General features: G+C 39.8%; 51 protein-coding genes and 1 pseudogene (1 of these 52 cut by a window edge). 17 read left to right on the top strand and 35 right to left on the bottom strand.

Annotated features, from left to right (window positions below):
* Nucleotides 1-245: 245 nt before the first annotated feature.
* The 3 genes from MHI53_RS09620 to MHI53_RS09610 form a co-directional block, all read right to left on the bottom strand.
* Nucleotides 246-575: an AzlD domain-containing protein gene (locus tag MHI53_RS09620; RefSeq protein WP_061141773.1), complete on the bottom strand. Its 330-nt coding sequence runs from the start codon at nt 573-575 to the stop codon at nt 246-248.
* Nucleotides 566-1,300 carry an AzlC family ABC transporter permease gene (locus MHI53_RS09615; RefSeq protein ID WP_061141774.1) on the bottom strand — a complete coding sequence of 245 codons (735 nt, stop codon included), beginning with the start codon at nt 1,298-1,300 and terminating at the stop codon, nt 566-568. Before MHI53_RS09615 ends, MHI53_RS09620 begins: the two co-directional genes overlap by 10 nt.
* Before the next feature lie 386 nt (nt 1,301-1,686).
* A complete protein-coding gene (locus MHI53_RS09610; RefSeq protein WP_340373328.1) occupies nt 1,687-2,343 on the bottom strand; it encodes a GNAT family protein in 657 nt (218 codons plus the stop codon).
* Nucleotides 2,344-2,684: 341 nt separating this feature from the next.
* On the opposite strand from MHI53_RS09610, the gene MHI53_RS09605 reads away from it, so the two are divergent.
* Together MHI53_RS09605 and MHI53_RS09600 are read left to right on the top strand one after the other, a co-directional pair.
* The gene (locus MHI53_RS09605; protein ID WP_340373666.1) at nt 2,685-3,323 is read left to right on the top strand and encodes a hypothetical protein; all 639 of its coding nucleotides are present in this window, start codon (nt 2,685-2,687) and stop codon (nt 3,321-3,323) included.
* Nucleotides 3,324-3,650: 327 nt separating this feature from the next.
* Complete coding sequence (locus tag MHI53_RS09600) at nt 3,651-4,760, top strand: GerAB/ArcD/ProY family transporter (protein WP_061141777.1); 1,110 nt, start codon at nt 3,651-3,653, stop codon at nt 4,758-4,760.
* Between the two features lie 219 nt (nt 4,761-4,979).
* On the opposite strand, the gene MHI53_RS09595 is transcribed toward MHI53_RS09600, so the two are convergent.
* Both MHI53_RS09595 and MHI53_RS09590 read right to left on the bottom strand, forming a co-directional pair.
* Nucleotides 4,980-5,327, bottom strand: a complete 348-nt coding sequence (locus MHI53_RS09595; protein ID WP_061141778.1) for a hypothetical protein — start codon at nt 5,325-5,327, stop codon at nt 4,980-4,982.
* A gap of 444 nt (nt 5,328-5,771) precedes the next feature.
* On the bottom strand, nt 5,772-7,082 hold the full coding sequence (locus MHI53_RS09590; RefSeq protein ID WP_311316473.1) for a hypothetical protein: 1,311 nt from the start codon (nt 7,080-7,082) through the stop codon (nt 5,772-5,774).
* Between the two features lie 427 nt (nt 7,083-7,509).
* Here MHI53_RS09590 and MHI53_RS09585 point away from each other — a divergent pair, with 427 nt between their 5' ends.
* The 4 genes from MHI53_RS09585 to MHI53_RS09570 all read left to right on the top strand — a co-directional run bounded on the left by MHI53_RS09585 (nt 7,510) and on the right by MHI53_RS09570 (nt 12,460).
* A complete protein-coding gene (locus tag MHI53_RS09585; protein ID WP_340373327.1) occupies nt 7,510-9,054 on the top strand; it encodes an AbgT family transporter in 1,545 nt (514 codons plus the stop codon).
* Nucleotides 9,055-9,171: 117 nt separating this feature from the next.
* Complete coding sequence (locus tag MHI53_RS09580) at nt 9,172-10,431, top strand: amidohydrolase (RefSeq protein ID WP_340373326.1); 1,260 nt, start codon at nt 9,172-9,174, stop codon at nt 10,429-10,431.
* Between the two features lie 48 nt (nt 10,432-10,479).
* Nucleotides 10,480-11,886: a M20 family metallopeptidase gene (locus MHI53_RS09575; RefSeq protein ID WP_340373325.1), complete on the top strand. Its 1,407-nt coding sequence runs from the start codon at nt 10,480-10,482 to the stop codon at nt 11,884-11,886.
* Between the two features lie 256 nt (nt 11,887-12,142).
* Nucleotides 12,143-12,460: a hypothetical protein gene (locus tag MHI53_RS09570; protein ID WP_061141783.1), complete on the top strand. Its 318-nt coding sequence runs from the start codon at nt 12,143-12,145 to the stop codon at nt 12,458-12,460.
* 217 nt (nt 12,461-12,677) lie between these two features.
* On the opposite strand, the gene MHI53_RS09565 is transcribed toward MHI53_RS09570, so the two are convergent.
* From MHI53_RS09565 to MHI53_RS09545, 5 genes are all read right to left on the bottom strand, one after another.
* Nucleotides 12,678-13,748 (bottom strand): HAMP domain-containing sensor histidine kinase, encoded by a 1,071-nt coding sequence (locus MHI53_RS09565; RefSeq protein WP_340373324.1) that lies wholly within the window; start codon nt 13,746-13,748, stop codon nt 12,678-12,680.
* A complete protein-coding gene (locus MHI53_RS09560) occupies nt 13,745-14,431 on the bottom strand; it encodes a response regulator transcription factor (RefSeq protein ID WP_340373665.1) in 687 nt (228 codons plus the stop codon). The genes MHI53_RS09565 and MHI53_RS09560 overlap by 4 nt, the downstream gene beginning before the upstream one ends.
* Nucleotides 14,406-15,011, bottom strand: a complete 606-nt coding sequence (locus tag MHI53_RS09555) for an rRNA adenine N-6-methyltransferase family protein (protein WP_061141786.1) — start codon at nt 15,009-15,011, stop codon at nt 14,406-14,408. The genes MHI53_RS09560 and MHI53_RS09555 overlap by 26 nt, the downstream gene beginning before the upstream one ends.
* A 373-nt stretch (nt 15,012-15,384) precedes the next feature.
* On the bottom strand, nt 15,385-16,260 hold the full coding sequence (locus MHI53_RS09550) for a R2-like ligand-binding oxidase (RefSeq protein WP_061141787.1): 876 nt from the start codon (nt 16,258-16,260) through the stop codon (nt 15,385-15,387).
* 1,071 nt (nt 16,261-17,331) lie between these two features.
* Entirely contained in the window at nt 17,332-17,934 is a 603-nt protein-coding gene (locus MHI53_RS09545) for a TetR/AcrR family transcriptional regulator (RefSeq protein ID WP_061141789.1), read from the bottom strand.
* Nucleotides 17,935-18,218: 284 nt separating this feature from the next.
* On the opposite strand from MHI53_RS09545, the gene MHI53_RS09540 reads away from it, so the two are divergent.
* Together MHI53_RS09540 and MHI53_RS09535 are read left to right on the top strand one after the other, a co-directional pair.
* Nucleotides 18,219-19,190 (top strand): 3-hydroxyacyl-CoA dehydrogenase NAD-binding domain-containing protein, encoded by a 972-nt coding sequence (locus tag MHI53_RS09540; protein WP_340373323.1) that lies wholly within the window; start codon nt 18,219-18,221, stop codon nt 19,188-19,190.
* The gene (locus tag MHI53_RS09535; protein ID WP_340373322.1) at nt 19,174-20,739 is read left to right on the top strand and encodes a CoA transferase; all 1,566 of its coding nucleotides are present in this window, start codon (nt 19,174-19,176) and stop codon (nt 20,737-20,739) included. The genes MHI53_RS09540 and MHI53_RS09535 overlap by 17 nt, the downstream gene beginning before the upstream one ends.
* A 278-nt stretch (nt 20,740-21,017) precedes the next feature.
* Here MHI53_RS09535 and MHI53_RS09530 read toward each other — a convergent pair whose 3' ends face one another.
* The 4 genes from MHI53_RS09530 to MHI53_RS09515 all read right to left on the bottom strand — a co-directional run bounded on the left by MHI53_RS09530 (nt 21,018) and on the right by MHI53_RS09515 (nt 23,383).
* On the bottom strand, nt 21,018-21,542 hold the full coding sequence (locus MHI53_RS09530; RefSeq protein WP_061141790.1) for a GNAT family N-acetyltransferase: 525 nt from the start codon (nt 21,540-21,542) through the stop codon (nt 21,018-21,020).
* 277 nt (nt 21,543-21,819) lie between these two features.
* Nucleotides 21,820-22,617 carry a DUF817 domain-containing protein gene (locus MHI53_RS09525; protein WP_340373664.1) on the bottom strand — a complete coding sequence of 266 codons (798 nt, stop codon included), beginning with the start codon at nt 22,615-22,617 and terminating at the stop codon, nt 21,820-21,822.
* Nucleotides 22,618-22,671: 54 nt separating this feature from the next.
* The gene (locus MHI53_RS09520) at nt 22,672-22,890 is read right to left on the bottom strand and encodes a helix-turn-helix transcriptional regulator (RefSeq protein WP_061142366.1); all 219 of its coding nucleotides are present in this window, start codon (nt 22,888-22,890) and stop codon (nt 22,672-22,674) included.
* 10 nt (nt 22,891-22,900) lie between these two features.
* Nucleotides 22,901-23,383 (bottom strand): DUF2975 domain-containing protein, encoded by a 483-nt coding sequence (locus MHI53_RS09515; protein ID WP_340373321.1) that lies wholly within the window; start codon nt 23,381-23,383, stop codon nt 22,901-22,903.
* A gap of 352 nt (nt 23,384-23,735) precedes the next feature.
* On the opposite strand from MHI53_RS09515, the gene MHI53_RS09510 reads away from it, so the two are divergent.
* Nucleotides 23,736-23,927 carry a hypothetical protein gene (locus tag MHI53_RS09510; protein WP_340373320.1) on the top strand — a complete coding sequence of 64 codons (192 nt, stop codon included), beginning with the start codon at nt 23,736-23,738 and terminating at the stop codon, nt 23,925-23,927.
* A 302-nt stretch (nt 23,928-24,229) separates the two neighbouring features.
* Nucleotides 24,230-24,541, top strand: coding sequence for a hypothetical protein (locus MHI53_RS09505; protein WP_061142369.1), 312 nt, complete (start codon nt 24,230-24,232; stop codon nt 24,539-24,541).
* Between the two features lie 886 nt (nt 24,542-25,427).
* Here MHI53_RS09505 and mgrA read toward each other — a convergent pair.
* From mgrA to MHI53_RS09475, 6 genes are all read right to left on the bottom strand, one after another.
* Nucleotides 25,428-26,453, bottom strand: a complete 1,026-nt coding sequence (gene mgrA / locus MHI53_RS09500; protein ID WP_340373319.1) for an L-glyceraldehyde 3-phosphate reductase — start codon at nt 26,451-26,453, stop codon at nt 25,428-25,430.
* A gap of 248 nt (nt 26,454-26,701) precedes the next feature.
* A complete protein-coding gene (locus MHI53_RS09495; RefSeq protein WP_260320191.1) occupies nt 26,702-27,844 on the bottom strand; it encodes a GntR family transcriptional regulator in 1,143 nt (380 codons plus the stop codon).
* A gap of 36 nt (nt 27,845-27,880) precedes the next feature.
* Complete coding sequence (locus tag MHI53_RS09490) at nt 27,881-30,994, bottom strand: alpha-mannosidase (protein ID WP_340373318.1); 3,114 nt, start codon at nt 30,992-30,994, stop codon at nt 27,881-27,883.
* A 31-nt stretch (nt 30,995-31,025) separates the two neighbouring features.
* Entirely contained in the window at nt 31,026-31,850 is an 825-nt protein-coding gene (locus tag MHI53_RS09485) for a carbohydrate ABC transporter permease (protein WP_100530362.1), read from the bottom strand.
* 12 nt (nt 31,851-31,862) lie between these two features.
* The gene (locus tag MHI53_RS09480) at nt 31,863-32,783 is read right to left on the bottom strand and encodes a sugar ABC transporter permease (RefSeq protein ID WP_081092414.1); all 921 of its coding nucleotides are present in this window, start codon (nt 32,781-32,783) and stop codon (nt 31,863-31,865) included.
* Nucleotides 32,784-32,855: 72 nt separating this feature from the next.
* Nucleotides 32,856-34,238, bottom strand: a complete 1,383-nt coding sequence (locus MHI53_RS09475; RefSeq protein ID WP_340373317.1) for an ABC transporter substrate-binding protein — start codon at nt 34,236-34,238, stop codon at nt 32,856-32,858.
* A 529-nt stretch (nt 34,239-34,767) separates the two neighbouring features.
* Here MHI53_RS09475 and MHI53_RS09470 point away from each other — a divergent pair.
* Nucleotides 34,768-35,208: a hypothetical protein gene (locus MHI53_RS09470; RefSeq protein WP_340373316.1), complete on the top strand. Its 441-nt coding sequence runs from the start codon at nt 34,768-34,770 to the stop codon at nt 35,206-35,208.
* A gap of 388 nt (nt 35,209-35,596) precedes the next feature.
* Here the strand turns inward: MHI53_RS09470 and MHI53_RS09465 are convergent, their stop codons facing one another.
* The 4 genes from MHI53_RS09465 to MHI53_RS09450 form a co-directional block, all read right to left on the bottom strand.
* Entirely contained in the window at nt 35,597-35,911 is a 315-nt protein-coding gene (locus MHI53_RS09465; RefSeq protein ID WP_340373315.1) for an MTH1187 family thiamine-binding protein, read from the bottom strand.
* 674 nt (nt 35,912-36,585) lie between these two features.
* Entirely contained in the window at nt 36,586-37,527 is a 942-nt protein-coding gene (locus MHI53_RS09460; protein ID WP_061142377.1) for an EamA family transporter, read from the bottom strand.
* Between the two features lie 560 nt (nt 37,528-38,087).
* A protein-coding gene (locus tag MHI53_RS09455; protein WP_155645469.1) for an IS3 family transposase occupies nt 38,088-39,436 on the bottom strand; the annotation gives its coding sequence in 2 pieces (ribosomal slippage) (nt 38,088-38,992 and nt 38,992-39,436; 1,350 coding nt in all).
* Between the two features lie 191 nt (nt 39,437-39,627).
* Nucleotides 39,628-40,017, bottom strand: a complete 390-nt coding sequence (locus MHI53_RS09450) for a hypothetical protein (RefSeq protein ID WP_061142381.1) — start codon at nt 40,015-40,017, stop codon at nt 39,628-39,630.
* A gap of 385 nt (nt 40,018-40,402) precedes the next feature.
* On the opposite strand from MHI53_RS09450, the gene MHI53_RS09445 reads away from it, so the two are divergent.
* A complete protein-coding gene (locus MHI53_RS09445) occupies nt 40,403-41,761 on the top strand; it encodes an IS1182 family transposase (RefSeq protein ID WP_340373314.1) in 1,359 nt (452 codons plus the stop codon).
* Between the two features lie 282 nt (nt 41,762-42,043).
* Here the strand turns inward: MHI53_RS09445 and MHI53_RS09440 are convergent.
* A pseudogene (locus MHI53_RS09440) lies at nt 42,044-43,246 on the bottom strand (IS110 family transposase).
* Nucleotides 43,247-43,717: 471 nt separating this feature from the next.
* Here MHI53_RS09440 and MHI53_RS09435 point away from each other — a divergent pair.
* The 5 genes from MHI53_RS09435 to MHI53_RS09415 all read left to right on the top strand — a co-directional run bounded on the left by MHI53_RS09435 (nt 43,718) and on the right by MHI53_RS09415 (nt 48,100).
* The gene (locus MHI53_RS09435; protein ID WP_061142352.1) at nt 43,718-44,311 is read left to right on the top strand and encodes a hypothetical protein; all 594 of its coding nucleotides are present in this window, start codon (nt 43,718-43,720) and stop codon (nt 44,309-44,311) included.
* A gap of 24 nt (nt 44,312-44,335) precedes the next feature.
* Nucleotides 44,336-44,521, top strand: a complete 186-nt coding sequence (locus MHI53_RS09430; protein WP_061142353.1) for a hypothetical protein — start codon at nt 44,336-44,338, stop codon at nt 44,519-44,521.
* Between the two features lie 924 nt (nt 44,522-45,445).
* Nucleotides 45,446-45,694 carry a hypothetical protein gene (locus tag MHI53_RS09425; protein WP_340373313.1) on the top strand — a complete coding sequence of 83 codons (249 nt, stop codon included), beginning with the start codon at nt 45,446-45,448 and terminating at the stop codon, nt 45,692-45,694.
* Between the two features lie 48 nt (nt 45,695-45,742).
* Nucleotides 45,743-46,522: a UPF0489 family protein gene (locus MHI53_RS09420; RefSeq protein WP_340373312.1), complete on the top strand. Its 780-nt coding sequence runs from the start codon at nt 45,743-45,745 to the stop codon at nt 46,520-46,522.
* 618 nt (nt 46,523-47,140) lie between these two features.
* Entirely contained in the window at nt 47,141-48,100 is a 960-nt protein-coding gene (locus MHI53_RS09415) for a hypothetical protein (RefSeq protein ID WP_340373311.1), read from the top strand.
* 91 nt (nt 48,101-48,191) lie between these two features.
* Here MHI53_RS09415 and MHI53_RS09410 read toward each other — a convergent pair whose 3' ends face one another.
* From MHI53_RS09410 to MHI53_RS09365, 10 genes are all read right to left on the bottom strand, one after another.
* Nucleotides 48,192-48,782, bottom strand: coding sequence for a hypothetical protein (locus MHI53_RS09410; protein ID WP_340373310.1), 591 nt, complete (start codon nt 48,780-48,782; stop codon nt 48,192-48,194).
* 17 nt (nt 48,783-48,799) lie between these two features.
* Complete coding sequence (locus MHI53_RS09405) at nt 48,800-49,723, bottom strand: hypothetical protein (protein ID WP_340373309.1); 924 nt, start codon at nt 49,721-49,723, stop codon at nt 48,800-48,802.
* 168 nt (nt 49,724-49,891) lie between these two features.
* Nucleotides 49,892-50,887, bottom strand: a complete 996-nt coding sequence (locus tag MHI53_RS09400; protein WP_340373308.1) for a peptidoglycan-binding protein — start codon at nt 50,885-50,887, stop codon at nt 49,892-49,894.
* Between the two features lie 54 nt (nt 50,888-50,941).
* The gene (locus tag MHI53_RS09395; RefSeq protein ID WP_340373307.1) at nt 50,942-51,187 is read right to left on the bottom strand and encodes a phage holin; all 246 of its coding nucleotides are present in this window, start codon (nt 51,185-51,187) and stop codon (nt 50,942-50,944) included.
* Between the two features lies 1 nt (nt 51,188).
* Nucleotides 51,189-51,494, bottom strand: coding sequence for a hypothetical protein (locus MHI53_RS09390; RefSeq protein WP_340373306.1), 306 nt, complete (start codon nt 51,492-51,494; stop codon nt 51,189-51,191).
* A gap of 110 nt (nt 51,495-51,604) precedes the next feature.
* Nucleotides 51,605-51,931 carry a hypothetical protein gene (locus tag MHI53_RS09385; RefSeq protein WP_340373305.1) on the bottom strand — a complete coding sequence of 109 codons (327 nt, stop codon included), beginning with the start codon at nt 51,929-51,931 and terminating at the stop codon, nt 51,605-51,607.
* A 13-nt stretch (nt 51,932-51,944) separates the two neighbouring features.
* Complete coding sequence (locus MHI53_RS09380) at nt 51,945-54,038, bottom strand: hypothetical protein (protein ID WP_340373304.1); 2,094 nt, start codon at nt 54,036-54,038, stop codon at nt 51,945-51,947.
* The gene (locus MHI53_RS09375) at nt 54,031-55,521 is read right to left on the bottom strand and encodes a phage tail protein (RefSeq protein WP_340373303.1); all 1,491 of its coding nucleotides are present in this window, start codon (nt 55,519-55,521) and stop codon (nt 54,031-54,033) included. The genes MHI53_RS09380 and MHI53_RS09375 overlap by 8 nt, the downstream gene beginning before the upstream one ends.
* Entirely contained in the window at nt 55,521-56,231 is a 711-nt protein-coding gene (locus MHI53_RS09370) for a phage tail protein (protein WP_340373302.1), read from the bottom strand. Before MHI53_RS09370 ends, MHI53_RS09375 begins: the two co-directional genes overlap by 1 nt.
* Nucleotides 56,228-57,671 carry the 3' end of a peptidoglycan DD-metalloendopeptidase family protein gene (locus tag MHI53_RS09365; protein WP_340373301.1) on the bottom strand. It continues 2,885 nt past the right edge of the window, so the window shows 1,444 of its 4,329 coding nt (coding positions 2,886-4,329); its start codon lies beyond the right edge, outside the window; the stop codon is at nt 56,228-56,230. The genes MHI53_RS09370 and MHI53_RS09365 overlap by 4 nt, the downstream gene beginning before the upstream one ends.

Raw genomic sequence — 57,671 nt, 5'->3', positions numbered from 1 at the left:
TGCGCATTCAAAACCAACGGAGCATATTCGCTTTATTTCATAGATTTCCGCTGAATCTCTAATTTATTGAATGCGTATTCAAACTTGTTTTAACTCACATTTCTTCGCTTGTTTCGATATTATACTGCTTTCTAATCGCTATCTTAATAGACTACATAAAATCTGTCAATACTAAATATTCAAAATTTTAATCCTCCTGCCACCAAAAACCGACTCCCTTTTCAGGGAATCGGCTCCAATCAAAGTCAAGAAATAACCCAACGGAACAACATGAAAAAAGTGACGCCGGAGAGGACCGTTACTAATAAACTACGTGTCTTTATCGCAATTAAAAAAGTCGGAATGGCAGCCAATAGCTGGACATTATCGGTTATTGAAGAAAACTTCCCATCATGAACCAATACTTCCTGGCTTATCAATGCAGCCATGACCGATATGGGAACATAATTTAACCAACGCATCCCCCACTCTGGTAATTCGATACGGCTAAGGACCATTAGTGGAACTACCCTTGGAATGAAAGTAACAATAGCCGCTCCTGCAATGATCAAAAAAATACCCCATCTTATTTCCATTTTTCCACCACCATCCCTATCGTCGAGGCCAGGATCGTAGCCACAATGATTCCCATACTGCTGGACATGACAAAGGAGCAACCCACCGCAATCACAACCGCTATTATGGCCACAGCTATATCCGTTTTGATTTTATTTCTGCCTAATATGGACAAGACGAGAATGCCGATGAACATGGCTGGCAGGGCAAATTCAAGACCGAATTTTTCCGGATCTGAAATCCATTGGGCGAGAAGAGCCCCTGCGATGTTGGCAAAAAACCAATTTAAGTAGGCGGTAATATTGAGGCCATGCATCCAACTTTCATTGATTTGATTTTTTTTCGCCGTTTGGTTAATGGCGACACCGAATGTCTCATCCGTGAGCAGCGACCCTACAAGGATGTTCCTCAGCGGTGAGAGATGGCGAAAATACGGGGATAGCGCGGCACTAAGTAAAAGGTGACGCAGGTTGACAAATAATATGGTGATAATGATGGCTGTGGGAGAGCTGCTTGCCGCAATCATACCCGCCGCAATGAATTGGGCAGAACCAGCATAGAGAATTAAACTCATTAAGGCAATCTCGGCTATGCTTAATCCTGCTGTCTTTTGAACAACGCCAGCGGCTAACCCAATACTTAAATAGCCAAGCAACGTTGGGACGCAATCTTTTACCCCTCTCATAAAACCATCTTTATCACGTGGTGATGCAGCTGTATCCACATGGACATTCTCTAAACTCACCTTATACCCTCCTTACTCTACATTTTTCTACTCGAAGCTATGTATACATCAACTAAAACTGGCCGATACCCAATAACAATAAGGACAGATTTTGTTGTCCAGAGAGCTTCATATTCTTTGGTATACTGCAATTATATTAGTAGTTAGTATAATACTAACTCAGCAAACATTCAAACCTTTCTGAATACATGCAACTTCAATAAAAAAACGCCAGCCTTTCCTATACAAATGGAAAGGCTGGCGTTTTCTTAAGATATTTTCATGAATACTTAAAAATGCGCCAATAACAAATACGCTATTCCTCTCCATCCTTGTACAGACGGATCACCGCAAATGTGATTGATGGTTAGGTGACAAACCCCTATACACCCGTTCAGCACACCAGACTAGCTTCTTTGCTTCTTTTGAAGAAGATCATTCCGGACTTCTGGCCATTCGTTAGCAACTATCGAATAATAAGCCGTGTCCCTTATGCCGCCGTCACTTGCAGGGATATGGGCCCTGCGCACACCTTCAAAAATGGCGCCTAGCCGTTGAATGGCGGTACGCGAACGTTCGTTTCGAGCATCTGTCTTCAGCGTGACCCTTATCGTTTGCCAAACGTCAAATGCATGAGCAAGCATCAATAGCTTGCATTCCGTGTTTACACCCGTTCGCTGGGCAGAGGCTGCATACCAAGTATTGCCTATCTCGGCAACGGTCGGGGGATTGTCATCGGTAGGTATTATGGTTCCTTTCGATGCGCCTGATGGCGATGCCGATGATGGCGGCAATTGGAACACTTCGAGATCAAGAAACCTGGTCGATCCGACGATTCTGTCCGTGTCATTACGGCGAACTACGAATGGCAATACACTCCCTTCTGAGTGTGACTTTAGGGCACTTTCAATATATCGTTCTGTTTCTTCCCGTCCATTGGGCACCTTGGTATAAATGTAGGTGGACCTATCTTCTGACGCTGCCGCGCAAAGTTCATGGACGTGATCGACCGTCATCGGCTCCAGGCAGACCAGATGACCGCGTAATGTTACTGGCTTTAACATAATAGCACCGCCTTCATTTTTTTGTTCATTCTAATCGATTTCCATTCAAATTCGAACCTAAGGGAATACCACGGTTTATCATAAGATAATTTTTCCCGAAATAGCTGGATAAAAAGTAAATTCCACTTTAGAGGTTGTAATTCCTTCCTTTACTCATCCATTTTATTTTAATTTGATCCCCTTCTCCCCTTGCCATCAATGCAAGGCCGAACCTTTGTAAAAATAAAAACATTTAATGGATTTCATATTTTTTCAAATAGTTAAATTAATGTATGAAATGCTGGTTTTATATTATAAGATAATGATTACCATATTTTTTTGGAGATCGAAGGAAAGGGGATATCAAGATGACATGTCTGCGGTACCTTTTTTTATTTTCAGGCTTCATCCTTTTTGGTTTGGGAACCGCGCTAGCTATCAAGGTCAGCTATCTCGGCTTGCATCCATGGGATGTTTTGAATGTCGCATTACATGATAGACATGGATTGACGATAGGAACTTGGGGCATCATGTGCGGTCTCGTACTCGTTTCCATTTCTTTCGTGGTGGACCGGCGCTATATTAATATTGGCACTTTCTTGAACGCTTTATTGATTGGCCCCATAATCGATTTTTTCTTGTGGTCGGATATCCTCCCCGAAGCCTCCCATGAATGGACGGATTATATGATCCTGTTAGCTGGTATCGTCATTACTGGTGTTGGAGGAGGTTTATATGTAGCAGCAGGTATTGGAGCCGGTCCCAGAGATGGATTCATGCTTTCGCTCGCGGATAAGACACGTTTATCAGTCAGCCAGGCACGGGTAGTCGTGGAAAGCTTAGTGCTTTTGATCGGCTTTCTCTTGGGCGGCCCGGTTTTTGTCATGACGTTTATCTACACGTTTATCCAAAGCCCGGTTTTTCAGCATTCTTTAGTTTTATTTCGAAAGCTGCTGCAATTGGCCCAACGGAAAAGCAGTAGTTCCGGATTTGTTGCCTGAAATTTGGTGCACCTCTGTTTGCCAGTCACTTTTTCCATTGGTATTGATAGCTGCCGCTTCACGAACATGAAAAAGAGCTGTGATCGGAATCATTGTCTCTTTTTCATGTTATCCAGCTTTACCTATAAGGTAAGGAAGACTTTTTTCAGTGCGCCACCGAAGGAAGCTTGTTGAATCCTTCAAACATCGCCCCATTCACACTCCCGTCATTCATTTTCTCATGCCTCCCGCTTCGATCATTCTGAATAAAATCCCATCGAAAAAGCCAGATTATTACCATGCATGTAACACGACATAAATAATGAATGATATAAATGAGGGTCATACATGAACCAAGCTGGCGTTAATGAAAAGTATAAGGTCTCACCTTTTTATGTATTTTTTTTAGTCCATTCCATGCAAACAGGGATAGGCATACTCAGTTTTCAAAGGGTGTTGGCGAAGTCGGCGGGAACGGATGGCTGGATCTCGATCCTACTAGCCGGACTTATCGTACATACATTCATTTGGATCATATACAAGATTTTCAGTATTGTCCCAGGTGATATCATTTCCGCTAGCAATCATGCATTTGGAAAATGGGTTGGGAACTTCTTCAGTCTCTTATTCATCCTTTACTGCTTTTTCCTAGGAATGACGATCATTAACAGCTATATAAATGTCATCCATGTCTGGATGTTTTCAGAGGTGCCTTCTTGGGCATTTGCTTTTGTTTTCATGACATTGACTTATTGCATCATTAGCGGAGGGTTCCGTACGATAACCGGAATTGCCTTTTTAACGGTCGGAGTGTCCTACTGGCTTATTTTTGTTCCTTTCTATGGCTTAAAATACTCTGAATTCAGCAACGTCCTCCCTATTTTTGATCATACATTCATGGAAATAATGAATGGGACCAGGAGCACTTCATTATCCATGATTGGCTTTGAGATGCTTCTGATGTATTATCCGTTCATCAAAAAGGCAGAAACATCACAAAAATTCGCCCATGGAGGAGCCTTGCTTTCAACCTTATTGACCTTATTGATTTACATGGTTTCGATCGTCTTTTATTCGGAGAAACAGTTGGTCCTTACTCTATGGCCGACACTTACTATCACAAGCATTATTGAATTTCCTTTCATTCAACGGTTTGAATACATCATCATTTCTTGGTGGACCATCATCATCATTCCTAACATGGTCATTCCGTTATGGACTGCCAGCAGGGGTATAAAACGGATATTCAACGTCCAGCAAAAGTATCCGCTATGGGTGATGTTTTTACTTATCCTGCTGGTCAATATTTTTGTTTTTGATATTGATTCTCTTTATATACTTAATAAGATCATCAACCCTTACTGTGTGTCATTCCTTATCCTATACTTGCCTCTTCTTTACGTTTGGTTGCAAATTAAAAAAACGAAGAAAAATTCCAGTAAAGTGAAAGCTCCCTGACGGAATGCCCGTGATAACGCTTACAACCTCATTCCCTTTTATCGTTAGGGCATGCTGGCATTTGATGTTTCATTGTTCCAGCTCACGGGCATGTCCGCCAGGAGTTTTTTCAATATCAACCTTTTTTCGCACATTAAGATAAAATCAGCCTGCCTCGAAGCATTTGCCGCCGCAAAAAGGTGATAATTGGGGCTACCAGGGATTTGGCCGTCCCGATGATCATGCTTGGTCGAACAAGTGTTTAAGCTTCTCTTCATCGGAAACATGAATCCAAGGGAGATCCTTGTAATCACCATTATTGCCGGGCATGATGATCTGGCTATTTAATAGGTCATAAATACAATCATTCATTAACCGGATATCCTCATCTGTTATGTTTCTGTTATAGATTGCTGCAGATCCACTGAAATGTTCGGTCACACCGCTAATCAATCCGCGCTGTTTCAAAGAGCTTCCAATCACTTCTCTAATCGCCCCTATACTAGTCAAAGGGAATACACTCAGGTGCCGAACGATCAATTTAAAAATATCCTCTTTAGATAAATCCATTTGATTATGATGCTGCACTTCAACAACCCCCTTTTGTAAAAATATTCTCCACACAAAAGGATTTTACCTGCCTTATCCAAAAAGAAAAGACAGCATCGGATTAAGTGAAACTGCTTTTTGACCTTCATCATATGACAAGGTAGAAGGGCAGTGTTTCAAATAATGGCTAATATCCAAATCCGATCCTGCCCCGCATAAGAAAAAAAGCTGCCCGTAAACATTTGATAGCCTTCAGGGCCGATTCATTGCAGGTACCCCTTTTTGCCGCGTGGTGTCCGATAAGGGCAATCGTTAGGTTTTAGGGTGATGTGGTGGTACAGATAAAATATGGCTACCATTAAAACCGAGGATAGTCCTAAAACGATAATGGAGGAATGTTCAACACTTCGTTTTAGGGACAGGAGCATTCTTGACACTTTTTTTATACATCTATTTTTGTAAGACTATCCGAACGACGAGATGTCACTTCTTTAACATATAAATTTTACGAGGTCTTCCCCGTGGCGATTGAAGCTCTTCTCCTTTGTACTCGACTAAGCCGCTTTCGTTTAAACCACTCATTATCCTTTGGGCATTTCGGACGGTCATGGATAGATGTAAAGCTAAGTCTGAGGAAGTGAACCCCTCCCAGTTCATCCGATCGATCAATGCTTCTATCTTTTTATACGTTTTTACGCTAATGTTGGCCTGATTTAATTTATCCAGCAGTTCTTTATCATCAGAACGGAAGGTATAGGTCAATTGCTCATCTTGACCAGCGGATTCGATGATTACACCATCTTCCTGGATGACGACGATGCCGGAACTTTCTTGTTTTTTCGAATGCCGGATCGCCTTCCTGGCATTGATTTCCGCCGATGCCGCCGTCTCGCCAAAACCTATTCCAACTGCAACAGAGGCATCCATCTCAAGCGACAAATGCTGCACAGTGCTATGCAAGCTGCCGATTTCCCGTTCAATCGCCTTGCGTGAACTAAATATTTGATAACGGCCGTTTCCATTTTCGATGAGGGAGCCATCTAGTTTTTCGCAAAATGAAAGTAATGTTTGTTTGATTTTCAGCTCTAAATGCTGCAGATGATATCGAATGTTCACCTCATCTACAAACTGATCAAACTGATCGATTTCAATGATCTCTACACCTATCTGACTATCCTTGAAATATGTACTTTTTGCCTTTTCTATTAATATCTTGACCGCTTGCCGAATTTCCATTTTAGTCATATTTATTTTATAGACCGGAACATTTTCCCGCTTCAAAGCCTCATAGACGGATTGCAGTACGGTAAGGACACCTTGTACGTCCCCTTTCCTCCACAAATCAAGGTGAAATTCAACAATGTCTTGGAAATTATATTGTTCATCAAATGTTTTCACATGAATGTTTTCGGTCGAGATCCCTAACTCTTGCAGGGACTCTTGTAAAAAAAAGTCTTCCAATCGAATCATATCAATCGATATCTTATCGAAGAAATGTTTTTGATCCCTGGACATTTGCAAAAAACATCTATATAAACTGGAGCCAACGGGAGGACAATACGTAAAATTCGCCTCTGAATCTAACATTTCCTTTGCGATCCTATAAGGGACAGGTCCAGAGAAAAACCAACCATTTACTGCACTTTGATGATTTTTTATAATGTCCGTTACTTCTCGTGCATCCTCATAGGGAAAATCAATGAAATCAATTTCGTGCTCAAACTCTTCAGTAACATCCCGAACTTTCTTTAAAGATGACAGTGGACCTACAACACCAATCTTATACAATTTCATTTCCCCCCTCGATCTTGCTATTTGATTTATTATATCAAAATAACCAATTAACCCCAACAGGAGAATAATAATGAATGAGATACCGATAACCACGTAACAAGGTCGTTTCGTGCGCTTAACGACCTATTTATAGTGGTTTTTCTTCTCTAAATCGCGATAATGATGCATTCTCACCCTTTTTGCTTGGCTCGGAAAGTCCATTCGAACAGAAAAAAAGTATTTTTTTCTGAAAATTTGATTGAAATAGAATATTCTTGATTATATAATACATTTAACGAAAATAGCGCTAAACATTCGTTAAATAGATTTGCATGAGGTACAAATTGATGATTGACCATTTTAAGCAATGAGAGCTTATCATCGGTTTAGGGAATGTTGATAAAAGCATCCAGACTACAAACGAAAGAAGGTTTAGGAGGAGAATGTAATGGAACAAAAAGTACTGAAAGATACAAATCAGCCACAAAAACACAATACGGGTGGATTTTTCAATCAAGTAGAGAGAATAGGAAACAAAATTCCCCACCCCTTTATTTTATTCATTTATATGATAGCTTTTTTATTTGTCGTGACCGCCCTATTATCCATTTTTAATGTTTCTGCAACTGACCCGATCAGCGGAGACAAAGTCGAAGTTCAAAACCTGTTAAGCCGAGAAGGCATTCAATGGATCCTGCCGAACATGATTAAGAATTTTTCCGGCTTTTTACCATTAGGTTCGATTTTAGCGCTTATGCTTGGAGTCGGATTGGCAGAAAAAGTCGGGCTGTTGGAAGTATTGATCCGAAAAATGTCATTAAAGGTCTCAGGAAAATATGCTAGTTATTTAGTTGTCTTCGTTGCCTTTTTTAGTCATGTTTCTTCCGATGCTGCGCTTGTCATCATGCCTCCACTCGGAGCGTTGATTTTCCTTGCAGTCGGACGCCACCCAGTTGCTGGGTTGCTCGCCGCGATTGCCGGGGTCGGCTCAGGTTTCACGGCCAATCTATTAATCGTCACCACGGATGTCCTGCTATCAGGAATCAGCTCCGAAGTGGCTAAAGGTATGAATGCGAATTTGACTGTCAACGTTACCGATAACTGGTTCTTCATGGGGACTTCCGTTCTCGTGCTTACCGTTGTCATTGCCTTGATTACTGATAAATTTGTCGAGCCGCGCCTCGGAAAATATGAAGGCGCCGGTCAACAAAAAAAACTGGAGCCATTAACGAAGCTACAAAACAAAGCACTTCTGGCTACAGGCATTTCAGCATTGGTTTTCATTGCTGTCATGGTCGCTCTCGTCGTACCTGAAGGGGCATTGTTACGAAATCCAGAAACTGGAGCGATTCTTCCCTCTCCATTCATGTCGGGAATTGTCGCAATCATCTTACTTTTCTTTTTCACAGTCTCCATTACTTATGGTATTAAAGTGGGAGCGATAAAAAAACAAAATGACATTCCCGAATTATTGGTCGATCCGATCAAGGGAATGGCCGGGTTCATCATCATGGTTTTTCCACTTTCCCAATTTGTCGCTTGTTTTAACTGGAGTAATATGGGTAAATTTTTGGCCTTATCCATCACAGATCTTTTAGAACAACTGAACATAGAAGGTGCGCCAGTCCTTATTGGGCTGATGTTCTTATCGGGGCTCCTATCCATGTTCATTGCCAGCGGTTCGGCGATATGGTCGATATTGGCTCCGGTTTTCGTACCGATGTTCATGGTATTGGGCTATCATCCTGCCTTCGCCCAGATGCTGTTCAGGGTAGCGGATTCATCCGTTCTCCCATTGGCACCTGTATCACCATTCGTCCCACTATTCTTAAGTTTCTTACAAGAGTATAGAAAAGATGCCAAGCTGGGCACTTATTATTCTCTTATCTTACCTTATCCGATCATCATCTTTATCATTTGGACGTTATTGGTAGTCGTTTGGTATTTCCTCGGCCTCCCGATCGGTCCTGGAGTATATCCGAAATTACCCTGATCATTACCTATCACACTTGCTTCGAATGGCCCCCCCAAAAGGGCGGGCTGTTCAGGCTAGAGATCAAAAACCTGCCATATAGGAATTAGACAAAAAAAGAATGAGGAGTGAAACGAAATGGATATCATCGCTTTAAGACGTGACTTTCATCGACATCCGGAGGTTGGCTTTACAGAATTCCGTACTGCGTCAAAGGTGGTAGAGATACTGACTTCCTTGAGCTATGACGTGATATTTGGAAAGGATGCTTTGGATGGGGATTCCCGCCGTGGGGTGCCCAGTGCAAAAATAGTACAAGAAGCATTCGATCGTGCCCTGCAAGATGGTGCAAATCCGGAAATCCTCCAAGAAATGGAGGGTGGATATACTGCCGTTATCGGTCTATTAAAAGGAAAAACGGATGGACCCACAGTAGCTTTCCGGTTTGATATGGATGCATTACCCGTAACCGAAAGTAAGAACCCTGACCACTACCCGCATGCAAATGGTTTTCGATCCGAATATGAAGGAAACATGCATGCCTGTGCACACGATGGCCATACGGTAATCGGCTTGGGACTTGCTGAAAAACTAGCGGACCGAAACTTTGCCGGGACGGTTAAGCTAATTTTCCAACCAGCTGAAGAAGGGGTACGCGGTGCTTATTCGATTGTACAAAAAGGAATGCTGGATGATGTCGATTATTTATATTGCCTCCACCTTGGCACCGATGTCCCTCTAGGGGAATTTCATGGGGGTTCTTCCGGCTTTTTGGCAAGCACGAAAATGGCGGCACATTTTCATGGGGTATCTTCTCATGCAGGCGCTTCACCTGAAAAAGGAAAAAATGCATTATTGGGAGCAGCCACTGCATTATTGAACATTCATGCCATACCTAGGTTCAGTTCAGGATCGACCCGCATAAACGTTGGTGTTCTAACTGGCGGGACTGCCGCAAACATCATCCCGGCACACGCAAAAATGATCATCGAAACCCGCTCCATAACCGAAGAAACAAATGATGAAATGGAAAAACGCGTGCGAAATATCGTGGCTCACAGCGCTGGAATGCATGAGCTTGATCATGAAATTGAAATTATCGGACAAGCCATCACGATTCGCTGTGATCAAGAACTTGTCGATCTGGCCATGGAAGAAGCCAGACATGTAGATGGATTTTCAACCATTAAAGCATGCAGGGAATCCGGATCTGCCGGAAGCGAGGATGCAAGCTTCATGATCCGCAGAGTACAGGATAATGGAGGCAAAGGCACCTATATGATTATTGGGACCGATATACCCTCTCCTCATCACCACCCTGAATTTGATATCCAAGAAGAGGTTTTACCTCGGAGCGTAGAGCTTTTGAGCCTTATCGCAAGACGACTTTTAAAATAATGAGGCCCTATATATCATCCAATATATTCAGAAAGGAATGTTTACATAATGAAACATGTAACCAGGCTATCCGAAATCATCGAACAAAAAAAGGAAACATTCATTGAAGTTAGTGACTGTATATGGAATTTTGCCGAAACCCGTTTTGAAGAATATCAATCTGCTGAATTACTATGCACCACGTTAGAAAACGAAGGTTTTTCCGTTGAGAGAGGTGTCGGAAACATAGAAACAGCATTTATAGGCAGCTTCGGTAACGGTAAACCTGTTGTGGCAATCATGGGAGAGTTCGATGCACTGTCAGGGATGAGCCAACAAAAAGCGACAGCTAAACAAGAGCCGATCGTACAAGGGGAAAATGGTCATGGATGTGGCCACAATTTACTTGGTACCGGATCATTAGCTGCTGCTGTCGCTGTGAAGGAATATATGGTAGAACATTCGATACAAGGAACGGTCCGTTATTATGGCTGCCCAGGAGAAGAAGGCGGATCCGGAAAAACCTTCATGGTCAGAGAAGGTTTATTCGATGATGTCGATTTTGCCTTTTGTTGGCATCCTTTAGATGTTAATGGCATCATGACCATGGACTCCCTTACAAATTTCCAAGTGTACTTCAAGTTTAAAGGCAAAAGCTCGCATGCGGCAGCCTCCCCCCATTTGGGACGAAGTGCATTAGATGCCGTAGAGCTTATGAATGTTGGCGTGAACTATTTAAGAGAGCATATTATCCAGGAAGCCAGAGTTCATTATGCGATAACGAATTCTGGTGGAGCATCGCCAAATGTGGTCCAGCAAGATGCGGAGGTGCTTTATTTAGTACGAGCCCCGGAGGTTGCGCAAGTACAGGATATCTACTTAAGAGTTTGTAATATTGCCAGAGGAGCTGCCCTTATGACAGGGACCGAAGTGGAAATCGTATTTGATAAAGCCTGCTCGAATGTTATTCAAAACAATGTATTGGAGTCCGTCATGTATAAGAATTTCGAGGAATTAGGCATACCGCAGCACGATGACAGGGAAAAGAAGCTGGCCGGAGAAGTTCGTGCCACTTTAACCGAGCAGGAAAGGAATAGTACCGTCATCCCATTTCATACTGGCGAGGTTGGGGCGATGGCCAATTGGTTGGAACCTATCGAAAGCCTCCAAGCGCCATTGACAGGTTCTTCGGATGTAGGAGATGTTAGCTGGATCGTACCTACCGCACAATGCTCAACGGCTTGTTTTGTTCTAGGTTCCCCTTTGCATAGTTGGCAGTGGGTTACCCTCGGATCAACCTCCATCGCCCATAAAGGCATGCTTCATGCAGGCAAGGTCATTGCTGCAACTGCAGTGGAAGTTCTCCAAAATCCTGAATTGATCGATCAAGCAAAGGCCGAGTTAAAAGAACGATTGCAGGGAAAGGCTTATGTCTCCCCCATCCCGCATGATGTAAGGCCATCGGTTAAAAGATGATGAACGGATGGTCGTTCAAGGAAAAATAGCTGCGAGTATATCCCTTTCGCAGGAAATCATCGAGAAAGTCGATTCCTGAATGTCAGGAGTCGACTTTTTCATGATTCACTTTTATCGATCTATTGGCGCAATATCGTTTTGTCTGCACATCCAGATATGTCCCTGGTGATTTTCTCAGGGGCATTTCACTATTCTTGCCCCAGCCATAACCAAATCTGGTATAATGGACCTGTACAAAAATAAAGGAAGTGTAAAAATGACTAATTCACAAAAAATAAAAGAAGTTCTAGTTCAGCTAAAAGACGACGCTCAAGCAATCGATCCTGTTGCTTCATGGGGAAATGAAAATACCATTGAAAAACACGATATGATTTTAATAGGCGAGAATTTCAATAAAATCGACAGCATAGAATTTTGCCATAGCTTGAAAGATATTCATGATATTGATATCTCATATGCCGAATTACTGAATATCATCCCGGTTGTCTGCGAATCCCTTAATATGAAAAATGAACCCGCGTTTTTTGGTGAAGATACTAGCAACTTAGCTGGTTACTATATTGAACTATTTTAAATCATCCGCTGAATGGGGCTAGATTTTCTGACTTGATTCCCTGCAATTGAACATCCGATATATTCCTGCAGGGTTTTTATGCTTCTCACACGTTTTTCTCTCCCCCTTAAATCGCTCTCCTTTCCAAGAGCACTCTCGTTTACCGCAGCCAAAACATGAGTACAGTGAAGTGTCTCTAAAAGTAATGGCCCCTGAAGCGAAAAAACTTCATGGGCCATCATTTTTGTATTGGAAGTTCAACGATAAAACTAATCCAATTTTGATTATATTCCGCGTGGATCGCCCCCCCATGAAGTTGGACAATCCTTTTCGAAATGGCAAGCCCCAGACCTGTCCCTCCATTACCCGTCCGTTCCTCATCATCAATAAATAAGCGATCAAACAATTTATTTGCATCGTCTATCGGGGGGGCTACAATTTTGTTTGATACTTCCAATACCGCGTTTACCCCATCCGATTTCAAAACTATTTGAAATGGGGATGGCTTAATGCTGTATTTAATGGCATTCATAATGAGATTTTCATACACACGAACCATTTTTTCAACATCTATTAAGGCAGGCAGGACTTCGTCCGTTATCGATTCCCTGATAGTCAATCGTTCATCTTCCAACAATGGGATATACTCCCCAAACATTTGCCTTATTAAACTTGCCAAATCGACAGTCCTAAGGTTTAGTCTTACATCAGGACTTGATAGACGGGTATATTCGAAAAGTTCATTGATTAGATTTTTGAGCCTTTGTGATTTTCCATAAATCGTTTCAACATACTCCTGTAATTGTTCCCTGTTTGCATATTGACCTTTTCTTAACAAATCCAAATAGCCAATGATGGAAGTTAACGGTGTACGCAAATCATGAGAAACATTTGTGATAAGCTCATTCTTTGACCTTTCCAAACGTCTTTCATTTTCAAACTTCCTTTTCAATTCTTCTGACATGGAATTGATATTCATGGCCAGTTGAGCCACCTCATCCCTGCCTTGCACCTCAATGGTTAAACCAAGCTTTCCATTGGCGATTTGTTCGATATTTTCTGTGATTAGCTTTAAATAAACCAATTTTTTTCGCACCAGAAATAATGAACTTACGATGAACGTCAGGATACCCAATGAAATCAGCATCAAATTGTATTTTTTCAAATTGATCTCGGTTGGATCCTTCATGAACATAGGTAAAGTAAAATAACTAATCAGCATCATCATCCCAATTGCAACCAGGAAGCTAATCGCTATCACGAAATAAAGCTTTATGATCAACTTATCATTCAATTTGATATTCCTCATATTTTATAGCCCACCCCCCAAACCGTTTTGATATAAATGGGGTGCTTGGGATCTGCTTCAATCTTGTCTCTAATTTTGGTGATATGAACCATTACCGTATTGTCAGATTTAAAAAAGCCCTCCTTCCAGACAGCTTCATAAATTTTACTGACACTCAATACGATTCCTTTATTGCGAGCTAGCAATTCAAGTATATCGAATTCCTTTGGAGTTAATCTTATCTCCATATCCCCGACCATGGTTTGCCGAGTATCAGTATTAATGGTTAAATCACCAATCTCAATGATATGTTTGTCATGATTGGCATCTGTGTTGTATTTTTTATATCTTCTAAGCTGTGATTTCACTCTTGCTATTAACTCCAATGCGTTAAACGGCTTTGTCAGATAGTCATCAGCACCCATTGCAAGCCCTTGAATTTTATCCATATCTTCTGATTTTGCAGAAAGCATAATTATCGGCATACTCCGCTCTTGCCTGATTTTCATACATACTTCCATGCCATCCATCTTTGGCATCATGATATCTAAAATAATGAGGTCAAATTTGATAGTATCCAATAATTCCAGGGCTTCAAATCCATTCTCTGCCTGCTTGGTTTGAAACCCTTCATTTTCCAAATAAACGGAAATGAGGTTTCTGATTTCTTTTTCATCATCAACAATTAGTATTTGGGACTCCATAATCATCCTCCACATGCCGGTTTGGAATCGTACAGCTAAAAACATATGCTGGCGGCAAATTACGATATTCTCTTTTTATATCTATTTTGTTGAAAAACTTCTCAATGAAAGCCTTTTTACATGTAGTGTATTGGAAGGTGATGAATTGTCCATCCTTTTTTAATATCTTAGTGGTATGTAAAAGAATCTCATTTGAAATTTCTTTCGGCAAACTTGCAAAAGGCAACCCCGAGACCACATAATCGACATAAGGAATATCGAATCTTTTCATATGCTGTTCAATATCCGAAGCAGATCCATATACAATGAATACATTGTTTTCTGCTTTAAATTTTTCTTGTAATACTTGAAAAAACCCCCTATTATTTTCGACTAATAAAATAACGGTCTCGCGATTTCTTTTTGTTAACAATTTTTCTGTGAATACACCTGTTCCCGCTCCATATTCAACAATGTATCTCGCTTTGTTAAAATCAATTCCTTCAATCATTTTATTCCCGAGAAATCCAGAACTAGGAAGGACGGCACCAACCGTTTTTGGATTTATCATGAATTGAAATAAGAACATGGATTGTTTCATATTGTCACCCCATCGGTTTGAATTTATCAATTACTATACAATTCAAACCTGAAGAAAAAGTGGCAGAATTTCTTAAGAATTCTTAAGTTTTGAATACGCTCTATAAAAACAGTTTGTCCTACGATGAAAAGACCATCCTTTTTAAAAAAAAATGGCACAAACCTTTTCAATTGGGTTAATGCCGCGCATTTCATGAAAGTGCTTAGTTATGGACCATACTACTCACTAACTTTCATTCTATATTGATCATTCATTTGATGAAACAAATATGATTGATGTAATCATATGGATGCAGGATGACCATGAACATTCGTTGATCCATTACCTTAAGAAGATATCTAACTAATTAGTTCTTTTAGTTAGATATCGTTACTCATTTTGCTCCTGAAGATCGATAAATCTCTTCAATTGTCTGCCCCTTTGCCCGTGCAAGGATTTCAATTCTTACCATCAGCTGTTTTTCAGAGTATTTCCTGATTTCGGATTTGTATTGGTTTAATTTTTCCCCCTCCCCGATAACGCCCTCGGCATTCAAGGAAATTGAAAGAGGGGCCAATTCTTCGAGCTTCTTAACCACACGATCAAAAAGATGCGGATGCTCACAAATCAAGCGTTGAAGCAAAAAGGTTCCGTAAGAAATATGCCTTGATTCATCTTTTTTCAGGTAATCTATGCCTTCTATTAACCCAGGCATTTTACCAATCGTTTTCAGTCCATCGTAAAATGATTTATAACCAGTTTCAGCCAACACTCCTTCTACGAACATATTGTACACTGTCGCTGCGTCGGCTATTGCCTCGGGGGTTTGTTCATGCCATAGACGCTCCATTGTTTCGGGGAGAATATCATAAAATATCTTACGATAACTATTGGAATGCAAGTGGGACAAATCACCTTTTTCACCGATGGCATTCAGTACAAGCCGAAAGAACTCAGTATGTTTGGCTTCATCGTATAGAAATGTGGTAAGGAACATCTCTTCCTCCAGCCTTCCTTCTCCAGCGATTACCCTAAGCAATGGAAGTAAGTCAAGAGTTACCGCCTCTTCCCCTCCCTGAAATTGGGCAAGGAGTCTTAGCATCCAAGCTTTTTCTTTTACGGATAACGTTTTCCAGTCTTGTTGATCCTGTGAAAAATTAATATGCTGAGGATTCCAAATTCCAAACTTTTTTGCTTTTTGATACAACTGGTATGGAAATGAATCCTCCATTAAACCTTCCGAGCTCGTCGTCAAAAGTTTCTTTCTCACGTATATTCCTCCTTATGATTATGTATCATTTTATGCTAAGGAAAAAATATCCGTTTGGACAGAGGGTTTTATTTGTGAAAGTTTTACTTAGAACTTCAAGTTGAGTTGCCTAGTAATCACCTTTTAAAAGCGGCAATAACCAGGTTGAAGGTAATACCCCTACTGGAACACTAACAACCTACATTCCCCCAATTAAAAATCATCCTCTACAAGCAGAAAAATCGGTAACAAAAAAAGCCTGTTAAAAACAACAGGCCTGGTCCTTCCTTCTCCCAATCAATTTATACTTTTTGATATGTTCCTAGCTTTTTACACCATCCATTTACACGCAAACATCATCTGACAGTTCAATTGTTTCGAATCACTTCGGTTGATCCTTCAGACCATTCATTTGTACTCGTGACTTTCCTCGCTTTTCTAAAACCATCAGGATACTAAATACTTATATTTGGGGATTATTTACATGAAAATTCAGTCAAAAACATTATCTTTTGGTTTAATTCTTCAAAAATCAAGGTACATATTCTGTTCAACCTATTGAAATGAGGAATTAGTCGTGCATAACAAAGATGAAATCATCACTCATATTTTAAATAGGGATAAAACCTATTTTTCCCATCTCTATTCAAAATTTGAGCATGCCTTACTCAACGTTGCTTTTAGGCTAACTGGATGTGAAGTTAAAAGTGAATCTTTATTATCATGTACATTCAAGCAATTATGGGATACTCCGAGCCATTTTCAAAGCTCCTATGAGAAATCCGTTTTCATTTTTTTAATGAAACAATTACTGCAAGAACATCAGGAAAGCATTTCGTGACATTCCAATCCCTTGTTTCTTTTTTATCATGAGAAACCTTCGTTTTATCTATTAAAAAATCGCTTAACTGGTTTTTCTGTCAGTCTTCAAATTTGATAACCATATACTTATCATCTGTTACTGTAATTGACTTAATTTCTTTTTTAACTGGCAAAGATATTATCAAATACGTTTCCCTTTTAGCTTCCTGTTCCTTTCCCCCTCTTTTGCATACTTAGGTTCGTGTAGTTCTCTCTTAGAAAGGCAGCAACTTACCGATTCAGATTTTGTCCCAACAATTGAATCGGACCTTGCATATTGATTTGAATCATTTTTTCAGCCATGGAAGCCGAAGAGAATGGCATATCATTTTCCAGCCACCAGGAGATAACCCCGATATATGCAGCAGAAATATAACTGACGATCACTTCTTTTGTAACAGGAAGTTCCTCTTCTTTTACATCCGTTTCCAAAATCATATGATCATAGAATTGAAAAATAAAATCTTTTAAATATTGGAGGAAGTTAGGAATCCCTTTTTTGATCAACATGACGTGGAAAAACTTATTCGATCTAGCGATATGTTCAAAAATATGTAAAGCGACATAATGCTGTAATTCATGCGGATCTTTGGTTACGCTGTAGAACTTCGATGCATCTCCAAAAAGGTCTTCAAGCATCCTATCTATACTTTTATTCAATAAATCCTCTTTATCTTCATAGTGGCGATAAAAAGTCGCCCGGTTGAGAGTTGCACGTTCAGTAATATCTTTTATCGTTATGCTTTCATAGCTCTTTTCATCCATTAACTCGATTAGAGAATCTCTGAGAAGATTGTCTGTACGGCGTACCCGCGGATCCACTTTTTTCTCCATTTTTCTTTACTCTCCTTTACTAACTTTTCTATTTTTGCAACAATATCCTGTTGAGCTGTTGCTTAAGCATCATTTCAGCTTTTATTGATTCTTGTTATTGTACATTCTATTACTATAATTATTTATAACAAGTGCTTTTTTTGCAACAAATGGATCAAAAGTATGAACTTCACGTTTAACCATCACAGATCTCACTTTAGCTTCACCTACTGTGTTCCATGACTATCTAAGAAATCATGAACGCATGTGAAGAAGTATTTACACTTAAAAAAGGGATGATTAAGATGAATGAAAATAGGAACAGTCCACGGTTATCAGAGGATTTGCAAAAGTTTAGCCCTGTTACCGTCATTGGAGCTGGCGTCATCGGAATTTCCTGGACCGCCTACTTCCTTGCAAAAGGCTTAGAAGTACGGGTGAATGACGTTCGCCCTGATTTAGAAGAAGTTGTGCATGCTGGTATTAAAAAAATCATTCCCTCTTTACAAAAGCTTGGACTTCCAACCGAGGACCTTACTGATCGATTAACGATTGAGGGAAATCTCGAACGTGCACTTGATGGCTCATCCGTTGTCCAAGAAAACGGACCTGAACGTCTAGACTTCAAGCAGGAATTATATGAAAATATTGAACGGTTTGTCAGTAAAGACACTTTGCTGCTGTCATCCTCTTCCGGTTTAAAGGCCAGTGAGATTGCAGCGAAAATGAAATATCCAGAGCGTATGTTAATTGGCCATCCATTTAATCCACCTCATCTTGTTCCATTGGTGGAGATTGTCCCAGGCAATGAAACAGCTTCCAGCTCTGTTGAAAAAGCAGTTCAGTTTTATGAATCTCTAGGTAAGAACGCTCTTGTTTTAAAAAAAGAGATCGATGGGTTTGTAGCCAATCGTCTGCAATCAGCATTATTCCGTGAGGCTGTTCATTTAGTATTGGAAGGTGTCGTTTCAATGGAGGAACTTGACGAAATCGTCACCAGCTCAATTGGACTCCGCTGGGCAGCAGGCGGACCATTCCTAACCTTCCATTTGGGAGGCGGTGATGGAGGATTCCCTGCATTCCTCAAACATTTAGGTCCTGGAATGAATGTTCTTTGGAATCATCTCGGTAACCCACATCTAAATGAAGACACCATACAGCATTTATCTGAACAAGCTATGTCATCCTACGGTGCGGTAGAGGAGAATCGGCTTGATGAAAAGCGTGATTCCCGTCAGTTATCTGTACTAGATGCGTTCAATGAAAAACATAAATAACTCTTTATACACAATTTTCAATAAGGAAGGGATTATGATGACTACAAACACGGAAGAAAAAAAGCTTACTGATGCTATCATTAAAGCAAACGAACATAAATTGACAAACCTTGACGATTTCGATATTTACAAAGAACTAACCACCGTTTTGAAGGAAGTCGGATTAACGGTGGAAGACTGCGAAGGAACCGTCACCTTTTACGGACAAGACCCGATAGTTCCTAGTACACTCCGCTTGGCATCAGCAGCTGCTATCGCTTTAGTTGCAAAATCCATCGCCGTTTCTAAAATTTGGAGAATGCGTGGCGGAAAAGGTCAAAACATTCACATGGATTTACGTAAGGCATTACGAAGACTTTCCCCTTTTTACGACAGGCAGTGGGAAAAAATCAATGGGTTAGCACCAGGGATTGCCAATGACCCCTATAACCCATTTGACTTTACTTTCTATCAAACAAAAGACGGGAAATGGGTGATGCCACTAAATCCTTATCCACGATCCAAGCATGAAGCATTACTATTTTTAAATTGTACGGAAGATCGCCAATCTGTAGCCAGCGCCATCAAACAATGGAATTCGAAGGACTTAGAAAATGCTGCTGCTGAACGTGGAATCGTCATGCCCGTAGTACGGACAATCGAAGAGTTCATGAAAGAATCTACTTACGAAGAAGTAGCGAAGCTACCTCTGATCGAAATTGAAAAAATAGGCGAGAGTGATCCAGAACCACTTTCCGAAGATGCCAAGTCTCCACTAGAAGGCGTCCGTGCCTTAGGACTTGCCCATGTTATCGCTGGTGCAGGTTTTGGAAGAGCGCTTGCGTTACATGGTGCAGATGTTTTAAACATATGGCGTCCAACGGATTGGGAACACGATATTGTATATGCAACATCCAATGTGGGAATGCGTTCTGCTACACTGGATTTAAAAATTGAACAAGGCAAACATAAAATGAAAGAATTGCTGCAGGATGCGGACATCTTTTTTGCAAACCGCCGCTCTGGATTTATTGAGCAGCAAGAGCTATCTGCAGAGGATTGTGCACAAATTCGCCCAGGCATCATCCATTGCACGGTAAATTTACATGGAACGGAAGGCGAATGGGCAACGCGTAATGGCTTTGACCAAACAGCTGGCTGTGTAACAGGCGTAATGGCTCTTGAAGGTTCTCCGGACAATCCTAAATTACCACCCATTTCAATTGTAAACGACTATGCAATTTCTTGGCTGCTTGAAGTGGGAGCTTTAGTAGCTCTGGAGAGAAGAGCAAAAGAAGGCGGCAGTTATCGTGTCCGTGTCTCTTTAGACCGTGTGTCTTTATGGATTCTCTCCATGGGTATCTTTGACAAACGATTTGTTGAAAAAACAGCCGGATCCTCAGAGGAGCATGAATATATCGCACCAGACTTATTTACTGCTGAAACTCCACTTGGTTTATATCAAGGGGTAACGGACCAGGTGAAAATGTCAGAGACACCTGGTGAATATAACACTGTTCTAGTTCCTCGCGGGTCCAGTCGTCCGGAATGGCAATTTAGTGAAAAATGAAGGAGAAGCTGCGGCAAAGGCCCCTACATGAAAGAGAGGTTTGAAATCCCTCGAGCTAAACGGCTCCGCCTTGTTGAAGGCTATTTCTAAAGGCAAACTCCATACATCGAGTTTGCCTTTAGTCTTTTGCTAGAATAAAATTCTCGAACCAATGGAATGGTTTATCTCTGAATCAGTGTATAGAGTTATTCACGCAGACTCCCGTTTTAATATCTCCCCTTCCATCCTACACGTGTTTCCTTCTTCAACATCATTTTAGTATGATTTTTCGAACGTCTTCACACTAACAAAGAATACAAATTCGCATCAAACGGAACATTATCCTGATACATATAATTTCTCATTACCCCTTCTTTTTCAAAGCCCAGTTTTGTTAATAATTTTTTGGATGCCTGATTTTCAACAAAAACAACTGCACCAATACGCATCAAACCCAGCTCGTTAAAACCATGGGAGATCACTTTCCCAGCAGCCTCGGATGCGTACCCTTGGCCCCAATATTCAGAAAAAAGAGCATAGCTGATTTCAGCTCGTTTATGTTCTTGAGACCACTCTTGAAACCCAATCGTCCCAATGATACCATCCATACCTTTTCTTTCAATTCCCCATTTAATACCACTTTTTTCATCGTAACTTTTCGAAAAGTTCCTGACAATTTGGTTCACCTGATTTAAACTTGTTAATGGCCTTTGCCCGTAATAACGTAATACATCTGCATTAGAAAAGCACTTTAATATATTTGGTGCGTCCTCTTCAATAAGCTCTCGTAAGACTAAACGTTCGGTTTCTAATATAGGAAACATGCTTCCACTCCTTTTGATAGCATTTATGCCCCTCTTTTATTTACATTTAATGGAAAAACCACTCATCTCATTATACAACAAACCAGTCTTATTTAGTTCATTAAGGAAGCAACAACCTTTCATAAAAGAGCCACATCCATCATTATCTACGAATTACCTTATGTATCCAAAATGAGCACCCGCATCAATGGGTGCTCCTCTACTTTAAAATCAATCAACTGGCTTAATAAGATCTCGATAACATTCCGTCAGCCTTGCTTTTTGTAAGAATGGGAGGTTAACCGTTATAAAAGGAACTGCCATTGGTGGAAGTGGCAGTTTTTCCTTTAACCTGCTTTAACGTCGCTACGATAAGAAAACTGACAATCACTAATAAAAGCCATGAACTCACCTTGCCGAGATGAACGAGACTCCACGCATCGGTTTGGTTGGGATATTCCCAAGCTCCAAAGAATGTTGCGATATTTTCGGCTATCCAGATAAAAAATCCGATGAGCACAAAAGAAAGCGCGAGTGGCATACGATAACGGGTACCATTAATTTCATACATGACCCATGATTGCCAAAAGACGAGGATGACAAGCCCAGACAGCCACCAACGAACGTCCATCCAAAAATGGTGAATGAAGAAATTCAAATAAATTGTAGCCGCAAGAGGTACAACCACCAAAAACGGCGGCCACTTAACCAATTCAACCTTCAGCCTTCTCCAGGCCTGGCAAAGATAACTCGCTACACTTGCATACATGAAACCGCTATATAAAGGGACACCAAAAATTTTGAAATATCCTTCCTCTGGATAGGACCAGGAGCCCATATGTACCTTGAAAAGCTCCAGTGCAAGACCAATAAGATGGAACAACGTGATGACCTTTAGTTCATCACGTGTTTCAAGCCCGGAACGCACCATTAGCCACTGCATGAGAAGGCAGATGATGAGCAGCCAGTCATACCGCGGCAAAAAGGGAAGCGGCAGGAATTTTGTTAAAGCCAAGGAGGCAAAGATGACGGCCGGAAATAAACATGATAGGGCCTGTTCCCAACCGAAACGAACGACCTGTTTAGATGCTGCCATGATTCGTGACTCCGCTTTTTTTATGGTTACATGCATGAGTACCTCCCCTTTTCTTCACTGTATCTCTTCCTCATTTCGGTATTCCAAAATATCTCCTGGTTGACATTCCAAAGCCTTGCAAATTGCCTCTAAGGTTGATAATCGAATCGCCTTTGCCTTTCCGTTTTTCAAGATTGACAGGTTAGCCATCGTTATCCCGACCCTCTCCGAAAGTTCCGTTACGCTCATTTTCCTTTTAGCCAGCATCACATCAATATTGATTATAATTGCCATATTATTCACCTCAGACCGTTAAATCATTTTCGGATTTTATTTCAATGGCATTTTTCAACAGACTTTGAAGTACAGCAGCAAAGACCGCAATCACCATAGATGCAAAAATAATGACCAACCCAATTATTATGATACCTGGAGCATCGTCCAGCTCCGCCATGAAATAAAAAAATGGCAGACCTATCACATACAAAATACTGATTGCCATCGCACAATATTTTATATTTTTTAAAGCCACCACTGATAATTCCGAGAATGCCTTGTTCTTGTCGATATAGCTTAACAGCTTAAACGCTTGATATAAGGCTCCATAAAAAGGGATCGCCGTTACATACATATAAATAAAAACAAGATCATTCAAATAAGGAATGTTTGGAAATAATTCTACGGCAAACTTCGCTATTACAGGAACCACAAAGATGCACAAAGCAAGAACCGGCAACCCAATAAGAAAAACAGCTATCTTCAAAAAGAGTGTTGACACTCGATTCATGAAAAACACCTCACTAATTTATTGTCAAATTGATTTTAATACAAAATTTATCGATTTACAATAAATAAATATTGTTTTTAATAATATTCTTAACGAATAAGAACAACTACTTGAATGCATCCGAAATTTTCAGGAACGGATTAATGAAGCTGTCTAAATTGACACTTGCAAATGCTACATAATGACACATTTTTCACCCTACAAACTGAGAGGGGTTTTTTATTGAAGATTTACGCCAAAAGAGGGATGCTTTTTGAAGGAAGAAACTTTTATGACAATTTCCCATTTAAAGGGTAGGGTATAATTAATGATGTGATTGATATATAATTAAAGGAAAAAGGTGGAACTGGGTATGACCAATAATAAAATTTTGGAACAGCTTACGAGAATTGCTGATGCTTTAGAAAGGATGTCCCCAAGTCCTGACAATCCGAATTCCATTCAGAAAGAAAAGTTTAATTACGAAAACAATTCAGAAAGTGTAAAAAATAATATCGAATTAAATAAAGGGATATTAGATTTTAATAAAGAGAAAAACCAATAAAATTAGGCGAAGAGATCACCTTGTGGTCTTTTTTGCACTTCATTATTCCCTCCCCCATCCGCTCCACTTCTTACCTTTTCATCTATTGAAATTAATATCTTCTAAATAAGAGATTCTCCGATAAATTCTTGATAATCGCAGGAAATAACAAAGTTAATTAACTTGACTGCACCTTAATTGTATTGATTTCAATCCACAACATAAGCATCATAACCTTGCGAAAAAATTCTTATTTGGATGTTCATACCGATTTTTAGGTTGAGTTTTGGTATAATATACCTTATCAATCAGGAGGTGTTATGATGGCCAAACGACAGAAACTAATCGAGGTTTTAATTGAACTGAGACAATCGGCTTTAACAATCGATTCAAAAGAATCCTGGATAGAAGTCATGAAAAAGTACGATATGATCATTGTTGGTGAAAAGTTCAATAAAGTCAGTACGATAGAATTGGAGCATTCATTAAAATCAACGTTTAATTATGAAATGGCTAATGATGAAATCCTTGAGTTAATTCCCCAAGCCTGTCAAGCACTTGGAATGAAAACAAAACCATTGGAACTATTAAATGACCCCATAAAAATAGATGCATATACTATCGATTTATTTTAAATAGTATAGGTAGTCTTTCTAGTCACCTCAGTATCCTAATCTCAAAAACTCCTTTCCGTTCATATGGTCCTTAATTCCTCACATTCTGATTGAACAGTTTGTGAGGAATTTAATGAACCTTTCTTAACGATCCTACACACAAGTTTTCACACCTATGGATTGTAAAGCAAAATCTATCAAACGCTATTTCACCACTTATTAGGAACGAATGGATATTATTATATATATAATCCTCCATATACCAGTTCCAAAAATTCAATGTTTCTCCTGCGATAAACGTGATTCTGAAAGACGTTCAATCCTTAATGCTCTGGTAATGCTTCGAATAGGAACATCCCCATTTTCCACTGCCCAACAAAGCAGCCGTTGTAACGATCTGCATGGCTTTCGTTCTCTTTTTATTCTTCGCCATATTTTCATCCCTTTCAGATAGTTTTAATATTCGTTTTCATTTATATAAGTTTAAAATTTCGCTTATAGAAAGGTAGAGAAATCACCTTGTATATTGAACAACTCATATATCTACACGCTTTGAAGTTTTTACAGTATTAAAAGCTGCCTTCTAATTTGAAGTATTGCAAGCCTGATAATTGGGGATTTCTGCTGTAAGGATGCCAAGAATAAAAAGCGCCCCCAGTGAATGTTTCACATTTATTGGGCGCGCTTTTTTGCTTATTCACCTTACAAAGTTTCTGTACGCTTTCTGTATTGACACTTACTTTAGCATGCCAAAACACTATCTTTTTTTAAAATTTGTGTAGCTGAATACTTAACCATCCATATAAAACGAGCGGCGCTTTTTTCATGTTGCCCATTCACTGTACCCCTCGAAGCCTAGTTTCGATTCTCCCAGATTTGGACAATACCCTTCTTCTGCCATTGAAACTCATTCTTTTCCAATAGGATTGTACATATCAATATTCAAGTAAAGGATTTGTTCAATTCTGGCTAACTCATCATCTGTGAATGTAAGATGATTCAACGCCTTGACATTCTCTTCTATTTGGCTCACTTTACTTGCCCCGATCAGGGCAGAGGTGACTCTTCCTTCACGAAGTACCCAGGCCAGGGCCAATTGAGGCAAAGATTGGCCTCGCTCATCTGCGATTTCCTTCAATTTCCGTACACGGTTCACCGCTTCTTGCGTGACTTCATTTTCCTTTAATGCTCCCGTTGACTTACTTGCCCTTGAATCAACCGGAACACCTGAAAGATATTTATTCGTAAGCAGACCTTGGGCTAATGGACAGAACGCTATGGATCCCACCCCATTTTCCTGCAAAACATTTTGTAATCCATCTTCAATCCACCGGTTGAACATGGAGTATTTTGGTTGATGAATGAGGAGAGGCGTACCTAGATCATTTAAGATTTCTACCGCTTGTGCCGTTTGTTCAGCAGTATAATTGGAAATGCCTACATATAACGCTTTTCCCTGCCGGACGACAAGGTCAAGAGCCCCCATCGTCTCTTCAAGTGGTGTGTTTGGATCAGGACGGTGTGAATAGAATATATCCACATAATCAAGTCCCAGGCGTTTCAAGCTCTGGTCGAGACTTGAAACCAAATATTTTTTGGAGCCCCAATCCCCATATGGGCCGGGCCACATATGATAACCCGCTTTCGTGGAAATGATCATTTCATCTCTGTATGGGGCAAAATCCTGTTTTAATATCCGGCCGAACAAATCTTCTGCCGAGCCTGCAGGAGGTCCATAATTATTGGCAAGGTCGAAGTGGGTAATCCCTAAATCAAATGCCCTCCTCAGCATGGCGCGGCCATTCTCCTCAATATCCACCCCTCCAAAATTATGCCATAACCCCAACGAAATGGCTGGAAGCTTTAGGCCTGACTGTCCGCTTCTATTGTACTTCATCGTTTCGTACCTGCTTTGATCTGCTACATAAACCATGATTATGCCTCCTCTATGGGTTGAAATACTTTAAGCAAAATCCCCCCGTCGTTCAGCTGACGGAGTGTATGAGTGCTAAGTGCTTTGTATGGTTAACCAAGATTTTTCTTTCATGATCATGAACAATTCGTGCACTTATCATCCAGCCTGAATCCTTGCAGGAATCATTTATTATTTGACGACCTTTTCACTAAACTGCAATGGCGAACAATGATCCAGCAATTGGGACTGAATAATAGAACCCTCCATCATTTGGACAGTGGATGTTTCTTCACTGACTGACATGTGGAATTCCCTTTGACCAAACATGCCGGGAATTCCACCTTTTCAATGGAACAGTCCCCGTTTATCATTTCCAATAACCTTCTGACCGCCGTTTCACCAATCGTTTTTGCTTTCTGTTGCAGGTGTGTGAAAGTCAAACTGTCCCAATTATTTTCCGGCTCATCGAAGCATAGGATCGAGATATCTTCAGGTATGCGAAGGCCCATTTGTTCAATAGCTTTTTGTGCAAGCTTCGCAATGTTATATTCGATCGTAAACAGGGCAGTGATATCGGTATGTGCCTTAAGGTAGGTTTTGATCAATTCAATGTCTTGTTCACAGGTTGCTTCAGGGGTGGGAAGTGTACTCTTTATTTCGGTAAACCATAATTCACGATTAACCCGAACATTCCGTTCAGAAAAGGCCTGGACGATCCCAGCGAATCGATCTTCAATCGTCGTCGTCGCGATTGTTGTTGGAGATAAGACACCGATGTGTTCATGACCTAAATCAAAAAGATGTTCCATGCCGAGTTTGGCAGCCTGTACGTTATCAGTCGATATGGCAGTTGCGGCAACCCCTTTGAACGAACGGTCGATTAGGACGAGCGGAAATTGGTCCACGACCATTTTGAGGATTTCCGAACTGTAGTGCTCAGCCTGGGCAGGATAGATGATCAGTCCATCAACGCCGAAATCAAGCAACTCCTTGATTATATTTTCCTCTTTTTCAGCCGAGCCGAAGGTCTGTTTTAAAATGACCATGCATTTCTCATCCGAAGCTGATTCTATGCCTGAAATGAGCCTAAAACTATGGCTGTCATCAAAGGTTGTCATGATGAGACCGAACAAGGGCTTTCGAACGTGAGCCAAATTGGTTTTATTACTGCCCGCTTCAGACACGAAAGTACCCTTCCCTTGTGTGCGGTAGACAACCCCATCCTCTACCAATTTGCCCAAGGCCCTCTTGCTTGTGATCCGGCTGATCTCGAAGATGTCCGAGAGTTCTTTCTCGGAAGGGATGCGATCGCCCGGCTTATATTTCCCCTCTTTGATATCTTTCTTCAATGATTGATATACTTTCTCATATAAAGCTGTTATTGTAACCACCCCAAACGATATATTCATAGCCAAGAAGGGGAAAATCCCCTAATTGGCATGTGGTTAACTTTTCAGTTGGACTACGAATGTCTTAATCTCATACGGTTTGATGTCAAAGGCCAATGTCTGATCTTCCCGCTTATCCTCTATACTTTTTTCCATTAGGTTGCATTCCTGCCATGAAATGATATCTAATTCACTTCTTACCTCCACAACTCCTCTTGCTCCTGCAAACTCATGCAGGCGGATAATTACTTCATCAATATTTTTCCCTTTTTTCACGGCATCGATCATTACATTCTCAGCATTAAGCGAAAACATGGACAGCTTTTGGGATTGTCCCTCCATGTATAAGAGCGGATTATTCAATGCCCACGCTTCCTGGACCGTTCCCCCTTCATACCAGCTCCCTTTATGCGGTAGCAACGAATAGGTGAATAGATGCTCTCCCTGATCAGCTTCGGTATCTGGGTATGTGGCCGATTTTAACAAGGTCAGCCTCATCACATTGTCCTTAATGTCATGTCCGTATTTGCAATCATTCAGGATGCTTATGCCATAGCCACTTTCCGATAGGTCAGCCCACTGATGTGCGACGGTTTCGAACCGAGCGTAATCCCAGCTTGTATTCCAATGAGTAGGCCGCTTGACATTTCCATACTGGATGTCATAAGTAGCCTCCGTAGCACGGATGTCTACAGGGAATGCCGTTTTTAACAACTGATCCTTTTCACGCCAGTCGATGTTCGTTTTAAAATCGATGCGCGGGTTCTTGGCATACGTTATCATCTTTTGTGTAATCGTTGACTTTCCAAAACCCCATTCAAACTCGATTACGCAACGTATGGGTCCGTTTTCGACTACATTGCTTCCTATTAAATTGCTTACCTCTTTCATCTTTTCTTGGTAAAAAATATCGATATCCCAGGCGTCATACTGCATGGGCTTGTCCTCAAATACCTGGAGTACATTCGCAAGAGAATTCGGTGCTAAAACATCTCGCTGGTGCTTTCGATCAAAAACTCTCGTAAGCTGCCCGTTTTCATTCCAGCTTATCTCATAATAAGGAGTCGAAATGTGATTAGTCGACACATCAAATGCCGATTTCGATATACTTTCCGCTTTCTCATAACGGATCGTGCTCTTGCCTAGCGAAGGCACTTTTTCAACGTTTACGAGCCATTCACCATCTGCTGTGTTTTGGGAATCGAGAATTTTACCTGTCTCATCGGTCCAGACACCTTCTGCATGAAAATCGGTCTTAATAGTAATGATATCATTTCGGATCCATGAAGAGGAATTGAAAATGGTAAATAATTGCTGATCACTCCCTTTTGCCAACGAACGGGATGCATGGTCCCAGGCATTAGCCGCCAATTGATGTGCCTCTGCATATTCCAGTTTACTATCTTCATAGACTTCCCGGATGGAAGATCCAGGGATGATGTCATGGAACTGATTGCGCAGCACGATCTTCCAGCTTTCCTCCAGATCTTCTGACGGATAAGAAGACCATGTTCCTTCAAGCACACTGTTCAAGGAGTGAAGCCATTCCGTTTCCCGTAGGAGCAATTCCATCTTGCGGTTCATCCTTTTATTATAAGCTTGGCTCGTATACGTTCCACGGTGGTATTCCAGGTACAACTCTCCGTCCCATGTATGGACATACTGATCCGTATTATCTATCGTCTCATGAAGGCGATTGAAAAACTCATCGGCCCTTCCCGTTTTCACTGCCGGCAAACCTGGCATTTTATCCAAGCGCCTGCGCATCTCAAGCATCTCCCGATTAACACCGCCTCCGCCGTCCCCGTATCCATAGGAAAGCAATAATTCCTGATTGACGGCTTTATCCCGATAAGCCTCCCAAATTCCTTTCACCGTGCGCGGAGTGAGGCGGCCGTTATATGTGTAGAACCAGTATTCGTCTTCCGGGGTCGTGACGAAATGGGTTAAGATTTCCGTTCCGTCGATTCCCCTCCACTTGAAGGTGTCATGAGGCATTTTATTGAACTGGCTCCAACTGATTTTAGTGGTCATGAAGGTCTTGATTCCTGATTTAACCAATATTTGTGGCAGTGCCCAGCTGTATCCGAAGACATCCGGCAGCCATAGATATTCACATTCCTTCCCAAAATTCTCTTGGAAGAATTTTGTCCCGAGTAGCAGCTGGCGGACAAGCGATTCACCACTTGTCAGGTTGCAATCCGCTTCCAGCCACATTCCACCTTCCGTTTCCCAACGCCCTTCCTGGACCCTTTTTTCGATTTGCTCATAGATTTGCGGGTAATCATTTTTAATATATTCATATAATTGCGGCTGTGTCTGCAAAAAGGTGTAATCTGGGTATTGTTCCATTAAACGCAACACAGTTGAAAATGACCTTGCCGCTTTCTCACGAGTATGCTTTAGGCGCCAAAGCCATGCGACATCAATGTGGGTATGGCCGATGGAAGTGACGGTAACGGGATAATTTTTTGGGATCTTTTCAATTTCCGCATTTAAGACGGCTTGCGCTTGATAAACCGAGTCATAAAAGCTTCCTGAACCGGGATTTGACCAGTCGATCAAAAGGAACGCCCTGTCCAAACCCTTCAATAGAGTTTGTCTTTCAGGCTGGTTTTCTTCAAGATATTTTATTGTATCCAATGCTGCTCTTGCGGTATAGTATAAATCGTCGGCGCGTTCGTCCAGACACGCAACATAAGCGACCTTCAACTGATGCTCCTGGATCGTCTGCACCCCTCCGCCTTCAAGTCCGGACCAGAGCCTGAAACAAAAGTCGACGGTGCTTCCGGCAAGTTCCCCATCCAAAAACACTTCCTGATGGTTCATATCAACCCCTTGATACGGTTGGCCGTTCAAGTACAAAAGCGACTCAAACCCGGAATTGCCACCGCCTCCGGTATTTCCAAAATCAAACACACCGACAATTCTTTGTTTGTCCCAGTTGGATGGAATGGGTACAGCTGCCTTAAGCCATATGTATTTGTCACGTCCTTCCCATCTATCCCGTACATTCATTGTTTCCCATGAGCCTCCTTCAGGTGGCCCCTGCGCAATCGCTCCCTCTTCGTCAATCTGTGCTTCAAACGACACGACTGGCTTGACGGCCTGATATCGATACGGCTGTAATTCCTTTATCCGCTTTTCTAACTTCTCTATATTCCAAAACATTCAATGAAACACTCCTTTTCCCTCGAGATTTTTAACCTTTCGTTGCACCGCCAAGGCTGAAGCCTTGGGACATAAAACGCTGTGAAAAGATGTAAAGGACGACAGCGGGCATTGTATAGATCAATGAAAAAGCTGCAAGTTTCCCATATTCAACCATACCGTAATTGCCGAAAAACTGGAATATCGTTACCGAGGCAGGAAATTTTTCCGGAGTCTGGATCAAGATGTAAGGTACGAAAAAGTTACCCCAGCTTCCTGAAAACGTAAAAATGGCAACCGTGCATATGCCAGGAATCATTAATGGGGCCACGACCCTCCGTAACCCTGCCCATACGGATGCCCCGTCAATCCAAGCCGATTCCTCCAATTCAAGCGGGACGGCATCCATGAAGTTCTTCATCATCCAGATCGCATACGGCAAACCGGAAGCCGTCAGAAACAAGACAGTTCCGATGAGCGAATCCTGCAAATCGATATAGACGAATAGTTGGTAGACAGGGACCATTACAGCTGTGATTGGCAAAGATGTCATGAATAAGATGGTATACATGAACGGTTTTTTGAATTTCAAAGCATACCGGGAAAGCGGATAGGCTGCCAGCCCTGCAAACAAGACCACAAGCACTGCCTGACCTAAAGAAAGGAATAATCCAATCGCAAAGGAACGAAGAATGGCACCATCTTTTAATATGGTTGTAAAATTCGATGTTGTCAGGCTATCCGGGGTCTTTAAGGCCTGTTGCGCATTTGGATCAACAGAAGCTACCAACACCCACAAAAGGGGTAATAGAAATAATATCCCTATCAAAGTTAAAATGACATATGGAACGATTTTCTCGAGTTTGAAACGATTCACTCAACTCACCCCCTATATTTCGACCTTCATATACCTGATATAAATCGTGCTTGAAATAATCCCTATCAAAAGTAATATGAGGGAAATGGCTGTTCCGTATCCAAGTTGATAGTTAACAAATGCCTGGTTATACATGAATATCGGAAGGGTCTGCGTCGATGCTCCCGGACCTCCGCCTGTCATGGCAAATATCAACGTGAAGACGCCCAATGTTTGTAAGGTGACGAGGATCATATTTGTGACGATGGACCCTTTCATCATGGGCAGGACAATTTTCCGTAACATTTGGAAACGTGACGCACCATCTATAACGGCTGCTTCTTCCACGCTTTTTGGAACATCGTCCAATGCAGCCTGGTATACCAGCATCGAAAATGCTGTTCCATGCCAGATATTTGCGATGATTACACTGATCATCGGGAAGCTATACAACCAGGTCACAGGCTTCATGCCCATATTCCCCAGAATCATATTTAACGTTCCGTTATCACTTAAAAAAGCCACCCAGCAAAATGCAACGACAATTTCTGGAGTAACCCAGCCGGCTATGACGATGATGCCGATGATCCTCCTAAAGGAAGTGTTCTTCTCCTTCATTAGCAGAGCCAAGATAAACCCAAGAACCTGCTGGCCGATTACGGCTGAGAATAAAAGGAATACGATCGTGTTTACCATGCTGATACGAAAATTCGGATCCTGGAACATCGTGAGAAAATTTTGGAATCCAGTGAACTCCAGGCTTTGCGCTTCCGTTCCGGTTAACGAGAGATTCGTGAAAGCAAAGTAGAATGTTAATAAAATAGGGCCGACAAAAAAGATAAGCAATATGATCCATGTTGGCAGTAAAAACAGAATGGAACGTAATAATGTATAATCTTTTTTCCGTTCCTCCTTGATTCGAATTCCATGTGACTCAACCGGATTAGTATTCATTCCACACCCCATTCCTGTACATATAAATCATGGTTCCTCCCTGCTTGGACAGGGAGGAACCCATGATTTTCTTTATTTTTCCATCACGTTTTCTTTACCGACAATGCCCGTTACATTTTTTTGATACTGAGCTGCTGCCTGTTCTGGAGTAAGCTTGTTCGTTACGACATCCTCAACAAGAGATTGAATTTGGGTTGAGACATTTGGGTACTTATCGACAGCAGGACGAAACTGAGCATTTTTTAACAGTGCGGTTGCTTCATCGAACATCGGGATCTTTTGATAATCCGGATCTTGTGCTACATCATCTCGCGGGGTTAAATTGCGGTCTTTTAATTGTAGTGAGAGATTCTTTTCTTTGCTGGATGCGAATTTAATGAATTCCCATGCCAAATCCTTACTGCCTGAATTTTTCGGAATGGAGAAGGCCCAACCTCCAGACATCGTAACAGTGCCTGCACCATCACCATTTTCTGTTGGCATTGGCGCGAACCCTAAAGTATCAACCGCTTCTGCCCAAGGAGCAGCACCGTTTTCTCCCCATGTACCCGATTGCCAAAATCCGTCAATCCCCATGGCGAGCTTACCTTTCGGCATTAATTGTTGATAGGCGATACTGCCTCCCTGTCCATTTAACACCTGTGAAAGATTTGGGCCGAGCTTTTCTTCGTACACGGTATCAATGAACTTGAACGAATCAACAAGTCCTTCGCTTTTCACGATCCATTTCTTTTCGTCTAAATCATATAGAGGTGTTTTCGTACCATAAAGGAGCATTTCAAAAGTTTGCATCGATGTCGCTTCCCCTGTAGCTTTTCCGGAATTCATCCAAATCGGAATGACATCAGAGGGTGATTTTTCTTTAATTGTTTTGGCAGCTTGAAGAATATCCTCCCAGCTTTCCGGTTCCCACGGGACAGGCAGGCCTGCCTTTTCGAATAGATCTTTGTTATACCAAATTCCCCGTGAATCCGTGTTATAAGGTACTCCATACACTTTGCCATCTTGCGCAATGACACCCTTCTTCACATTTTCCGTGAAGTTCCCCCAGTCATCCCAGGCCTTCACCTTATCATCAAGCGACTCCAGATACCCAGCACTTGCATCAGAATTGACCATGAACGTATCTTCCGCAACAAGGTCTGGTGCGGTATTTTTCGATTTCAGCATCAGGGCAATCTTGGCGAAATAATCCCCCTCTGAAACATTTAAGGGAGCAAGCTTAATGGTTGAACCCGGATGCTCTTTTTTGAATTCCGGAATGACTTCCTTCTCCAGCCAATCTGTCAAACCTTTATTGGTGCCACCTCCAGAACGGTATGTAATACTAATTTCATCTTTGCTTTCACCCTTGCCACCCGAGGAAGCGCTTTCATTTGAACACGCTGAACTTAACAAAAGAGAGCTTGCAAGTAATGAATAAGCTGCCACCTTTTTATACTTTTTCACTTTCATGAGTACCTCTCCCATCCTCTATCTGTATAAAAAATCCAGAAAACAATGACCTATGAAGCGCTTTCAATGACAAGCGAAACGCATGGTAGAACCTTTAATTGACCGTCCACCTCATTTCTATTAATTGGTAAAGCGCTTGATATACATATAATGTAAATGACATAGTTGATATAAGTCAATATATTTTTTTAAAATTTCTGAATATTAACCGAGTGATCAAGCTTTTAGCTACCCGCTTTTTATATGGCACCAATATATTTCACCATACATTTTATAAATAAATCGAATCAATTCTAGCACTTTTCGCTTAAAGCCGAAGATATGGATTTCCGACTTACAACTATAAAGCAGAATGGCTTATTCATGTTTCTGTCCTAAAAATCCTGTCCGGATTAGTGCAGGCGATCCAATCTTACAACCATTCACTATACCTAGCTTTTCTGGTTTACATTTATATCCGATAAATTCTTTGTACTATTCTCTTTTTCTCCTAATAAACTAATTGAAATAACTGTTTAGGAGTGGTGCAATGTTTAATCAATCTACAAATGGAAAACAGCATATTACGCCCATTATATGTAAAATAAAAGACATCACTTACCAAAAGTACCATCTATACAAGAAACCATATGAGCGAGAGGTTTTAGTCATAAAAAATCACGGTGAAGACCGTGGCGTAAACAATAAAAGCATTTCGTTGTTCGAGGCAGTTAACGATCAATTTGACCGTTTTAAAATAGCAAAAATGTCAAAAGAAATCGATAGCGGTCTCATCCTTATCGACAAAAAGGGGAATGAACTTCACCTCTCCGGATGTAGTTGCGGGTACGCAGGAACGGATTCCCATGCAACACTTGAAATACTAAATAAAGCAGGGTTCGAGGTAAATAAAAGGTTCGTGTTTTGTTCAAAAGGATTTACTCTCTTTCACCCAAATGAAGAAATAGAACTATTCGGAGAACGTTTATAGGTTTAGAGAATCAAGGCGGTATGGAGACTTCATTTGATATAGGAACAAGGTTTATAACATTTCTATCTAATTTTCAAATGGCGTAATATTATGGTTTAACTCTGGAAATGAAAATATAGATATACACGGGTATACTAACCGCAACAGCAATTGAAGGCGGTTCTTCCCGCATGGTTCAAGGAATATCAACATGGTAGACATTCAAAAAGCCGAAAAAAAGCGGTGGAAGTTTAAGGATTAAACTTCCACCGCTTTTTTATGTAAAATGCTAACAGGAGAGATTTGAAACTCTTTCTTTCAGTTCCCAGTTCCTTTAGTCCTTTGAAGCCTTATCCTAAGTGCTTTGTTCATAACCTGTAACTGTTATCCCCAATACTTACAGCAGCTTTTATTCTTCAAGCATGCCCTCCACTCGCTTTACTTTGTCTTCCATCTTGCGTTGTTTATCACGACGGTCATCGATACGGATATTCGTACAAACTCTAGCAAGACCTTTTTCAAAAGGTACTTCGTGCATCGCTTGAATCACTTCAAATAACTTTGGCAGTTCGCCTTCAATGATCGTATTCATGGGGGTCAGTTGAAATCGAATCTCTCCCTTATTTTCATATTGCTTTAATACTCTTTGTATATCTGCCACATAACTGCTCACACTTGGAGTTTGTGTACCGACAGGAATAACCGTTACATCAACTATTGCCATTCTTACTCACCCATCCTTTTTTTGTATTTCAATCAAGAAGCTCTCTTACTATCCTATAATAACGTATTATAACTCAAACTTCCCACCTACGTAATAGCATTCATAACGCAGCCATTTTTCATCTAATAACTTATCGTACCCGATCCTTGAATTCTTTTACCTCCCCCCCCCTAAATAAATACCTGATCGCGTAACCAACCAGAAGTTTACACGTGTAATAATGGAAAACGGTATATTAAAACGCCTATCATTTGATAGACGTCTAAAAAAACTCAGTTAAAAAAACTTTGTTAGCAATAGAACACCCTAGGCTTACCACACGATTCCGCTTAATTAGAACTAATAGATTAAAAGTCATACCCTTAATAAAAGGTGAATTTGGTAACCTCCAGTAAAAATAAAAGTAGTTATGCGGTATGTCTAATTGATCAGGTGATTTATAGCGAAGTAGTTGCTATTCCTGAGATAGTTAAGAAGGTTAAGTCTAAGTTTTAAAACAAATGCTTTGTTAAAGCTTATTGTTGATCTGCCTTATGGAACTAACGCACCCTTAGTTTAAAGGCAATATTTCACAAACTATTAGTAAATGAACCATTCTGGGCTGCATTATTTTGATGGTAACATGGCCAGGCAGGTAGATTATAGAAGAATAACAACTATTTTCTTTTTGAAATTCAATTTCTATTGCTCCCAGTCTGACTTTGATTTGTTTCTCTGACACTTAAAACCACACCTAGTATTACAATTATTCCACCAATAACTTGACTTATTCGCACAACTTCATGAAGAATGATTACTGAAAATAGCACACCAAAAATAGGCACGAGGTTCATTAAGGTAACGGCAGAACTAGAAGATAATTTGCGTAATCCATAGTTATATAATAAGAATGCTATAACCGAACAGAATATCCCTAAATATAGCAACATTAGAAAGGATTCCATACTTGGTATCTTCCAACTAGATTTCTCTATAAAAGCTAGTGGAATAAAAGTAATCGCTCCTGCTACAGTTTGATAAAAAGAAATAGTAATCATGGAATATTTTTTTACGACTTTACGGGTTGTAAAGTTATAAAAAGCAAAAACAAAACCTGCAACAATTAATATGATATTCCCAATTAGTTGTTGTTCGCCTTCTTGACTTTGAGGGTTGTACGATATTTGGAAAACACCAAACATGGCTATTGCTATTCCAAGGCCCTTTATCCAAGGGATTTTTATTCTATAAAAAAGAAACTCTATTAGCGCTGTTATAGCAGGATAAGATGCTACAATAATTGCAGCATTAGATGCTGTAGTTATTTCAACTCCTATGTTTTCCAAACCAAAGTAAATAGTAGTACCTAAAACCCCACTAACAGACATTAACCCTATATCTTTAATAGGTGGCTTTGTTTTATCTTTTTTACATAAAAGAATTATACCTAAAATAACAGCAGCAATAACAAAACGAGCTGCACCTAGTGTAAGTGGTGTAAAAGAAGTATATGCTATTTTGGTAGCAACAAACGACGTACTCCATAAAAGCACGGCAACTATAGAAGCATATAGATATATACTGCTTCCTATTTTTGTTTTTGCATTCTGTTGATATTTATCTAAGGTTTTATTCATTCCAGACCTCACCTCCTGAACCTTAATTTTAGTAACTATATATGTAGTGACTAAAATTAAGGTATAATTTTTCAATAGTAGCTGTCAAGTGCCTTCTTAAACGACTTTATTTGTAATCTGCCTTAAAGCAACCTGCCTCTTTAGTTTATCAAGAAATTCAACATCACATTTACAGAGCTTCAAGAAAAAATAGGTCCTACTCAAAACGAGTAAGGACTTGGTTATGTACGTGTATACCACACTTCTAATCACCTCACAAGTACTTTTTCCTTTCTATAGAGTTTGAGGATTCACCTTAGGATTTATTCTTTATAACGAGTAAAATGACATTACGGAATTAGTTAAGGAAAGTTAGACCTGTATGGAAGGATTTGCATTTTACATCGAAACTGAAACGGGAGGATTATACTGGATAAAGGTGAGATAAAAAAAGCAGATGAATCCTGTGAATAAAAAAATTCATGTTAGAATTTACATATAAATAATCATTAATGTTGTTTTCACACAAAAAAAAGACCACTTTATTGAAGTGAACCCAAAAAGTTAGACACGTTATTTAATTAGCCAGCCTTGAGGGCATGAACCCGGTAATCTACTGGGCTCATCCCCTTTAATTTTACCTTGATTCGTTGATGATTGTAGTAATGGATATATTCTTCTAGCTCTTGTTTGAAATGCACCATGCTTTCAAATTCTTGAAGATAGAGTAACTCGGATTTTAATAGGCCAAAGAAGTTTTCAATGACCGCATTATCGAGACAATTTCCCTTACGGGACATGATTTGTGTAATGTTATGTCTTTTCAATTTATGAGAGTATTGTTTCATTTGGTAATGCCAGCCCTGATCTGAATGAAGAATGGGTGAATCTTTCGATTCCAAGCGGTCAAAAGCTTTATCCAGCATTTTAGAAACGAGTGGATAAACAGGCCGAGATTCCATATTAAAGGCGATGATTTCTCCATTAAACAGATCAAGAATGGCCGATAAATATAGTTTCTCCCCAGCTAGATGGAATTCTGTGACGTCTGTTACCCACTTTTCATTGGACTTTTCCGCCTTAAAATCACGTGCTAAAATGTTGGGTGCAATCTTACCGATTTTCCCTTTGTAAGAACGGTATTTCTTCATGCGAACCAAAGACTTCAATCCTAGTTCATTCATCAATCGGAGAACTGTTTTATGATTGATGTGAGCACCTCGGTTACGTAATTCTAGGGTGATGCGTCGATACCCATAACGTCCTTTATGCGTATGGAAAATCTCTTCGATAAGGGATTTAATTTCTGTGTATTTATCCTCACGCCCGAAGGCGTTTACCCAATAATAGTATGTACTCCGTGCCATGTTAGAAATGGATAGAAGTAGATGTAAATTAAATTGTTTCCTTAGTTCATGGACTACTGTCGCTTTTTCTTTCTTTGTAGGGCTTCCTTTTCTTGAACTAAGGCATTCAACTTTTTTAGATAGGCATTCTCTGCACGTAAGTATTCTAATTCTGCAAGAAGTGCTTCTTGAGAGCCTTTAGCTGGCGATGTTTTCTTGGTTTCTTTTTTCATGGATAGACGCCCCTTTTTCTTTGGTTTAAGGGCGTCTATACCTCCTTCCTTCAACTGATTTGCCCAATTCCAAAGTATAGAATCGGAAGGAAGGTTATAGTGTACAGCGGTCTCGCTGATCGATGCCCTATTTTCGTTCATATATGTAAGTACCTCTAGTTTAAAGGGCAGAGTGTAATTTGTATAGGATGAAGCAAGTCCTTCCATCCCATGTTCAAGATAGCGAGCGACCCATCCTTTCAGAGGGGATAAACCTACATTTCTTTCTTGTGCAATGGATTTATAGGATTTTTTCCCTTCCAAGTACTCTAAAACTGCATGTAATTTTTCATCCATCGTATATTTAGTCAAAAAAACTGCACCTCCAATTGTTAGATATTGTCTAACAATTGGGGTGCAGTTCATTATTTGGGTCTTTTTTTTGTGCATCCTTTACAATTTACCCAACCGATAAGTTAGTTGCAGAATGGTCTTTTTCACTTCAACTACTAAACTAAAAAATATTTCCTAAATAAATCAGGTTACTCCCCTTTCCTCCCAATCTATTGAAGTCGTGTAATGACAAGGTGTGCTGAAACAGGTCTTGTTCCTCCAGCAAGAGGAGTGATGGTCAGTGCCGGGGAATTGCCAGCAGGATTTCTTACAGTCAGTATTGAATTAATGACTGAAGTATGAACTAGAGCCACTCCTACTATTTGAGAAGTACCGGTGGCTCGACCGACTACCGTATAGGGTAGATCAATACCATTGAGGGTTAAAATCAGTTGGCCCGGTTCGCTCACACTTACCTGAAAAAAGACCTGATAAATACCAATTGCAGACAAAGTAAATGAATCGACAGTAGCCCGTACAATACCACCCGAGCTAGTAGGACCATTTTGCGGAAAATCTACATCTTGACCTCCTCCAACAAAAATCTCCTTTTTAATCATTATATACGAACAAACATTCTTGCGTAAGGCAAAAAAAATCCTTCCCCGATTAAGTTCGGGCTAGATAAATGTTGATTTTTGAACAAATAAAAGAGAGACCACTTATTGTGGTCTCAGACTGTAGACAAACTCGATGAAAATCGAGTTTGTCTATTTTTATGGCCTGTACAATTTAGACGTTGATTTCCACTCCAGGCACTCGCTTTCCGCGGGCGGTCGGGGAGCCTCCTCGGCTTTGCCTGCGGGGTCTCCCCTAGACGCGCTTTTCCCGCAGGAGTCTCGAACACCCGCTCCAATCAACTTTGTCTTACCTTTTAGATAGAACACTTTTGACTGGAGTCATTTTTGTTTTAAAATTGAAGTATTAAAACTTGAGGTGATGAGGATGCTTTCTAAACATGATTCTATTCAGCGAGATCAACTTGAAATGATTACTTTAGATCAACTGGTGCCACCGAACCATTTGGTTCGTAAAATGGAGGCTGCCATTGACTTCACTTTCATTTATGACTTGGTGAAAGATATGTACTCAGAGGTAGGACGCCCAAGTATTGATCCAGTTATTTTAGTTAAACTGACTCTCATTCAATATACCTTCGGTATTCGTTCCATGCGTAAAACGATTGAAGAAGTTGAAACCAATATGGCTTACCGTTGGTTCTTAGGCTATGGTTTCCATGATAAAGTACCTCATTTCTCTACGTTCGGAAAAAATTATGAGCGACGCTTTAAAGATACAGACCTGTTTGAACAGATTTTCTGTCGCATTTTAATGACAGCTGCTAATAAAAAGTTAATAAGTGTAGAACACGTTTTCGTGGATTCCACACATGTGAAAGCCAGTGCGAATAAACGGAAATTTGAAAAGAAAATCGTTCGTAAAGAAACACGAGCGTATCAAGGACGTCTTCAAGAAGAAATCAATCAAGATCGTGAAAACCATGGAAAGAAGCCTTTTCCACCAGATAAATTTGATAAGGAAGAAACCAAAGCAATTAAAGAAAGTACTACGGATCCTGAGAGTGGCTACTATGTGAAAGATGAACGAACAAAACAGTTTGCCTATTCATTCCATGCGGCCGCAGACGGCAACGGTTTTGTATTGGGAACGATTGTAACACCTGGTAATACACATGACAGTCATATTTTGGAGCCACTTGTTGAGCAAGTGATTGAGAAAGTTGGAAAACCAGAAGCAGTTGCCGCAGATGCAGCTTATAAAACACCAGCGATTACAAGCTACCTATTTAACAAAGAAATCACACCTGCTTTACCCTATACACGTCCTCGTACAAAAGAAGGATTCTTTCGCAAACATGACTATGTTTACGATGAACACTTTGATTGTTACCTTTGCCCTTCGGGAGAAACTTTAAAGTACTCAACAACAAATAAAGAGGGCTATCGCGAGTACAAATCGCCCAAACAAATTTGTGCAACATGCTCATTTTTATCACGGTGTACGGAAAGCAAAGACCATCAAAAAGTAGTGACACGGCATATCTGGCAAGCATATGTGGAAGAAGCAGATCATCTGCGTCATCATCAAGAGGTAAAACCTATATATGCGAAACGCAAAGAAACGATTGAGCGTGTATTCGCAGATGCAAAAGAAAAGCATGGTATGCGTTGGACTACTTTAAGGGGACTTAAAAAATTGTCGATGCAGGCGATGCTTACTTTCGCTGCCATGAATGTAAAGAAGATGGCCACTTGGACATGGCAAGGTCCTAAAACGGCTTAACATAGTGGCTCGAAGAGCCCAAATCTCGTAACCTTTGGTCAAAATTTCAAAGGAATTTCAAAAGGGGTTCGGAATTTTTTAATTCCGAACCCCTTTTGTCTACAAACTGAAACCACTTATTGTGGTCTTCCTTTACGCCCTATGGAACTAAACCAGCTAATAGGAAGTCAATATTTTTCTCTGAAATTTTCATTTCCCTTATGATATACTATTTTTGTTCATGACAAATAACCCTCCAAAACCCTTTTGGAAGGATTTTTCTCTGTTTCACAAAATCGTTAATCAGGCTAAATCTAGGAATGCTTCTTTTCTCTTTAATAAAGCGTAAATCCAATGAAGCAACTTATTCATACAGGCAACGATTGACACTTTGGCTGGTTTTCCTTCTGATTTTTTCTTATCATAGAAGGCTTTAAGCTTTTTGTTCCTTGAACTTCTTATGCCACATAGTACGGCAAGATACAGAGAATGACGTAGTCTGCTCGAACCTCTTTTAGTAATACGATTAATGGTTGCCGTAAACTTACCCGATGAGTGAACACTTGGATCTACTCCAGCGAAGGCAACTAGTTTTTTCGGGTGATTAAACCGATCGATTTCACCAATCTCAGAGATAATCGTGGCTGCGATTTTTTCTCCGATACCGGGAATCGATTGGATGATCTTATATTCTTCCAGTTCATTTGCCAGGGCCACTATACGATCTTCCAACTCAGAGAGGTGTCCCTGGTAATGAAAAAGCAACTCAATATACATACGAAGATTGATTACGTGACTTTGATACACGTTTATTTGAAATGGATTTCGAGACGCGGAGTCCATTATTTTTTTTGCTTTTTCCCATGCCCATTGACCCGATCGGCTAGGACAGAACTCTATAACACTCTCTGCTAGTTTACTTTCTCCGGCTGCTAATACCGCCTCTGAAGTGGGATATTCCTTTAATATCAATAAGGAAACCCTTGAATATAGATCCCCAAAAACCTTCCGGTATTCAGGAAACACTTGATCTAAAATGGTGTGAAACTGAAGTTTAGCTTCCACATACATATTCGTTACGATTTCCTGTTGTCTGGACAAATTCCGAAGGTCTACTCACTGAATTCCTCTAATCTTATGAGGTTCTAAATCCTCTTTGTAATACAGCACACACAACTGATACGCATCGATAGCGTCTGTTTTTACCTTCCGTAAACTGGTTTTCTTTGCCTGATAAAAGATAATCGGATTTAGTAAGATATATAGAATCCCTTGTTCCTCCAAGTATTGAATAGCAGGAGTATGATAGTGCCCTGTAGATTCTAAAATGACCTTAGGCATCTGCCCTGTCACTTCTTCAACCTCCTTTAAAAAATCTATAAAATGATCTAACTCCTCTTTGATATGCTTCATCGAAAAGCTATTTCCATACGGTTTAGATTGATCTAAAAATGCCTGAACTTGGCTCTCTCCTTTTGCCACATCCAGACCAACAACTGGATTCATTGTTTTTTCCTCCTCTACTTACTAACCAGTACCCCTAGTCCTCTCCATGTAGTGTCATAGCTTCGCTTGTTATACGAGATCTGCGTCCCAACCAGCCTCAAACATGTTTCTACAAGTAGGGGTGGCTACTGATATAATAGATTCTATTAAAAAAGGTCAACCAGTAAAAACTGGCTAACCTTATAATACGAACGCACCCGTTAGTTCATTAAGAAAATCAACAACACCTTTAACAGAGCTAACCCCTACTTAATACAAGTAGGGGCCTTTAGTGTAGTTTGTTCAATGCTAAGACTAAGTCCATCAACTACTTATCCTCCATAAGGCAACGGTACCGTTGACACACGCTATATTTCGCTTTTTTTCTCTACCAGAAATTAAAATCTAGATAATTATGAAAACTATATATTTATTTCCTTTTAAGGAAATATAAACCATAATTTATTGAAATAATATTCAGGAGATGGATTTATGAAAAGATTAGGAATTAAAGCAACTTCTGGAATTCTCAGTGGAGTGTTATTATTGAGCACTGTGATTGTACCAATAGAAAGCGCTTTTGCTAGTTCAATTGTAAAAGTACAAGAAAATGATGATGTTCTTTTTACTGATGAAGAAATTCAATCGATGGAAGAATTCTTTATGAATTACGATGAAGATGAATTCTATAGAATTTTGGAAATTGCAGTAAATGAAACAAAATCTGAATTTATAGATCCAAGTGTTGCAGAAGAGATATTGAATAAAGAATCAAATGATGTTATTGTAATAGTTCCTTATGGAAAGGTGACTTTAACTGCTAAAGCTGGAGCAAAAGCGATTAAAGCAACAATGAGTAAAGTTGGTAAAACCGGCTGGAATAAAATGATAGGAAAAATAGAATCAATGACTGGAACACAGTTAGCTGTTCTTCATTGGGAATCTATTAATAAATTTTTAGACTTTGCTGTAAGCTCTGGTGGTACTATTGAAGATGCGTTGACAAGTTTTCTCGTTAAAAAAGGTCATTTTAATAAGACGGTTGCTACATATATCTCTAAAGCTTTTGTTTTAATAGTTTTTTAAATCTAGTAAAAAGTGATGTGTATTATGAGTAAAAAACAGCAAATTTGGCTAGCTATATTACTTATCCTTAGTTTAATTTATTTTATTGGTGGAATGATATCCGAAAACGACTCAGGTTACCCTTTATGGCACAGAACTCTTGGTTTATTAGGCTGTATTATTTGGGGAACGCTACTTTTTAGTGTCTGGAAAAGCAAGCAAAAAAAATAACATATAGACGGCATACCATTTAATGTGCCGTGCAGAGTGTAGATAAACCCCTTTTCCCAAAGATTCATTGGAGAAAAAGGGGTTTTTTTATCTTTTTATTAGACCATGAAAGAAGGACACAACATATTGTTGATAACTTTTTATAAAATTGCCAGCTGATATGCCGAGATCTTGATTGAGAGATTATAGATAATATAATCGTAAAATTATTTGGTATTCACTTCACCCGCAATTTTTGACCCACAACTGCATCATTCAGGTTGATCATCCGCCGCATGCCCGGATCAAAGACGAAAACTACACAAAAGACATTTTACAATGAATTGTGGGTAAAAAAAGGGGTGAAACCCCTCTCACTACTTTTCGTTGCTTTTTTACCCCACCAAAAAAACCCTCAACACCAGAGGTGCCAAGGGTTTGAATGATTAATACATGGACATATATTGTTCGCGTTCCCATGGGTGGACTTGCGTGCGGAACATGCTCTAACCTTTAATAGTCTATCAATCTCTCACCAAAACACCTTTTTATAAGGGTTCTTTGAAATTTTTTTATCACAATAAATCATTTCAACTCAATCATTATCGGGCATTACTCGGGTGATTTTCGGGCAGTTTTAGTATAGCCTTCACTTTTTTTAAAAAAAATTCAAAAAAGTACAGCGTGTATAAGTAGATCTACCAACACTCTTAAACCGCCTGCCTACTCTGGATTGGCAAACACTTGCTATATTTATTTTTTGTGGGAATTAGGCTCTACACAAATAGGTGTTTCATTACTATAAAATTTTCACTGGATAAATTTCAATACCTAACCTAAAATTAACAAAGAGCACAAACTACTCAATTCATCGGATGTAAAAGTAGATAATTTACACAAGGAAGATAGGTACTGAATAATCTAAGCGAACAGTGAGGTGCTACATTGAACATAAATATAAAGGTTTACTTACATTCAAAGGGGATTAACTTTTTACAAAGTGGCAGCTTCACTGTTCCTAATTCGGATTATAAGAAAGATCCAGACTGGACAGCAGCCATTGCCGCTTATGAATGGATTCAGCAGATTAAAATTAATTTTGCAGCTAGTGATGATTTTCGAATTGATAAAGTTATTTATAACGAGGATATTGATATTACGGAGGTGGTTAAGAAGGTTAAGCCCATAATTTAATATGGCCTATATTATGTTACTTGAAAAAGAAGGGAAATGAATTTCACAATGAATTGGAAAGAAGACGATAACTGGAAAATTGTTTTTCCTGAAAAAAAGATTTTCATTATGAAGCACCATAATTGGGCTTTTATTGCATGGGATATAGCCCGTGAAAAGGGATGGATTAAAGATAACTCTACTTTGTTTCATGTGGACCAGCACCTTGACGCAGCAATTGATGGAGCAACAGTTCCTGAGGTTTTAAATAAAAATGGATTAAAAGAATTATCAAAGATTACCCAAAATATATACTCGAATGGAAGTTATGTAGGAACTGATAATTTTATTTGGGCAGGATTTGCAAGAAAAACAATTCAAAATGTAATCTATGTATCACCTGAAGACCCAAATGATGATCTATTTGATACCGAACTTCAGTCTCTTTACCTTCAAGATCACCTTAGTCAAAAAAGGATAGAACAGTTTGCCGGTTACCATTGGAGATCAATGGAGACTTTTGAGTGTTCCCAAAAGGAAAAAATGAACGATATTTTCACTAAAGGTAACACCTTAATCTTAGATTTGGATCTGGATTTTTTCGCATTTAAGACTGAGACGGATTCAGGACATAATAGTTATATACTAAAGGATAAGGAGGAGATTCAAAGAAACTTACGAGTATTAAAGAGTATGTACGTTTGGGATGCGATTACAGTAGCGATTTCTCCAGAAGATTGGCACATTGGGGGCCCAGACAATGCAGAATTTGTTTTGAATTTATTCCTAGAGGAATTTGAGGTTGATCTTTCACAAGGTAGGGATTGGTCAACATTAGAAATGGAGTAAATAAAGTATTACATAGAAAAAGCCCATTCATAAAGAGTAGGCTTTTTTTAATCCACTACACTCACACCTATAATTTAATTAAATTGAATTTTTTCGAAGTTGCTACCTTTCCTCTGAATACTCATTCCTTTTGTAAAAAGATGTATGAACACACAATGCCCGTAAATTTCATGTGGATTTCCTTTATTGTGTAACGTAAAGTTAATTGGCAAATGAAATTCCATTGCATGAATGTTGTTTTCATAATCTTCAACCCGGTATTTTATCAAGGGTAGTTTTTTTATTTAGGAAATAATCAACCTCACCTATTTTCTTATTCAATGTTTTATGTCTGGCATAATTAATGCTGCTTGCCATTTAACGAGCCCTCTATCACGCATTATCGCCATCAGAAAAGTCCCACCTTTATATCCATTGTATACGGACTTACGTTCCTGTGTAAGACAAAAAAATGCCTATTAATGATTTTTTTCTTCTTCTACATTTTAATTGCTGTATAGTTTTCCTATTACGTGTATACATTTTCAAGAAATACTGAATAATCCATATTTATTACTATAAAAATCAAGAGTAAATGTTTAGTATGATTGTACTGCTTTTTCTAATGGAGGGAAAATGATGAAAAAATGGATAAGGAAAAATAAAAATAAAAAAAATTTACTTACCGATACTACAATGCTAGAAGTATACGTACCGTTTGCATTTGCATTTGTTCTTACATGCCCCTTCTTCGGCTGGATGTTAGTTTCAAAGAAAGGATATGATTTTCAATTATTAGGACCCTACGGAGATTTTTTAGGAGGTTCCACTGTACCTTTCCTAACATTTATTACGATTCTTTTATTAATTCGGACGGTTAGTATACAAAGTAATCAATTAGATGTTCAAAAAGACGAATTCAAATTGCTTAGAGACGAGCTTGAAAGCACAAAAGAAGCCTTACAGGAACAAGGCAAAACTGCTAGAATTCAGCGGTTTGAAAACTCCTTTTCAATTCAGATCGAAGAACTGAGAAAAGTGAAGATTGAAATAGAAAAGCCCTGGGACGATACAGATACTACAAATGGGCATAAATATATATCTCAAACTAACCAGCTACCATACAAGGAAATTATGGAATATATAAGCGAGAGGATTAATAACTGGACATTTGATGAAATGGCCTCTTCTTTAGCAGAAAAAGACTCTCCTGATTATTTTCATATGTACTGGAAAACATATAATAATGCTTACCTAAGTACTATATTGGAATCTGACAAGCTTAATTCAGACACTTTTAATAGATATTTTTTTATAATTGAACGTATCATTTTATTAATTTATCACAATAAAAATATAATGGATGAATGGGAAATGGAGTTTTATATAGAATCACTTTATGAGGAAATATCCACTCAAGGCTTTAATTTAGTCCTTTTTCACCTAGCTTACCATACTAAACAAAGGCAAAAAGTTAAGGAACTGGAATTAGTTCAATATGTTTATGCCCTTTCTAACAACTATGAGTTTATAAATACAGCATTTATTTTTCTATTAAATGGATCTGATGGTTGGTACAATAAAAAAGCAAGGGAATAAGCAAAAAGAGTAAATTTAATGTACAATGTATCGTGATATATGAATACAAAACGAACAAAAAGCCCCTCTCATATGATGAGAAGGGTTTTTTTCATCTTCTTTTCGCCAGAAATAAAATAAAGTTATGCAAAATTGAAGCATTTCTAATTGTAATCAACAAAGAGTTTAAAACAAGAGTGAACCAAATAATAAAAATAGATGCTAATGAAATATAAAGATATATATTATCTTTAAATATTTTAATGTCAAAAATTTTTAGTGCTATTGAGGCAATGATACTAATAATCAGAATAAACAATTGTAAAATTATCGCATAACTAAAATAGCTAGTTAAACTATTTAACAGTTCTCTTCCTTCTTGTTCGTTTGCATTTGCCCTACCTTGCCCACCCATTGCTTCAACAATTCCTAATGGATTACTTGAAGCTATTATTGCAACACTTGCAGTATTGAATCCAGCTAGAATTGACATCACCGAAATAATTACATCGTTTATTTCCTTCAAAACTATAAGCATATTTAGTCCACTGGCATGTAAAAAGTATACAGTCACACATGAAACAACAAAAGGTATTGTAAGATCAAACCTTATTTCCTCTTTTGAAGATAATTTAAAATAATTTTTAACTATTTTAAAAATATCATAGTTAACTGAGCGTCTGTTTTTGTTTACTTGGACCATTAAAGACAAACCTCCAATTAAATACCACGTCTTTTAACTCGGTCAATAATTCCACTTATTAATTCTTGAAAACTAATTATTCCATATTCATTAACATTAACTTGGACGGAGAAATCTTTTGGGTGATCTTCTATTTTTATGGCTTTATTTCTTCCTTTCCCTTCTGATCCTTCAACAACTATATTTTCATATTTGTCGATATCTTCTAGGTTTCTTAAAAATTGTTCCACCCTTCGCATACCACCACCGCGTTCTTTATTTACAATAGCGTATTCAATTAAATTTGCTCCATCCACACCTTCAGCCCCAGCCCGTATTGCATTCACTACTGGGCTGTTAGTATCTTCGTTTATTTTTATTTGCATTGTTGCTTTTTTTATTCTTATTAGTTTATTAATTTCTTCAAAAAATGATTCTGCATACACTGTTTTAATTAAGAATAAATTCCTTGGTGTAATCATTAAAGGCTGAATTTGTTTATTTAATTGATTTATATCCTTTTCAAACAAGTCCAAAAAGTTTCCTAGATATTTGTCAATAGCATTTTTTGTTACTAATCGTTTCCCATCGGCTTGTAAAAATAGTCTGCCTGTAGCTCTTTCGATAACAAAATAAATGTTATGCTCATCGCCTTCATCCATTGTTTTATCACTTGGACGTTTTTGAAATGTTCTCCTATGAACTAAGTTAGCAACCTCACCATATCTAGCTGCAGTAAAATTACCCTCGAAGAAATCAGCATCATCACTTATTTTAAAATTTTCTAATGTCATTACCTTATCGCCGGTATCTAATATACGATCTTGTAAAGGTAATGCTATTATAGTATTAATAAAGGATATTAAATGATCTTGATCAAACCTTTCATCATCGTATGTTTGATTAATAATATCCAATTTTGGCGTTGAAAACTTATAAATATAAACCTTTACCCATTTCATAAAAATTTCCTCCCTATGAAGGAATCCCAAAAAAGAAACATCGTTATAGACTTATTTGTATAAAATATTTATAATTAGAGTAGTTGATTTAACGGCATGTTTGGGAAACCTGCGTGTCTTTTTTTTATGCTTATATTTTATCACTCCTTAGTAAAAAATTGTCTATTTTCACAGAATTTTGTTATATCCCTTTTGGTAAAACAGTTTTGACCACGTTACTGATCCCGATACTCCATCTTGTTTAATTCTCTTTGCATGTTGAAATTCTTTCACTGCCGCTTCAGTACCACGTCCAAAAATCCCATCAATTCCATTAGTGTTATAGCCATGAATATAAAGCGTCACTTGGAGTATATATACTATATTTCCTTTGACTCCTTTTTTGACAGTGACGATAGCTGCTCTTGTCTTAGGCCCCCATGTTCCATCCACAACTAATTTCTTATTGAATTGCTTATTAAGCTCTATTTGCAAAGCTTTGATAAGCGCGGACTTAGTTTTAGTACCCGCAATACCGTCCACAATGAGATTACATCCATATCGGCTATTTAGTGTTTTCTGAATGGAAACGATCGTGCTATCACCTTTGCCTTTAGGAGAATTCTTACTTATCTCAGAGGCTACTTCTTTTTTAGGTGAGTCAGTAACGACAACTTCTGAACCTGACTTGAATTTCAAGGTTAGATTCGGTTTTTTGCCTGCCTGCAGCTGTGTAAAGGACAAGCCACCTGTCATTTCTAAATGTGGATAATCCTTAAAGCCTGTCCAATCTCCTCCCCATTTGAACCCAAGTTCTTTTCCAATGGCAGCCACACGTCTCCATTTTGCATTTACCGTCCACAAAGCTGTTTTTCCGTCATCACTCACAAGGAAATAATCAATAGCATATCCATAATTGTGAATAGATTGTCCAGGTTTCGCTTGTGTCACTTTTGGCTTAGCCAAATTGCTATAATTTTTACCATTATAGCTATAAAGACGGCTTTGTCCGTATAACGCAGCTTGTTCTTCCATTGAGCGATAACCTGAACTTATTTGGACGTAAATTCCTTCCATATTGGCTCTTCTAATCATCTCAAGTGCAGAGGCCTTTACAATAGAATTAATATTTACTCCCATTTTCTTTTCTGATTTATCCAGTAAGGTTTGTAATGTTACTTTCATTTCCATCGTCTCCTTTTAAAATATATTTATAATAAAAGCCACCCGATGGGCAGCTCATTTTAATCCTTGATTTTTCAAAACCCCTTCTTGTTCCTTGGCTTTTTTGGTTAGGAGATATTGATTTTTGTAAACGCCATACAAAGCAAAACCTAGGGGAACTATCGCTGTAAGGAAATTAATGAACGAATTAATGGTATTTTCATTGAACCACTCAACCTGAAAGCCCAGTGATTGAAAAAATAAAAGCAGTGCACCCAGTGCACCGCCTATCATCGCTATATATTGTTTTGTTTTATCCAATTTAGACCTCTCCTTTTTTTTCAATTTTATCGATGCGCTTATGCGCCTGTTTGGTGCTTTCATCAATTCGAATAACCGTTCCTGACAAATTAGTCCAACGTTGATCACTCGCTTTAAGATCAATCCGAATCGAATCCACCGATTGGCCAATATGGTCTAACTTTGTAGTGATACTTGCTGTTTCAGCAGCATCACTTTTGACATCCTTATCTCGATTTCTACTAAACGTGAAGAAGCCGATAATAAGTCCGGTAACCGTACATAATAGACCTATGCCTGTAACTAAAAACCCGATTCCTATTTCCATGCTTACACCTCCATTTGCAAATAAAAAAACGAATAAATTAATAAGTTGTTTTTTCCGGGCTAATAGTTCCTCATTTAACTGTGAGCCTCCCTATCACAGCACCCCGCTTATTATTCCATTTCCTCATCCACAGTTGCCCTCTCCCGATCCTCACGTATTTTATCAATCACCTTAAAAAGATCAATTAAACGATATTCATTTAATGGCTTGCCAACGGTAAACATATCATCGGTACTCATCAGCAGATCGTAATATTCATGTTCAATGATGTGCAGCTCGCTGACCACCGGTTGTTCCTCCATATCTTTAAACACGACCTTACAAACGACCATTCTATTGGTCTTGTTCTCGTTAATCTCTTCCACTTCTTCCGTTACAGCGCGTATTGTTAACTGAATTTCCTTTGTCACCACAAAACTCTTATCTACAAATCTCATGGCCTGTCCCCCTTTACACTTCGTACCAGCTATCCTTCATCCAAATCAAATGAAGGTAACGACGGTTCTTATTTAAAAGTAGATTTTTCTCATCTTTTGTTCGTAGTCGTGTGGTCCAGTTTACCTGGACTGAATGTTGACCGGAATAAAACAACGTAAGTTTTTGTCCTTCTATGATCCCGTCACGTATCGGGTACTGGGCAGGCAGCACGTCCCTCGATGAGGTCAATTCCACGACATGATTCTGATTGATGAGCATTTCTTCATATGACAATTTATATCCGGATGTCATGGTGACAGGTTTATGCACGGGTATATTTATTTCACCTATATAGCCATTGATTAGATTCTCTCCCGCAATAGGCTGGGTGATAAACAAACGCGCCGGAGAATTGGTGATCCTTACATCCGATATATTGAGGTAATCAAAGGACCCTTCCCCCATACGGAAGATGAACTGAAGAATGTTGTTGACGTTTAGTCCTTTAATAGAAAATTTCTTATTAAACCCATAACTGTTGACGATGGCGTTATAAGCGTTGGATATCTTCAACCCGTCTATATTCAACACGGACTCATCGTCCATTGACTGTACATTCTTATGATGATAAATGGAGAAACCATCTTTATACCCCCGTATATCTACATTATTGAGGGTTAAATCATTATCTACGGGAAATAACGAAATACCAGCATTATTACCGTTGGAGGCTTTGGAGCCATCATCATAAACGGCTGTAAAGTTCTCAATAAATGACTCCTTGACCGGACTCGATAGCCTTACAGCATATTGATACAAAGGATCGTCTTTTTCCGTTTGAACATCACAGTCAATAATCCGGAGGCCATAGTGGGTTAGCTTGGATGGATCTGGTACACCCTGTGCACTCGTCTGAAACCCATAGGTCTTCCCCCCGTAGGATTTGCAATTGCGATACGTTTGATCACTGTCGTACCCATTATGAGACATGACGAACTGAGACGATGTATTATTCAAGGCATGTACATTATCCACCAATCCATCGAAAACACCCCCACAATCAACCGTATGTCGCAAGTCTGCACCAATCCCATTTTGAACAAGCATTCTCATGGTTCCCTTCATCCCTAATACGCCATTCCCCAGACCTGCAGCAGTGGAGGCGGGTTTAGTAAAGGCAAAACTAGATAGAGCACAATCGTACGAACTAATAAAAGAAACTGCCGCGCTGGCATGGTTCGTCACTTTGAATTGTTCTACCTTAGCCCCTCGTGTATATTCAAACCCTACCCCTCCATTTAGGAATTCTGCATGAGTCACGGCTGGATTGATTAATGGAGAAATTCTGGTTACGTTGATTGAGGAGATCCTTTTTGGCAGTCGAACAAAATCCCGTAACATTATGGTGTTTCCCTGTACGTATAACACCTCATGCACTTCTGAATTTATATCCGGTAGCCCATCATAGTGCCGCACCGTATCATCTTTTAGTAAAATTAAATCACCAGCTGTGATGTCTTTTACTTGGGCATTCAAACGCAATACCTTGTCTTTTCTTTTAGCCGATGCAGAAAGAGAATAGGTGATCCCACTCACTCCTCCTTTAAACGTAAATAAGTCACCCGTTCCTTTATTCATCAATTGGCTTCCTGAAAAGTTAAGCCATACACTTTTGTTCAATATTATTGGATCAAAAGCATACTCATCTTTAGGAAATCTGATTTCTGTACCTTCTTCCGACTCGGAAACGGCATCTAAAACCGATCGAGTCGTAATCTGACCATTGAACGCAAATTCAAAAGCATTGACCGTCCCTTTTAATTTCCTCTCGGCCTGTGCCAAACTTCTGTCAAAAGCATCCCCCCTTAATCCCATGGTTTGAAACACTTTACCCGTCTCCCCAGAAACATGAAAATCTTTGATTTCTGTGATATCCGTGGCATCCGCAATCTGCTCAATGTATTTTTTCGCCAGAACATCCTGCTGGAATTGCGTTTTCTCACTCAACTCGGTGGTAACTTCCGTTTCTTTATTAATTGCCTCCAGTCCGTCAGCCAGGCTGCCACGTACGTCTTTCCCATAAACTGCTGTTTTTATTTTGTGTACGAACCCGCTTATACTAGCCATTGTTTCCTCCTTCCAACGCTTTCACTTTAGCGACTAGCACATCCAAATCGACTGGATTCCTTACCGTGATTAAATTGTGCTTCTTTTTATCAAGGGCGCTGAAAAGCCCGTCAACCGTTTCGGTTGCGGGCTGATAAATCGGCATGTCCCCAATCGATTCATCCAATTCCTGAATAGCTGCCTGTAACTGTTTGACTGCCTGGTTTAGTGCATCCAAATCACTGCCTTTCAGTGTCAGCTCAATCGTGTTAACTACGTTATTAACCTTTTCGATTTGTGATTTCATTCCCCCAATTGCTTGGGCTTGGCGATGGATGGTGTTCTGCAGCTCGACCACGTTCTTTTGCGCTTTAGACATGTCATTCTGATATTGGGAGGCGGTCTTGAATAGATCCCCAATAGACAAGCTGTTCGTATTGGGATGAATAATATCAATGGTCTTTTCGACCACTCTCAGGCTTTCGTCGATGCCCATCACAGGATTAATAACTGGATAATAGTTGCCCACCTCGAAGCTTTCCGGGTCCAGTCCGATGAGCGATAAATCCAGCGCAGATAGGACATATTTGATTTTGACTCGATTGTTCTCCGCTATAAATTGGTTTCCCCTGGTCATGAGATTTGCTGGAAGGGTGATATCATCCCACGTTTCACTTTTGGCAATGACACCATAGATGTGTTTGGCCGCTTCGTCTTCTATATAATCACGACCACCGTTTACCGATGCAATGGTTAAGCGTGCCTGACTCGCATCCACAGCTCCTTCATCCTCTGACTCAATGGATACTCCAAGTGGAATCAATCGCGTAATAATCTCGCTTGGATCTGCTTCTTTTTCAATGCTCTTCAAATTTTTAGCCAGCCGTATTTCTGTTTTCTTCTGAACGCCCTTCTGGCTTATATAATCAAGATACCGGACGCCATTCTGTTTTCGAATTCTTAATTCCCCACCGAGGCGATCAATAAGTTTGTCAAAAATCGAATCCAGTGTCGATTCATACCCCAGATAGCGATAGACATTATCGGTGGAATTCGTAACCGTCACTTGGCCAACTTGGAATTTTTTATCGATTTCATCTCCGGCTATTTCTGTATTGTGGCGATCCACCATCACTTTAAAAAAGGCCGCAACCGTCATGTTTCGATATTCTCCATGACGCTGGCAGGAATCATTCAGATATCCTAGCTCACCCTCGCACAAAAAAGAATTCATCAATTTACCCTGATCATCCATAGACTCCGTGGGCAAGAGAATCCGGCCTTCGAATTCCCTTTTGCCACTTTGTATATGATCCACCGTAACGAGCGTTCGCAAAGGGCGGATGATATGAAACCCTGGATTATCAGGAAGTATGGTAAAGGAGAAGCTATCCGCTACATTAATGCCCCGTTTGATTTGACCCGTCTGTACCTTCAGATCATTAAACGCTGGATGATGTATCACGGTTTCTTGTTTCCCATTGAATATTGTGACTTTGTACATTAAATCATCTCCTTTCGATAGTTAAAGGAGATTGTACCGTTGCCAATGATACGGAGATGATTTTGTCCTGGTTTCAATACAAAATCAAAAGAGGCGGATTCACCCTTTTTAACCTGATAAGTGACCCCCTCTTTGATAATTTGCATAGCCTCTGAAGCTTGTATGTCAGGCCGGGCATGCTTAGCTCCAGGATTGTACAAAATGGTATCTAGCCTTCCTGAAACCGTGAATGAAGTCGTTTGAGCCACATCCCAAAGGAAGTTAAATTCATCCCAGCGATCATGCCCTTCTTCCTGATCAGCGATCTTGAATGGGTAGGCTGTAAACGAAACGGTGAGCTTGCCGCCTACAAAATAATCTTCGTCATCCGGACTCTCAAAGACTTCAGCCATAAAATAAAAGCCTGGGAGCTTATCATCTTTTAGCTTGATTTTTTTACTCGGTGGCATCAGCCAATGCAGAATGTCTGTTTCACGCACATACAAATGGTTTCTTCCCATTTCTCCCGTGATATTGAATACATAGGTAAGCTCTCGCTCCAAATACTCTTGATCGCCATATAGAGAAGAAAAATCATATTGTGTATTGGAAAAAGGGACACTCTCCAAAATCTTGTTTTTAGAAGGGTTGCCAATTTTGCGGCTCTCTAGCGTAAGCCCGAAATCCCTATAACTATGTTTGCCGTTGTATTCAATGCCGCTCCATATCAAGTGGCCATCCTCCTTCCAGCATGATTAATTCGTTTAGCCTGGTCCTGGTCCAATAGGGACCCCACCTTTTCTCTTCCCAAATACACATCAGCCGTCTTTTCCGCGATGGCTTTTAAATAGGCCATCATTTCCGCATGATCTTTCTTCAGAAGTTGGTTTTGTTTCAGTGTCGCTTCAAGCAGCTGCATCAACAGGTTATTTTCTTCACTGCCAGTGCTAGATGAAACATTCGGCAGTTGGTGTGGACGCTTATTGCCTTGAATCTCTCTGCCAGCAAGAGCCAATAGTTTCTGTGCAGCTGTTCTTCGGGCAGGATTGGTTGGAATGACAAATTCCGGCCACCCGTCTTCTGCAAGGTTGTACATACCAGCATGGTTAATCAAACCACCTGTAGCATAGCCTTTATAAGAACCGCCATTCATCATGGATTTTATGCCTGGAGTATTAAATACCGTTTTATATCTGCTTTTAATGTATCTGATAGCCGCTACAGCATTGTGTACCGGATTCCAGATATCATTCATTCCTTTCATTTTATGTGCATTGAACGTTGGATCAATGGTCTGCATGAGACCTTTTGATGGCGTGCCTCTTTTTGCATTACTATCCCAGTTGTTAATTGATTTAGGATTCCCACCAGATTCTTTCATTGCAATAGTAGATAAAGGATCCAGCCATGATTTAGGAACACCTGTCGCATTAATCGCCTGTGTGATCCATGTCTTAATCTGTCCGCTCGCACCAGTTGCTCCGAAGAAACCACCGCCCCCCAGCGACTCAGGATTTACAGCCTGGTTGTTTCTTCTTACTTCAAAATGCAAATGATTCCCTGTAGAATGGCCTGTGTTGCCGACAGTTCCGATAATTTGCCCATTTCTTACGCTGTCACCTGTCTTGACGTTATTTTTACTATTGTGGGCGTAAAGGTAGGACAGTCCTCCACCGGCATCGATGTGAACCACATTCCCATATCCACCATATCCAGATCCAGTTTTACCAAACCCGGCAAAACGAACCACTCCCCCGGATTGAGAAGGAATCGGGGTACCTGCAGGTGCGCCAAAATCTATGCCTTTATGCAGTTTTCCCCAACGCTGACCATAGCCACTCGTTTTCCGGAAGGGAGCAGGAAAGCTAAATCCCCCACCCCCAAAACTTGGAAGGATTCCTCCCACAAAATTGATGACCTTATCCTTCACCATGCCGAATGCACCTTTTGCTATCTTGCCAAAATTCCCGTTCACTTTGGGTATTTTAACGCCCATGGTGTTTAGGACTTTATCCATCAAGCCTTTGGCTCCACCAGAAGCCCAATCCCAAAGTTGAGAAGCTTTATCCTTTAAGGCGCTAACACCCGTTTTAATGCCACTTGCTGCCTTTGATCCTATTTTCATGGCCCCATCCCAAGCAGCACCAGCACCCTCTTTAATCTTAGTCAGC

Origin of the sequence: Peribacillus sp. FSL E2-0218 (assembly GCF_037992945.1) — a bacterium.
GTDB lineage: Bacteria > Bacillota > Bacilli > Bacillales > DSM-1321 > Peribacillus > Peribacillus simplex_B.
Note: the sequence above shows the minus strand (reverse complement) of the source record. Positions and strands in the feature narration are given on the sequence as shown.

Excerpts from the sequence above, each read along its gene's own strand:
- MHI53_RS09620 (WP_061141773.1), bottom strand. The coding sequence starts at position 575 with ATGGAAATAAGATGGGGTATTTTTTTGATCATTGCAGGAGCGGCTATT.
- MHI53_RS09610 (WP_340373328.1), bottom strand. The coding sequence starts at position 2,343 with ATGTTAAAGCCAGTAACATTACGCGGTCATCTGGTCTGCCTGGAGCCG.
- MHI53_RS09600 (WP_061141777.1), top strand. The coding sequence starts at position 3,651 with ATGAACCAAGCTGGCGTTAATGAAAAGTATAAGGTCTCACCTTTTTAT.
- MHI53_RS09590 (WP_311316473.1), bottom strand. The coding sequence starts at position 7,082 with ATGAAATTGTATAAGATTGGTGTTGTAGGTCCACTGTCATCTTTAAAG.
- MHI53_RS09585 (WP_340373327.1), top strand. The coding sequence starts at position 7,510 with ATGGAACAAAAAGTACTGAAAGATACAAATCAGCCACAAAAACACAAT.
- MHI53_RS09580 (WP_340373326.1), top strand. The coding sequence starts at position 9,172 with ATGGATATCATCGCTTTAAGACGTGACTTTCATCGACATCCGGAGGTT.
- MHI53_RS09575 (WP_340373325.1), top strand. The coding sequence starts at position 10,480 with ATGAAACATGTAACCAGGCTATCCGAAATCATCGAACAAAAAAAGGAA.
- MHI53_RS09570 (WP_061141783.1), top strand. The coding sequence starts at position 12,143 with ATGACTAATTCACAAAAAATAAAAGAAGTTCTAGTTCAGCTAAAAGAC.
- MHI53_RS09565 (WP_340373324.1), bottom strand. The coding sequence starts at position 13,748 with ATGAGGAATATCAAATTGAATGATAAGTTGATCATAAAGCTTTATTTC.
- MHI53_RS09560 (WP_340373665.1), bottom strand. The coding sequence starts at position 14,431 with ATGGAGTCCCAAATACTAATTGTTGATGATGAAAAAGAAATCAGAAAC.
- MHI53_RS09555 (WP_061141786.1), bottom strand. The coding sequence starts at position 15,011 with ATGAAACAATCCATGTTCTTATTTCAATTCATGATAAATCCAAAAACG.
- MHI53_RS09545 (WP_061141789.1), bottom strand. The coding sequence starts at position 17,934 with ATGGAGAAAAAAGTGGATCCGCGGGTACGCCGTACAGACAATCTTCTC.
- MHI53_RS09540 (WP_340373323.1), top strand. The coding sequence starts at position 18,219 with ATGAATGAAAATAGGAACAGTCCACGGTTATCAGAGGATTTGCAAAAG.
- MHI53_RS09535 (WP_340373322.1), top strand. The coding sequence starts at position 19,174 with ATGAAAAACATAAATAACTCTTTATACACAATTTTCAATAAGGAAGGG.
- MHI53_RS09530 (WP_061141790.1), bottom strand. The coding sequence starts at position 21,542 with ATGTTTCCTATATTAGAAACCGAACGTTTAGTCTTACGAGAGCTTATT.
- MHI53_RS09525 (WP_340373664.1), bottom strand. The coding sequence starts at position 22,617 with ATGGCAGCATCTAAACAGGTCGTTCGTTTCGGTTGGGAACAGGCCCTA.
- MHI53_RS09520 (WP_061142366.1), bottom strand. The coding sequence starts at position 22,890 with ATGGCAATTATAATCAATATTGATGTGATGCTGGCTAAAAGGAAAATG.
- MHI53_RS09515 (WP_340373321.1), bottom strand. The coding sequence starts at position 23,383 with ATGAATCGAGTGTCAACACTCTTTTTGAAGATAGCTGTTTTTCTTATT.
- MHI53_RS09510 (WP_340373320.1), top strand. The coding sequence starts at position 23,736 with ATGACCAATAATAAAATTTTGGAACAGCTTACGAGAATTGCTGATGCT.
- MHI53_RS09505 (WP_061142369.1), top strand. The coding sequence starts at position 24,230 with ATGGCCAAACGACAGAAACTAATCGAGGTTTTAATTGAACTGAGACAA.
- mgrA (WP_340373319.1), bottom strand. The coding sequence starts at position 26,453 with ATGGTTTATGTAGCAGATCAAAGCAGGTACGAAACGATGAAGTACAAT.
- MHI53_RS09495 (WP_260320191.1), bottom strand. The coding sequence starts at position 27,844 with ATGAATATATCGTTTGGGGTGGTTACAATAACAGCTTTATATGAGAAA.
- MHI53_RS09490 (WP_340373318.1), bottom strand. The coding sequence starts at position 30,994 with ATGTTTTGGAATATAGAGAAGTTAGAAAAGCGGATAAAGGAATTACAG.
- MHI53_RS09480 (WP_081092414.1), bottom strand. The coding sequence starts at position 32,783 with ATGAATACTAATCCGGTTGAGTCACATGGAATTCGAATCAAGGAGGAA.
- MHI53_RS09475 (WP_340373317.1), bottom strand. The coding sequence starts at position 34,238 with ATGAAAGTGAAAAAGTATAAAAAGGTGGCAGCTTATTCATTACTTGCA.
- MHI53_RS09470 (WP_340373316.1), top strand. The coding sequence starts at position 34,768 with ATGTTTAATCAATCTACAAATGGAAAACAGCATATTACGCCCATTATA.
- MHI53_RS09465 (WP_340373315.1), bottom strand. The coding sequence starts at position 35,911 with ATGGCAATAGTTGATGTAACGGTTATTCCTGTCGGTACACAAACTCCA.
- MHI53_RS09460 (WP_061142377.1), bottom strand. The coding sequence starts at position 37,527 with ATGAATAAAACCTTAGATAAATATCAACAGAATGCAAAAACAAAAATA.
- MHI53_RS09450 (WP_061142381.1), bottom strand. The coding sequence starts at position 40,017 with ATGATTAAAAAGGAGATTTTTGTTGGAGGAGGTCAAGATGTAGATTTT.
- MHI53_RS09445 (WP_340373314.1), top strand. The coding sequence starts at position 40,403 with ATGCTTTCTAAACATGATTCTATTCAGCGAGATCAACTTGAAATGATT.
- MHI53_RS09435 (WP_061142352.1), top strand. The coding sequence starts at position 43,718 with ATGAAAAGATTAGGAATTAAAGCAACTTCTGGAATTCTCAGTGGAGTG.
- MHI53_RS09430 (WP_061142353.1), top strand. The coding sequence starts at position 44,336 with ATGAGTAAAAAACAGCAAATTTGGCTAGCTATATTACTTATCCTTAGT.
- MHI53_RS09420 (WP_340373312.1), top strand. The coding sequence starts at position 45,743 with ATGAATTGGAAAGAAGACGATAACTGGAAAATTGTTTTTCCTGAAAAA.
- MHI53_RS09415 (WP_340373311.1), top strand. The coding sequence starts at position 47,141 with ATGAAAAAATGGATAAGGAAAAATAAAAATAAAAAAAATTTACTTACC.
- MHI53_RS09410 (WP_340373310.1), bottom strand. The coding sequence starts at position 48,782 with ATGGTCCAAGTAAACAAAAACAGACGCTCAGTTAACTATGATATTTTT.
- MHI53_RS09405 (WP_340373309.1), bottom strand. The coding sequence starts at position 49,723 with ATGAAATGGGTAAAGGTTTATATTTATAAGTTTTCAACGCCAAAATTG.
- MHI53_RS09400 (WP_340373308.1), bottom strand. The coding sequence starts at position 50,887 with ATGAAAGTAACATTACAAACCTTACTGGATAAATCAGAAAAGAAAATG.
- MHI53_RS09390 (WP_340373306.1), bottom strand. The coding sequence starts at position 51,494 with ATGGAAATAGGAATCGGGTTTTTAGTTACAGGCATAGGTCTATTATGT.
- MHI53_RS09385 (WP_340373305.1), bottom strand. The coding sequence starts at position 51,931 with ATGAGATTTGTAGATAAGAGTTTTGTGGTGACAAAGGAAATTCAGTTA.
- MHI53_RS09380 (WP_340373304.1), bottom strand. The coding sequence starts at position 54,038 with ATGGCTAGTATAAGCGGGTTCGTACACAAAATAAAAACAGCAGTTTAT.
- MHI53_RS09375 (WP_340373303.1), bottom strand. The coding sequence starts at position 55,521 with ATGTACAAAGTCACAATATTCAATGGGAAACAAGAAACCGTGATACAT.